Annotated in this window: 47 protein-coding genes; 14 read left to right on the forward strand and 33 right to left on the reverse strand. The window is 40.9% G+C overall.

Features of this window, described 5'->3' with window-relative positions:
* Nucleotides 1–199 precede the first annotated feature (199 nt).
* Both M3204_RS14985 and M3204_RS14990 read right to left on the reverse strand, forming a co-directional pair.
* Nucleotides 200–1,219 carry a SepM family pheromone-processing serine protease gene (locus tag M3204_RS14985; protein WP_251483154.1) on the reverse strand — a complete coding sequence of 340 codons (1,020 nt, stop codon included), beginning with the start codon at nt 1,217–1,219 and terminating at the stop codon, nt 200–202.
* Nucleotides 1,216–2,043 (reverse strand): patatin-like phospholipase family protein, encoded by an 828-nt coding sequence (locus M3204_RS14990; protein ID WP_435367728.1) that lies wholly within the window; start codon nt 2,041–2,043, stop codon nt 1,216–1,218. The genes M3204_RS14985 and M3204_RS14990 overlap by 4 nt, the downstream gene beginning before the upstream one ends.
* A 255-nt stretch (nt 2,044–2,298) precedes the next feature.
* On the opposite strand from M3204_RS14990, the gene ylbJ reads away from it, so the two are divergent.
* Nucleotides 2,299–3,522, forward strand: coding sequence for a sporulation integral membrane protein YlbJ (gene ylbJ, locus M3204_RS14995; RefSeq protein ID WP_251483158.1), 1,224 nt, complete (start codon nt 2,299–2,301; stop codon nt 3,520–3,522).
* 19 nt (nt 3,523–3,541) lie between these two features.
* On the opposite strand, the gene coaD is transcribed toward ylbJ, so the two are convergent.
* The 3 genes from coaD to M3204_RS15010 form a co-directional block, all read right to left on the reverse strand.
* Nucleotides 3,542–4,033 (reverse strand): pantetheine-phosphate adenylyltransferase, encoded by a 492-nt coding sequence (coaD, locus tag M3204_RS15000; RefSeq protein ID WP_251483160.1) that lies wholly within the window; start codon nt 4,031–4,033, stop codon nt 3,542–3,544.
* Nucleotides 4,034–4,606, reverse strand: coding sequence for a 16S rRNA (guanine(966)-N(2))-methyltransferase RsmD (gene rsmD / locus M3204_RS15005; RefSeq protein ID WP_251483162.1), 573 nt, complete (start codon nt 4,604–4,606; stop codon nt 4,034–4,036).
* Nucleotides 4,607–4,894: 288 nt separating this feature from the next.
* Entirely contained in the window at nt 4,895–6,310 is a 1,416-nt protein-coding gene (locus M3204_RS15010; protein WP_251483164.1) for a stalk domain-containing protein, read from the reverse strand.
* A gap of 171 nt (nt 6,311–6,481) precedes the next feature.
* Between M3204_RS15010 and M3204_RS15015 the strand changes: the two genes are divergently transcribed.
* The gene (locus M3204_RS15015) at nt 6,482–6,871 is read left to right on the forward strand and encodes a DUF7147 family protein (protein ID WP_251483166.1); all 390 of its coding nucleotides are present in this window, start codon (nt 6,482–6,484) and stop codon (nt 6,869–6,871) included.
* 240 nt (nt 6,872–7,111) lie between these two features.
* Here the strand turns inward: M3204_RS15015 and M3204_RS15020 are convergent, their stop codons facing one another.
* A complete protein-coding gene (locus M3204_RS15020) occupies nt 7,112–7,387 on the reverse strand; it encodes a YlbG family protein (protein WP_251483168.1) in 276 nt (91 codons plus the stop codon).
* A 140-nt stretch (nt 7,388–7,527) separates the two neighbouring features.
* On the opposite strand from M3204_RS15020, the gene M3204_RS15025 reads away from it, so the two are divergent.
* Nucleotides 7,528–7,854 carry a hypothetical protein gene (locus tag M3204_RS15025; RefSeq protein WP_251483170.1) on the forward strand — a complete coding sequence of 109 codons (327 nt, stop codon included), beginning with the start codon at nt 7,528–7,530 and terminating at the stop codon, nt 7,852–7,854.
* A 64-nt stretch (nt 7,855–7,918) separates the two neighbouring features.
* On the opposite strand, the gene M3204_RS15030 is transcribed toward M3204_RS15025, so the two are convergent.
* From M3204_RS15030 to M3204_RS15045, 4 genes are all read right to left on the reverse strand, one after another.
* Complete coding sequence (locus tag M3204_RS15030; protein ID WP_285856969.1) at nt 7,919–8,362, reverse strand: YlbF family regulator; 444 nt, start codon at nt 8,360–8,362, stop codon at nt 7,919–7,921.
* A gap of 160 nt (nt 8,363–8,522) precedes the next feature.
* Nucleotides 8,523–10,081 (reverse strand): IS3 family transposase gene (locus tag M3204_RS15035; protein ID WP_251483172.1). Its coding sequence is split into 2 segments (ribosomal slippage): nt 8,523–9,439 and nt 9,439–10,081, totalling 1,560 coding nucleotides; the frame shifts between segments, so codons are not numbered across the junction.
* An 88-nt stretch (nt 10,082–10,169) separates the two neighbouring features.
* Complete coding sequence (locus M3204_RS15040) at nt 10,170–10,409, reverse strand: YlbE-like family protein (protein ID WP_251483174.1); 240 nt, start codon at nt 10,407–10,409, stop codon at nt 10,170–10,172.
* A gap of 13 nt (nt 10,410–10,422) precedes the next feature.
* Nucleotides 10,423–10,824: a YlbD family protein gene (locus tag M3204_RS15045; RefSeq protein WP_251483176.1), complete on the reverse strand. Its 402-nt coding sequence runs from the start codon at nt 10,822–10,824 to the stop codon at nt 10,423–10,425.
* Between the two features lie 269 nt (nt 10,825–11,093).
* Between M3204_RS15045 and M3204_RS15050 the strand changes: the two genes are divergently transcribed.
* Together M3204_RS15050 and M3204_RS15055 are read left to right on the forward strand one after the other, a co-directional pair.
* On the forward strand, nt 11,094–11,585 hold the full coding sequence (locus M3204_RS15050; RefSeq protein WP_251483178.1) for a PaaI family thioesterase: 492 nt from the start codon (nt 11,094–11,096) through the stop codon (nt 11,583–11,585).
* A 10-nt stretch (nt 11,586–11,595) separates the two neighbouring features.
* On the forward strand, nt 11,596–11,967 hold the full coding sequence (locus M3204_RS15055) for a hypothetical protein (RefSeq protein ID WP_251483179.1): 372 nt from the start codon (nt 11,596–11,598) through the stop codon (nt 11,965–11,967).
* A gap of 45 nt (nt 11,968–12,012) precedes the next feature.
* On the opposite strand, the gene M3204_RS15060 is transcribed toward M3204_RS15055, so the two are convergent.
* Entirely contained in the window at nt 12,013–12,993 is a 981-nt protein-coding gene (locus M3204_RS15060; RefSeq protein WP_251483181.1) for a CAP domain-containing protein, read from the reverse strand.
* 461 nt (nt 12,994–13,454) lie between these two features.
* On the reverse strand, nt 13,455–13,883 hold the full coding sequence (locus M3204_RS15065) for a CBS domain-containing protein (RefSeq protein WP_251483183.1): 429 nt from the start codon (nt 13,881–13,883) through the stop codon (nt 13,455–13,457).
* Between the two features lie 264 nt (nt 13,884–14,147).
* Here M3204_RS15065 and M3204_RS15070 point away from each other — a divergent pair, with 264 nt between their 5' ends.
* A complete protein-coding gene (locus tag M3204_RS15070) occupies nt 14,148–14,507 on the forward strand; it encodes a YugN family protein (RefSeq protein ID WP_251483186.1) in 360 nt (119 codons plus the stop codon).
* Nucleotides 14,508–14,638: 131 nt separating this feature from the next.
* Here M3204_RS15070 and M3204_RS15075 read toward each other — a convergent pair whose 3' ends face one another.
* A complete protein-coding gene (locus M3204_RS15075; RefSeq protein ID WP_251483187.1) occupies nt 14,639–14,995 on the reverse strand; it encodes a hypothetical protein in 357 nt (118 codons plus the stop codon).
* A gap of 352 nt (nt 14,996–15,347) precedes the next feature.
* On the opposite strand from M3204_RS15075, the gene ytvI reads away from it, so the two are divergent.
* Nucleotides 15,348–16,406, forward strand: a complete 1,059-nt coding sequence (ytvI, locus tag M3204_RS15080; RefSeq protein ID WP_251483189.1) for a sporulation integral membrane protein YtvI — start codon at nt 15,348–15,350, stop codon at nt 16,404–16,406.
* Nucleotides 16,407–16,755: 349 nt separating this feature from the next.
* Here ytvI and M3204_RS15085 read toward each other — a convergent pair whose 3' ends face one another.
* The 8 genes from M3204_RS15085 to cyoE form a co-directional block, all read right to left on the reverse strand.
* Nucleotides 16,756–17,928: a GNAT family N-acetyltransferase gene (locus M3204_RS15085; RefSeq protein WP_251483191.1), complete on the reverse strand. Its 1,173-nt coding sequence runs from the start codon at nt 17,926–17,928 to the stop codon at nt 16,756–16,758.
* Between the two features lie 104 nt (nt 17,929–18,032).
* Nucleotides 18,033–18,497 (reverse strand): DUF420 domain-containing protein, encoded by a 465-nt coding sequence (locus M3204_RS15090; RefSeq protein ID WP_251483193.1) that lies wholly within the window; start codon nt 18,495–18,497, stop codon nt 18,033–18,035.
* Between the two features lie 342 nt (nt 18,498–18,839).
* Nucleotides 18,840–19,751, reverse strand: coding sequence for a cytochrome c oxidase assembly factor CtaG (gene ctaG, locus M3204_RS15095; protein ID WP_251483195.1), 912 nt, complete (start codon nt 19,749–19,751; stop codon nt 18,840–18,842).
* Nucleotides 19,752–19,915: 164 nt separating this feature from the next.
* A complete protein-coding gene (ctaF, locus tag M3204_RS15100) occupies nt 19,916–20,251 on the reverse strand; it encodes a cytochrome c oxidase subunit IVB (protein WP_251483197.1) in 336 nt (111 codons plus the stop codon).
* Between the two features lie 4 nt (nt 20,252–20,255).
* Nucleotides 20,256–20,885: a cytochrome (ubi)quinol oxidase subunit III gene (locus M3204_RS15105; protein ID WP_251483199.1), complete on the reverse strand. Its 630-nt coding sequence runs from the start codon at nt 20,883–20,885 to the stop codon at nt 20,256–20,258.
* A complete protein-coding gene (ctaD, locus tag M3204_RS15110) occupies nt 20,885–22,756 on the reverse strand; it encodes a cytochrome c oxidase subunit I (protein ID WP_251483201.1) in 1,872 nt (623 codons plus the stop codon). Before ctaD ends, M3204_RS15105 begins: the two co-directional genes overlap by 1 nt.
* A 31-nt stretch (nt 22,757–22,787) precedes the next feature.
* A complete protein-coding gene (coxB, locus tag M3204_RS15115; RefSeq protein ID WP_251483203.1) occupies nt 22,788–23,861 on the reverse strand; it encodes a cytochrome c oxidase subunit II in 1,074 nt (357 codons plus the stop codon).
* A gap of 99 nt (nt 23,862–23,960) precedes the next feature.
* On the reverse strand, nt 23,961–24,887 hold the full coding sequence (cyoE, locus tag M3204_RS15120) for a heme o synthase (RefSeq protein ID WP_251483205.1): 927 nt from the start codon (nt 24,885–24,887) through the stop codon (nt 23,961–23,963).
* Nucleotides 24,888–25,503: 616 nt separating this feature from the next.
* Here cyoE and M3204_RS15125 point away from each other — a divergent pair.
* Nucleotides 25,504–26,460, forward strand: coding sequence for a COX15/CtaA family protein (locus M3204_RS15125; RefSeq protein WP_251483207.1), 957 nt, complete (start codon nt 25,504–25,506; stop codon nt 26,458–26,460).
* 63 nt (nt 26,461–26,523) lie between these two features.
* Here the strand turns inward: M3204_RS15125 and M3204_RS15130 are convergent, their stop codons facing one another.
* On the reverse strand, nt 26,524–27,723 hold the full coding sequence (locus tag M3204_RS15130; RefSeq protein WP_251483209.1) for an FtsW/RodA/SpoVE family cell cycle protein: 1,200 nt from the start codon (nt 27,721–27,723) through the stop codon (nt 26,524–26,526).
* Between the two features lie 217 nt (nt 27,724–27,940).
* On the reverse strand, nt 27,941–28,222 hold the full coding sequence (locus M3204_RS15135; RefSeq protein ID WP_251483210.1) for a YlaN family protein: 282 nt from the start codon (nt 28,220–28,222) through the stop codon (nt 27,941–27,943).
* A gap of 189 nt (nt 28,223–28,411) precedes the next feature.
* Here M3204_RS15135 and M3204_RS15140 point away from each other — a divergent pair, with 189 nt between their 5' ends.
* Nucleotides 28,412–28,912 (forward strand): peptidyl-prolyl cis-trans isomerase, encoded by a 501-nt coding sequence (locus M3204_RS15140; RefSeq protein ID WP_251483212.1) that lies wholly within the window; start codon nt 28,412–28,414, stop codon nt 28,910–28,912.
* 45 nt (nt 28,913–28,957) lie between these two features.
* Here M3204_RS15140 and M3204_RS15145 read toward each other — a convergent pair whose 3' ends face one another.
* A complete protein-coding gene (locus M3204_RS15145) occupies nt 28,958–30,298 on the reverse strand; it encodes a PhoH family protein (protein WP_251483214.1) in 1,341 nt (446 codons plus the stop codon).
* A gap of 198 nt (nt 30,299–30,496) precedes the next feature.
* On the opposite strand from M3204_RS15145, the gene M3204_RS15150 reads away from it, so the two are divergent.
* On the forward strand, nt 30,497–31,081 hold the full coding sequence (locus M3204_RS15150) for a YhcN/YlaJ family sporulation lipoprotein (RefSeq protein ID WP_251483217.1): 585 nt from the start codon (nt 30,497–30,499) through the stop codon (nt 31,079–31,081).
* A 137-nt stretch (nt 31,082–31,218) separates the two neighbouring features.
* Here the strand turns inward: M3204_RS15150 and M3204_RS15155 are convergent, their stop codons facing one another.
* On the reverse strand, nt 31,219–31,674 hold the full coding sequence (locus M3204_RS15155; RefSeq protein WP_251483219.1) for a pyridoxamine 5'-phosphate oxidase family protein: 456 nt from the start codon (nt 31,672–31,674) through the stop codon (nt 31,219–31,221).
* 250 nt (nt 31,675–31,924) lie between these two features.
* On the opposite strand from M3204_RS15155, the gene M3204_RS15160 reads away from it, so the two are divergent.
* Entirely contained in the window at nt 31,925–32,125 is a 201-nt protein-coding gene (locus M3204_RS15160) for a YlaI family protein (protein WP_251483221.1), read from the forward strand.
* Between the two features lie 139 nt (nt 32,126–32,264).
* Here M3204_RS15160 and M3204_RS15165 read toward each other — a convergent pair whose 3' ends face one another.
* Genes M3204_RS15165 through typA form a run of 3 tightly spaced genes read right to left on the reverse strand, consistent with a single transcriptional unit; the run spans nt 32,265 to nt 34,737 of the window.
* Complete coding sequence (locus M3204_RS15165; RefSeq protein WP_251483222.1) at nt 32,265–32,555, reverse strand: hypothetical protein; 291 nt, start codon at nt 32,553–32,555, stop codon at nt 32,265–32,267.
* 12 nt (nt 32,556–32,567) lie between these two features.
* Nucleotides 32,568–32,882, reverse strand: coding sequence for a YlaH-like family protein (locus tag M3204_RS15170; protein ID WP_251483224.1), 315 nt, complete (start codon nt 32,880–32,882; stop codon nt 32,568–32,570).
* A 19-nt stretch (nt 32,883–32,901) separates the two neighbouring features.
* Nucleotides 32,902–34,737: a translational GTPase TypA gene (gene typA / locus M3204_RS15175; protein WP_251483226.1), complete on the reverse strand. Its 1,836-nt coding sequence runs from the start codon at nt 34,735–34,737 to the stop codon at nt 32,902–32,904.
* Nucleotides 34,738–34,890: 153 nt separating this feature from the next.
* Here typA and M3204_RS15180 point away from each other — a divergent pair, with 153 nt between their 5' ends.
* The gene (locus M3204_RS15180) at nt 34,891–35,076 is read left to right on the forward strand and encodes a YlaF family protein (RefSeq protein ID WP_251483227.1); all 186 of its coding nucleotides are present in this window, start codon (nt 34,891–34,893) and stop codon (nt 35,074–35,076) included.
* A gap of 52 nt (nt 35,077–35,128) precedes the next feature.
* Here the strand turns inward: M3204_RS15180 and M3204_RS15185 are convergent, their stop codons facing one another.
* The 3 genes from M3204_RS15185 to M3204_RS15195 form a co-directional block, all read right to left on the reverse strand.
* Complete coding sequence (locus M3204_RS15185; RefSeq protein WP_251483229.1) at nt 35,129–35,590, reverse strand: GNAT family N-acetyltransferase; 462 nt, start codon at nt 35,588–35,590, stop codon at nt 35,129–35,131.
* Nucleotides 35,584–36,387, reverse strand: coding sequence for an inositol monophosphatase family protein (locus M3204_RS15190; protein WP_251483231.1), 804 nt, complete (start codon nt 36,385–36,387; stop codon nt 35,584–35,586). The genes M3204_RS15185 and M3204_RS15190 overlap by 7 nt, the downstream gene beginning before the upstream one ends.
* Nucleotides 36,388–36,651: 264 nt before the next feature.
* On the reverse strand, nt 36,652–36,846 hold the full coding sequence (locus M3204_RS15195; protein ID WP_251483232.1) for a hypothetical protein: 195 nt from the start codon (nt 36,844–36,846) through the stop codon (nt 36,652–36,654).
* A gap of 167 nt (nt 36,847–37,013) precedes the next feature.
* On the opposite strand from M3204_RS15195, the gene M3204_RS15200 reads away from it, so the two are divergent.
* Nucleotides 37,014–37,634: a YktB family protein gene (locus M3204_RS15200; protein ID WP_251483233.1), complete on the forward strand. Its 621-nt coding sequence runs from the start codon at nt 37,014–37,016 to the stop codon at nt 37,632–37,634.
* A gap of 262 nt (nt 37,635–37,896) precedes the next feature.
* Here M3204_RS15200 and M3204_RS15205 read toward each other — a convergent pair whose 3' ends face one another.
* Together M3204_RS15205 and M3204_RS15210 are read right to left on the reverse strand one after the other, a co-directional pair.
* Nucleotides 37,897–38,187, reverse strand: coding sequence for a UPF0223 family protein (locus M3204_RS15205; protein ID WP_251483249.1), 291 nt, complete (start codon nt 38,185–38,187; stop codon nt 37,897–37,899).
* 106 nt (nt 38,188–38,293) lie between these two features.
* Nucleotides 38,294–39,253 (reverse strand): NAD(P)H-dependent flavin oxidoreductase, encoded by a 960-nt coding sequence (locus M3204_RS15210; RefSeq protein WP_251483234.1) that lies wholly within the window; start codon nt 39,251–39,253, stop codon nt 38,294–38,296.
* Nucleotides 39,254–39,674: 421 nt separating this feature from the next.
* Here M3204_RS15210 and M3204_RS15215 point away from each other — a divergent pair, with 421 nt between their 5' ends.
* Nucleotides 39,675–41,144, forward strand: a complete 1,470-nt coding sequence (locus tag M3204_RS15215; protein ID WP_251483235.1) for an aminotransferase class I/II-fold pyridoxal phosphate-dependent enzyme — start codon at nt 39,675–39,677, stop codon at nt 41,142–41,144.
* The last annotated feature ends 153 nt before the right edge of the window (nt 41,145–41,297 follow it).

Below are 41,297 nucleotides of genomic sequence, written 5' to 3' on the forward strand. Positions count from 1 at the left end.
CCAATCAACAGGACTTCTAAACTTCGTATGGAGTAATCAGAACGCTTCTTTTAAAATAGACTTATATAACGCATGTGGTGATGGAGATGTTGTCTAAAAAGAATTCAATTGCACGAGATCGAATGGAGATGGTTGCCGTCGATGAGCTTGTTCCCCAAGACCATTTGGTCCGTAAAATGAATAAAGCTGTTCATCAGCTTTATTTTTTCTTTAGTTTCTCCAAATATGAAACGGCGTCATCAAATGTATCAATTGGTACGATTTTCATTTTCGTATCAATGTCCTTAGCTGCTATCATGGCTTCCTCGTAATTTGAATCCTTTGCCCCTTTTTCATATGGCGCGAAGAAGATTTCAGCGCCAGCCTTATCAGCAGCTACAACCTTTTGCTGGATACCGCCAATTCGTCCTACGATCCCATCCGGAGTGATTGTTCCGGTACCAGCAATTTGATATCCTTTAGTCAAGTCTTCTTCGGTAAGCTGATTATAGATTTCAAGAGAGAACATTAACCCTGCGGATGGGCCCCCAATCTCTTCTGATTGGACCGTTACATCAGGGTCCACATCGATTTCTTTGTCGTCTACAAGCTGGATCCCTACAGCTGCCCTATTGCTTCCGTCTTCCAATTCTTTAAGCGGCACTTCCACTTGATTTGAATTTCCATTCCTTTTATATGAGAGTTCAACAATATCCCCTGGCTTTTTTGAACCTATATATTCAATGAACTCGTCTGAAGATTCAAATGCATTTCCATCTACTTCAAATACAAGGTCGCCAGGCATGAGTTTCCCTTCAGCAGGCATCCCTTCCATTACTCTGAGTACATAAACACCTTTATATTTGTAATTAACAGGAATGCCTGCTTTATTATAGGCAACTTCAATTGCAGAAGTCTTTGAATTATCCATCATGTGCAGCTGGCGAATATTATATTCTTCATCGGACTCATTTTCTGCCCTTATATCTTCTAATGCATATATTTCCTGATATTTGCTCAGCTTCGCAATAATATAAGCGTAAATATTCGCTCTGCCCATCCTCACGGTCGTAAGCATGAAGCTTCCTTCTTCATCATAGCCGCCTTCAACCTCGACGATCGGCTCCAGCTCTTGCGCCATCCCCGGTTTTGATACATAGTAAGGCAAATAATAAAGAGCACTTGCCATTAAGATTACGGCTGCCAAGATGGACAGCCTGATCGAAGTTTTTCTGCTCATTCTGTATGGGACTCCTTCCACTGCTCAATACAATGTTTTATCTTATCGATATGTTTTTTTGCTTCTTCTTCACCAATCACAATGATTTCTTCAATATTGGTGAAGGCTTTTGAATTATACATTTCAACCTTGGGCCTGATCATAACGTCAGAAGCGATCTCCCGATTCGCAACAAGCTCCATTTGCATAATATCGATGCTCTGGATGATGACATCAAATATCGAGGTGATATCAGCGTTCACCTTCACATTGGAAACATCAACAGCAATTACAATATCCGCACCCATTTCCTTGGCTACTGATACAGGAATCCTGTCGACCACCCCGCCGTCGACAAATAATCTCCCATCCAATTTTTCCGGAACGAAAATCCCCGGAATCGCGATGCTTGCCCTGACAGCCTCAGCTACAGGCCCATTTTTAAAGACAACCTTTTCACCAGACATAAGATCAGTTGCAACAATCCCGATAGGTATATCCAGTTCCTCAATCTTTTTTCCATGGGTAAAAATCCTGATCAACTCTTTCACCCTTTTTCCGGAAATGAAGCCCATTTTCGGAACGGTGAAATCAAGATAATATTTCCTTTTAAAAACGCGCGAAAGCTTATAAAGCCTATCGACATCAAGTCCTGCACCGTAAAATGAAGCAACAAGCGCACCCATGCTGCTTCCGGCAATCAAATCGATGGGGATTCCCTCATCCCTCAGGACCTTTATTACACCCAGATGGGCAAATCCTCGTGCGCCACCTGAACCAAGGGCTAAACCTACCTTTGGACTTGCCAAAGCTTTTTCCTCCCTTAAATCCGTAATTTTATCCATACAAACTAAACTTGGTCTAATTTGGAGTTCAGCGAGTATATTGATTTATATGAGGACAAGGCTGACAACTAAACTTTTATTTATGGTCTTTCCATAAATTTTTCAGGAATGAGCAAGAAAGAAATCATGAATGCTTGATTAACAGATAACAATCAGCAGGCGGATGGAAAAAACCACCACTAATATAGTTTCACTTTATTTTACCATTGATTAGATAAGTTTCACAGCAACATACCGCAGGAGGGAGGATAAAAGGTGCTTAAATCCAGATTAAAAACGCTTTTCCTAGCAGCTTCAGTCACATTAATGGCTGCTTCGCTCATATCTTTTCCACAGGAATCCTTTGATGCCTCGATAAGGGGCTTGAATATGTGGTGGGAAATTGTCTTTCCCTCGCTCCTCCCTTTCTTCATTGTGTCAGAAATGCTGATAGGGTTTGGAGTGGTCCGTTTTATCGGTGTTCTCCTGGAACCACTGATGCGGCCTTTATTTAGGGTGCCGGGTGTCGGCGGTTTTGTATGGGCAATGGGCATGGCCTCCGGTTATCCTGCAGGCGCTAAGCTGACTGCAAGGCTGCGGCAGGAAGGTCAATTAACAAAAATTGAAGCGGAAAGGCTCGTATCCTTTACCAATTCATCAAATCCACTTTTCATTTTCGGGGCTGTTTCAGTAGGCTTCTTTTATAACGTACAGCTTGGAGTCATCCTGGCATTGGCACATTATTTGGGGAATATCAGTGTCGGTCTGTTGATGCGGTTTTATGGAAAAAACGAAGAAAATCTCAAAACGGAAAAGGACAAAAAGCTTTCTATCCGGGATGCTTTCGCTGCATTGCACAGGACAAGGATCAAAGACAACCGGCCTATCGGAAAACTTCTTGGAGACGCAGTGATGTCATCGATCCAAACGCTGTTGATGATCGGCGGTTTCATCATCTTATTCTCTGTCATTAATAAACTGTTATTTCATTTGCATATAACAGCTTTTCTGGCCCAATTCATTGAACTAGCACTGGCTATGATGGGGATGACCGAAATGCTCAGCATGCCTTATATTTCTGGTCTTTTTGAAATCACGCTTGGCAGCCAGATGACCAGCCAAGTTCAGGAGGCCACGCTCATGCACCAGGCAGTGATCACAAGCTTCATCCTTGCATTCAGCGGTTTCAGTGTCCAGGCCCAGGTTGCCAGCATTCTCGCACAAACCGACATCCGGTTCCAGCCTTTTTTCTTTGCGAGGATCCTGCATGGTTTTTTTGCGGCTTTTTACGCATTCATCTTATGGAAGCCGGTATATGAGCGCTTCTTTGAGGATGGTCAGCCATCGAATGCCCTCCCTGTCATGGAATACCTAACATCCGAAGGCAGCCGCCTGGCCGAGGCCCACAACCTGCTTACCACAGCGGGTCCGCTCATTACGATATTCAGCCTGTTCGTATATGTTTTGATAATCGGCAATCGGATAAAGAAAGAAAAATAACGGGCAGGATACCTGCTCGTTATTCTTTATTTCCATTGAATTTTTTAATCAATGCCTCTTCGACTTCAGGAGGTACAAGCTCAGAAATTTTCCCTTCATACTTTGCAACCTCTTTGACAATGCTTGAGCTCAGGAATGAGTACTGATTATTTGTCATAATGAAAAACGTTTCTATTTTATCACTCAATACTCTGTTCATCGATGTAATCTGCATCTCATATTCAAAGTCAGAAACTGCCCGCAGTCCCCTGATGATTGCATCGGCATTGACACTTTCTGCATAGTCAACGAGCAGCCCCTGGAATGAATCGACTTTCACATTCGAGATATTCTTTGTTACCGTTTCGATCAGTTCGATTCTTTCTTCTACTGAGAATAACGGTTTTTTTGAAGAGTTATTCAAAACCACCACGTACAGCTCGTCAAATACTTTTGCAGCCCTTGTTATGATATCCAAATGGCCGTAGGTAATCGGATCGAAACTGCCCGGACAAACAGCGATTCTTGCCACTTATTCTTCCCCCTCATCTTCTGCATCAAGCTTGTAAAGTGTTATGCCAATGATTCCATATTTCTCATTTCTCGTCTGCTTCAATATGCCTATTTTTTCAGGAAGTTGAATGTCAGATGCATGCTCGCAAACAATCAGCCCATCTTCATTGATGAGCCTCTCATTTTCGATTATTTCAAGAAGCTTGACCAGCTGTTGTTTTTTATAGGGAGGATCCAAGAATATGTAATTGAAAACTAGATTTCTTTTTTGAATTGCCTTTAAAGCCCTGGCAGCGTCATTCCGATAAACTTCTGCTTTTTCTTCAAGTCCGCAAGACTTCAGGTTTTCATTAATAATCTGTATTGCCTTTCCTTCCCGGTCTACAAATATGACTCTTTCAAGCCCTCTGCTCAATGCCTCGATACCAAGTCCTCCGCTACCAGCGAACAAATCTAGACCCAAGCCTCCTGTAAAATAAGGCCCAATCATATTAAACAATGATTCCTTCACTTTATCGGTCGTCGGTCTCGTCGACGTTCCAGGTACAGCTTTCAAAATACGGCCCTTTAAATCACCTGATACAACTCTCATGTTATGTACTCCTCAATTATCCAAATTACTCCCTTATCCTACCACACATGCAAAAAATTAACCAAAAAAGTGTATAACACTTCCTAATGTGGAAATACTGAAAATTAACAACATCAATTCGAGGATGTTGTTGCCAACCGCGGAGAAGACTTACGTTTCCCCATAAGTTCTTCCTCCGGTTTCTCCTCTCCCTTTGCCTTCTATCCTGTAAAAAGGATGTAGAAGGACCCTGCAGAATCTGCAGGGCTTTTTTTCGTTTTTCTTCCTTGCATGGCTCTTATATCGCTATCAAAAAGAAAGAATGATACTTTCTTCGTCTTCATTAACCAATACTTTAAAGATCGCGTTTAACCAATGCTTTTCTAAGTAGAAATCACCATTAATGTTTTGAAATGGGTTTTCAAGGAGTCCATAGCTTTGGCCATTATGAATGAATGTTTTATTCTCCAGATTAAAAGAGTAAGTGCTGCTTGCCGACAATATTTCAAGTGACTTCCTATCGGATCCTGATTCTGTTTTGAACCCTAAAGCATCCATCGTTGGAGCTAAAGGAAACAGTTTTTTATCTCCTTTAATAACTACACCTATTTCTTCCCTTTCGTTACCATTCACTACAACGCTCCTAGTGTCCATGAAAAGCAACGGAAATACCTCCGAGCCCTCTTGCATATTCAAAGAGAAAAAACTCGTTTTCAAACCTTTAATCGATGACATATATTCATCAAGCGATAAATGGTCAATAGTGCTGCTGCTACTAGATAAAGAGTTGATAAACTCATTCAATTCCCCGGCTGTCAATGTGTCTTTCATTTCACTAACAATTGCCTGGCTCTTCGTATTTTCGGGCTGCTGATTTGTTACCATCGAAGCCAATGATTCTAGAATCCAGCTATCAACTTTGGTATGAGGATCGAATTTAGATGACAGGAATGAAATGGCCAAATGTTGCTCGAATTCTTTATCTGTTAGTTTGTTGCCTGCGAGAAGGATGCCTTTGCCGTGAACTACACGGTTCCCATCATGCATGATCACAGATAAATGCTGATTCATTGCAAAGTTTTTAAGGCTGTCAAACTGGTAAACTGGCTGATCCATCGAGAAAGTGTAGTAATCGATTCCTCTCTGTCCGGTTAGCTTGGAGAGGGATTTTTCCTGCCAATAAATTGAAGGATTCATATTCTTGCCCTCAAAGACATAATAATTCACGGCTTCCATTTGCTTATAGCCTTTTAATGGTAAGCCAGCGACCCATGTTCCCTTGCGACGAAGCTGGTCGACGATCTCCACACTCGTTTCAGTGATATTTATATCTTTCAGCATAACGAGCCAGTCATTCAAGAGGAGCTCCACTCCAGGATCGGATTTAATGATATATTCAAATTGAAGCCTAGTTCCTTTTACTTTTGTGGATGGAGATTGCAATACATCAAGACAAGGGGTTCCATCTTCATACATGCAGTTTACAGCTCCTGCCTGGGTCGGGATGATCACCTGATATTTCCTATTGTCATTGATGTTACTAAAAACCTGTGTAATATTCATTCCAGCCTGATTAACCTTCACCGTAACGGCCATAGTGACTTTTTCTTCAGGCTCAGATTCCACATCGGCTGTTTTCTTTGAAAAAGCAATCCAATGCCATGCCACTGTTCCACCAAGAATCACGATTAGTACTGTTATTATTAGAACAGAAGCTTTCTTCATTTTCTTACTCCCCAATCTCTTACTACTAATAAAATAGCAAAAACACCTCGCCGGGGTAAGAAATATTTTAAAAATACTTGTTAAATTCGGAAGAACATCAGTATGCCTTCAAATTTAAAGCTGCAAATGTTAAAGTATGATGGAACGATATGTTGGAAGGGGAAATTAACATTGATTCAGCGTTTTATCGAGCTTGGAGAAGGTTATTCAGATCTATATGAACTGATTGAAACGGCAAAAGCGAACCGACATCGACTTATGCATTTAATGGCGATTCATACAAAAATAGCAGATAAAGAGGTCAGTTCTCTTGTAGTTGTCCTCATGCCGACAAATCCAGGCGGCTTCCAGGCGCTCTACGTCTGCAGGGAGGGAATTCCCAACCCGCACGTCCTCAAAAACAAGCGATTCGATCTGTTTGCGGAACTGGCTGCTGAACTGGACAAAACTATCATTGAATTCGATGCTAAGCCATCGAGCATTTTTCCCGAAAAAGAATTGTACTATCAGCACTTAATCGGGATTTTAAGATTGAACCACTACATTCCGCCGCTTCAATAGACTCAAAGCCATTGACGTATAAATCATTAAACCATTACAATTTACAAGTTTAAAATTACGGTAAATTTATCAATTAACTAACTTTCGATATTGAAAGCAGCAAAATAATCCCGATAGACACCCGAATTGTTCATACTAATCCTTACTGATTGATCATATCTGCCAAAAAGGAATAAGAAAAAGGCGAGGATTTCCCTCGCCTTTTTCTTATTGCTTAAGTGCCAGCGCGCCTCCGCATTTCTATATTCCCATCTTATAATCATATTCCTTCGCTTTATCAGGGGAAGAGTTTTCAAATTCCATTTTTAAGAATGGTTTATAGGAAGGTTCCACCTTTTTCACAAACGAATATGAACTGATCTTTTCCATCAGTGCCTCTGTCTCTTCTAGATTACAATAGATGACGGCATATTTAAGCCTTTTCGAGACAAAATGAACATTTCCAAATCTTCTGAGCATCTTGGCTTGTTTCAGAGAATACAGCCAGACGATGATTCCTTGCCTCTGTCCTATCATATTTCTTTTCCCCTTCGGTAAACGTTTGCTTTGTAATAGTCTAGCATACAAAAACCAGCATTTTCAATGGTGAATATCCAGTTTGCCCCTTTTATGATTTTTGCGTATCATAAAAATAAAGGGTTTTCTAAGGAGATTATATGAATATTGAAGTTATCTGGGAACATTTTTTAGGATTGCTCTCAAAAGATGATTCTATTGAACATGCTGACTATAAAAAATCTGCAGGTATCCCATTCTTATATATATACGCCAAAGCTGACAGCCAGCAGAAAGAGCTTGAAAAAGCTATCCGGCACGCTGCCGCTGCTTCCATGAAGGGCAAGCAGCTTCATAGCGATACAGAGTTTGTCAGGAAAGAAGTTAATTTATACGTTTTTCGCCACCGCTTCTACGTTCCACAAAGAAAAATGTTCTGCTGTGGAAATTTATGCACGGATTGCATTCGCCTCAGATCTGGTGATTGAACGTAAGCTTCCGGAAATTCCCTCTAAAAAAAGAGCATGGCAGCCACACCATGCTCTTTCGGTATTATGCAGAACACCCACAGCTTCCTCCGCTGCCACAGCCGCCGCTGCATGAGCTTTCAAAGAATGGACTCCCTGTCGGCACTTTAACGCTTTCTGACACCGATCTCCCGATAATTACGCTGACTTCGTCAAGTAGGCCTTGCAGGTCATTCTCTGCTTTCTTGAACTCCGCAATTACCTCGTCCATATCAAGCTCTCTTTTCACAATACGAATTTGGCCCATAACTTCCTTATAATCAGGATGGTACTTTCCGAAACGCTGGACCTCCTCATAGCGGTCCTTCATTTCCACGAAATCTCGAACCTTCCTCTGAGTTTCTGTATTGTTTTTAACACTATATAAACATTGCTGATAATGTTCAGCAATATCAGACTGTAAAATCATGCTGACAAGTTGTTCAGCCTCTTCCAGTAATAAAACTCTTTCTGATGTAACAGCAAGCAATGCTGGCTCACCTCCGAACTCATTTTACCATGAAACTGCCAGAAAAGCTAAATTTTCTGGTCCCCTCTCCATGCTAACTATTTATGAGCCAAAAAAAATAAAGCTCTCTTCGATCTGAACTGCTCCCCGTCAAGTAGACAGTGGAAATAATAAAAATAATCTAAGCGGCTTTAGCCCTGTATTCTACGGGGCTAAGGCCGTTCAATCTTTTTTGGTAACGCTCATAATTATAAAAGTATATGTACTCATCAATCGCCGCAGAAAGGTCTTCAAAGGTCTTATATTTCTCCAGGTAATACTTCTCGCTTTTCAGTGATCCCCAAAATGATTCCATTGGACCATTGTCAATACATCTTCCGACTCGGGACATACTTTGAGTCATCTGTGCTTGATCTATTCTTTGTTTAAATCCTTGATGGGTATACTGGAAGCCCCTGTCGCTATGTATAAGGGGACGTTCTCCATTCAAAAGGGCTGTAGCCTGATCTAGCGTTTCAAACACCAGTTTATTGTTATTGGAACGTCCAAATACGTAGCTGACAATGGTTCCATCATGTAAGTCTTTAATCGCACTCAAATAAGCCTTTTTTGCTTCTCCATACTTGAACTCAGTTACATCTGTTACCCATTTCTCATTTGGATTTTCGGCTTGGAATTCACGGTTCAACACGTTTTCTGCGACGTGTTGAGGGGATGATTTTTTGTAACGATTCTTCTTTTTCCGAATGACGCTTTGAATGCCGACAATCTTCATCAGCCTATAGATTCGCTTATGATTGAAGCTCTTGCCCAACCTTCGATTCAAAGTCATCGTAATCCGACGGTAGCCGTAGATTCCTTTAACCTGCTCATGGAGAGCCTTCATTTCTTCTACAAGCTCTTCATTCTGGCGTTCACGTACGGAAGGTGTTCGCTTCAGCCATTTATAATATGCAGACCTGGCTAACCCCGCAATATCACAAAGCATGATAAGAGGGAACTTCTCATCCTGATGAAGTTCCTTGATAGCGATATATTTTTCTTCAAGGCGTATCTGGTTTATCTTCGCCTCCTTTCGATCTCCTCTAACTTTTTTAGGAATAAGTTCTCTGCACGTAAACGCTCATTTTCGCTCGCAAGCCTCTTCATCTCCAATTTCATCTTCTGTTCTGGAGAGAGTTCAATTTCTTCCTTCTTCCTGCCTCGTTTATCTCTGAGGGCTTCTTCTCCGCCATTCTCATACTTTTTAACCCATTGGTATACTTGTTGGTAAGAGACCTGGTAGGTCTCAGCTGCCTTCTGATAATCCTTGCCATTCTCAAGGCAAGATAGCACAATCTCTTTCCGTTCATTTATGGTAGTGTTTCTTGTATTAGTCATAGTGTTTGTCCTTCCTTTGGAAGTATCCTTTAATTCTCTATGACTATTATACTTTTTAATCCACTTTCGAAGGAGAGAAGTACTAGAAATTTCATACTTCCTCGTAACTTCCTGAATGGAGTAATCCCCGCTTAGATAGTCCTGAACTGCCTCCAGCTTAAGTTCCTTCGAATACCTCTTCCAAGTAGAGGATTCGTTTAATCCATCCACTCCGTATTTTTCAAATTTATAGATCCAATCATAAATTGCCACCTTACTCACTTTGTATATTGATTCCAGTACCGAAATGGTATGGTTCCCGTTTTCCAATGCCTTAATAATCTTAATTTTATCTTGGAGTGAAAAGGCCCTTTTTGACATAATAAAAACTCCCCTTTAAGTAAACAGATTTTATTTTTTAATCTGTCTACCTAAAGGGGAGCATATCAATCCAGAAGAAAGCTTTTCATCATGATTGTGAGTTCATGCTTGAGAACATGTGCATCATCATCGAGGCCATCTGGACGCTATTCGAGAATTTCTGGACCTTATGCGGAATCGTTTTTTCATAGTGGTGGAGAGCGGCAATTTGTGCCGAATAAATGTCCCTCGGGTCCCTGCTCAGCTTCCTGTACCAATGCGGCTGGGCTCGGACAAACTCAATCAATTCTTTATTTGACCGTAATTGCTCCATGACATCTTGTCGCATAATTAGCTCCTTCCTAATCCTTTCTGAAGGAAAATGGATGCCCGGGGCCTGAACTTTTAGATACCTGCTGGCCGCCTTTATTTCCCTGGAATTGAGAAAGCACCCCTTGAATCGCACCGATTGCCTGGCTGATGTTATAGATTTGTCCTTGCAATTGTTCAGGATCCATATTTTGCACCGCGCCCATGATGGTTCCAAGCCAATCTGTCTTCTTTTCTTGTTCGTCGTCCTTTTCTGCTTTTTCACTGTTGCTTTTGGTACCCCATCTTGGATCATCCTCACCGAGTAAATACCAGTCTTCATATAATTCCTGCCAGGTAGTGCTTCCACTCCTCACTTCCTGGATGAGCGCGGGATGTGCCTTTACAAACTCCTTGAACTTTTGGACAGAAGGATGAAGTTTCTTTTTGGCCATACCTTTCACCTCACAGTGTAACAAATGCCTATAATAGCTTATGTTAATTTAGCAGAATGGTGAGGAATCCGCCCATGAAAATTTTAATTTCACATGGGTGTTCCGAGTGTTCTAGTTCATCAAAATTTTTTTAAGTGTTAGAATAAAGAACGTAATGAAAAAGAAGGCATTTTTTCGAAATTGTTTCTGTTCTGAGGCTATCTGGCCATTGGGGTTCCAAACTAAAATCGATAAAAACGAAAAGAGCCAAAGAAAGAGGTATAATATAGATGGAAAAAGAATTACATCAGCTTTTGGATGAATGTATCTCGCTTTCGAGCGAACAGGATCTTGAAACTCTGCAAATAGTGTTGTCCGGAGTGAAAAATAAACTAAGCGGAAAGAACAGCACATATATTGACGGCCTGCTTCATATGGATAGGGAACTAGATGACCAAACTTGTGAAATTGACATTCCAATCACTAGAATGCTCGATAATACACTTGGCATTGTGCACGGCGGATTCACCGCAACGGTACTTGATACAGCTATGGGGACACTTGCCAATAAGCTGCTTCCGGAAGGTTATGCGGCGGTCACTTCCCAGATGAATATTCATTACCTGGCACCAGGAATTGGTGACAGTCTCCACTGCAAGGCAACCCTAATCCACAAGGGAAGAAGCACCGTTGTTCTTGAGGCATTCGTATTCAGGTCTGATGGAAGAAAAATAGCCCACTCTTCAGGCAGTTTTTTTGTAGTAGAAAAACAGCATAAGTAAGGTGATCCCGATGGTTACTGCGATTGCAATCCCAATCGTCCTTGCCTATTTTTACTGGCTGACGAAAAAAGAGATGCAGGAAAATTACGAGGAATGGCTGAAGCTGGAAGATATTCCGGAAGAAGCAATTGTAAGCGGCAAAATAGTAGAGGTGCATGAACAAAAAGAACGTTTCTATTACCACAGGTTTAACCATGTCTCTGTCTTGAAAATTAATACTGGGGTAAAAAAAGTAATCGTTAAAAAAGTAACCCCATTAAGAAAACAAGCTTCTCCCCCGGTTTTCAGAGAAGGAGAAACCGTCCATCTATACGGCAATTGGAAGCAGGGGTACTTTTCAATCAATAGAGTAACATACATGACACAGGAGCATGACCAATAGGTCCATGCTCCTTTAATTTAAAGAAATATGAAATTAAGATAGCAATTACTGTTCCCAGCTTTTCAAAAAGTTTTGTGTATAATGCTTTCGATATACGCCTACGCCAAGATGCGTAAACTCTTCATTCAATAAAGCTTCACGATGGGATTCACTGTTCAGCCAGCCTTCAACTACGGCTGGTGCATCCGTATAATTAGCAGCAATGTTCTCTCCAGCAACCTCGTACAGCACATCTGCGGCTTTTAAGCGTTCGGATAAATCGCCGTACTTCTCCGACTCATGTGAAAAATAGTCTTCCACTGCCATATCCTTGCTGTGGGCATATGCGACTTCAGCCGTTTTCTCATCCCATTCGAGCTGTTTGAGTTCATGCCTGACCCTTATCACATTAGTGATATCAAGGATTTGCTTCTCAGTGCCTGCCTCAATTCTGACCCAGTCGCCTTCTGAAAGTTCAGGTGGCTCAACTAAGGTTCCCCTATAGACCATTTCGTATGGTCTTTGTTTGATAAGTGTCTCTTTATCCAGGTAGCGGATGCTCGAGACCGACCCAGTATATTTATCAATGTATAATTGTATGAAATACTCGCCCATTTTTATGATGGGACGATTGTTCATATCCTGTTCAGAAAGCTCGAATTTATATGAACTTCCGTTATATTCGAATGTTACATCGGGTTCGATCACATTCAGTGAAAAAATCTCCTCAATGGGCTGGCCAATTTTGAAGGGCTCCACATTAACAGACTGGCCTGTACCTAAAGCCGTTACAACCTTTCCATTCAGGACGCCAGCCTGGATATATTGATCATCGGCTTTATTGAATATCCACCAATGAAATCCGTAAGCAGAAAGGTCTACTCTCGATGGATCACCCAAAACAGCTTTAAGGGCCTCGATATCCTTTCCTAATAGTGAACCAACCCCCTTATTGGGCTGGCTAATGCCTTCACTAATGTTTTGCTCATTGATATTTTTTTCGAGGGATTCATCTACTTTTGGGGTTGCTTCCTGTTCAATTACCAATTCATTTCCTTCATCCCTGGTAAAACCAAGATACAGCCCAATAACTAAAAAAATTGCAGCAAATATTAAAATCCTTCCGATCGTACGCAGATAGAAACCCCCTTTCTATAGACTCTTTTAATAAAAAATCAGCCTTCTATTATCTCTTTACAACTATATGAACAAATTTTAAATTTATTATATCATTTTAGAAGTTCTTTTTAATAGAAGCATTACATCTGTCCCATAAAAATAAAAAAACATTCTACATGTTGACATATTCTTAATATAAGCTCTTTTCGTAAACTTTGTTGCTTTTACACAAAAAAAGTCAAAGGTACTACTCGAAAAAGCGAAACCAGGATTGAAAGATAAAGGAAAAAAGCTTGTTTCAACAAGCAATCAAAATGCGAAACAAGCCTTATTTTAACATGACAAATATATAGCAGCAAAAAAGGCACCCGGATGAGTGCCTTATATGGTTATTGCATTGGGTTTCCTGGTTCAGATATTTCCGTGAGAGCATGCTGAGCCTGTTCATCAGTCAGCTCATTAACAGCAAAGTCACCCAGTGCTACGATGCCCACAAGCTTATCACCTTCGACTACTGGCAATCTTCGGATTTTATGTTCTGCCATTAGCTTTGTAGCTTCCTCTGTAGTCATATCCTGCGTTGCCGTTACTAGATGGTCGCTCATCACCGCTTCTACTTTAGAAGAAGGTGGGTGCTTTTCAGCCACTCCCCTGATTACAATATCCCTGTCAGTGATCATTCCCACAAGTCTGTCCCCATCTACAATTGGAATGGCTCCAACGTTCAGGTCCTTCATTTTAACTGCAACTTCAAAAACATTATCAAGCAAAGTACATGTCTCCACATCGCTAGTCATGATATCACGGATTTTACGCACCTTCATTTTCCTCCTTATGAATCAAAGCATTACTTTCCCATATATTAGGGTTACCTGAAATATGCTAATTATGCTGCAACCACATAATTCTACTTTATCTATCAAATACTACATAAAAAATTGGGTGAATCTCTAGGTTTGGGATTTAAGGGAAGTTTCAGTTTTATATTCATTGCAACTTAAGCAAATTTTTACTATTATTGAAACTGAGATATAATCTTTTTTAAGCAATATTTTTGCAGCGTGTTTTTAGGAGGGAATAGGATGAAATTTGAAAATACCGGCATTGAAACGCTTAAGGCGGACTTGAACCGTCTTGATGAGGTTATGCTAGAGCACGGCCTTGTGCGTGAAGGCCAGTGGGATTACGAACGCGTAACTTATGACAAGAAGTATCAAATTAAAGAAGGCACATTTTATCTTCGTGTCCAGGGGCATGTCCATGAAGGTGATGTTGGCGCACATAAAGCGATCATTCAATTGATGACTCCGTTGCTCGGCAAACATTATTACCCGCATGGTGTAGAATATGGCGAAGGCGAAGTCTTCCCTAAAGCACTTGTCAGCCAGTGCGAAAAACTACTTAAAGAAGTCAAAGAACAAGTTGAGACATTCGCAATATAATCTTTACTAGTGCTGGACAATACTCGAAGTGGGAACCATACTTCTTTATTAAAAAAAGACGCATTTAATGCGTCTTTTTTCATAGATTTATTTCGGTAGATGTAATCATTTCATCTATGATTAGGAATAATTCATTTCATATCATGTATCCCTGTAATAATAAAATCGATCCTTTTGGGATTAAAAGAAGTAAGCAGCAAAATTTCCTCAGCGATACTACGCTGCAGCACAAACACATTTTGAATAATAGGTAATTCACTGACCATGGCGCTTACATGTATCTTTATATTGATCATTCCCTGGTCAAGCTCCACAATCACACCATTGTCAGAAAAAGACTGTTTCCGAAAAGAAGGAATCCTAGTTCTTTTACTGGAAACAGATTGTTTTAAAAAGCAACATTCATTTATATTGGCATGAACAATCGCACAGACAGCACTGCATACCTCCCTTAAATAGGAAGGCATGATGTTCCTTGTATTCTTCATTGCCCCACCCCTTATTAACTAAGACTGTTATAGCAGAGATTATTGTTGCCTAAATCGACATCTTGCGGAATGCTTTCTTGGTTTGTTCTTACGGCTTACGAACGAAGAATTCAATAAGATATTCGTCAAAATCGATAATCCGTATAGGCAATTGGCTGAATAGGCAGCAAAGATTGAGAAAAGAGTTTAGAATTAAAGGATAAACGTTGATTTTTGTTGTTTCTTATATTAAATGCGTACTATAATTTAATTGTTAAGGATTTTTTGTCTTTTATAAGGTAAAAGGTCTTGCAATCGATATTAAATGTTTTTATGAGGTATATATCCTTCGAGGGTAAGAAAGGAGTTTCAATTGTCCGGTATCATTACTAAAAGAACCATCATCATCACTTTGATCACACTTTTTGTTGCAGCTATTCTCTATATTATCCTGCCGGTATCCATTCCGCTGATTGCTGCATTAATCACCGCACTTTTTCTTGAACCAGCTGTGGTCTATTTCCAAAATAAATTTCGAATCGGGCGCCGCCTGTCGGTACTAGGGATCTTCCTCATGTTTGTTTTACTAATCATCATAGCAGGTTATTTCCTGACCACTACGGCTATTACAGAAGCGATTGATCTGATCGACAATACTCCGGTATACATAAATGAAATTACAAATGCCTGGTATAAAGCCGAAAACAAATTTGTTGAAGCAGCAAATGACCTTCCTAGAGAAGTAGTCACAGAAATCAGTGACCGGGCAGAGGACTTCCTCAATAAGCTCAAGAATGACATGATTGCATTCATCAATATAGATAATTTGAAGGCACTGCTGACTTACATTCCTAATTTCCTGATCAGCTTCCTAGTCTATTTGATTGCATTATTTTTATTTTTACTTGAGCTGCCTTCGTTACGAAAAGGTGTATACAGCCATCTAACTGAAAAGACAGCCGACAAGGTTCATTTTATGACTTCCAGGCTTTCCTATGTGGTATTTGGATTTTTAAAAGCTCAATTTCTTGTCAGCGTTATAATTTTTGCTGTCGCTTTAATTGGCTTGCTCTTCATTGCGCCAGAATATGCAATTGTCATGTCAGCAATCATATGGCTTATTGACTTCATACCACTAATAGGTTCCATCGTCATATTGGCTCCATGGTCCATTTTCCACCTTGTGACTGGAAACATGGCTCTTGGCACCCAGCTTGCTGTTCTGGCCGTCATTTTATTGATTATCAGGCGTACCGTCGAACCAAAGGTGATGGGAAGCCATATTGGGCTATCGCCATTATCAACCCTGATTGCGATGTACCTGGGTTTGAAGCTGTTCGGAATCCTTGGATTCGTCATTGGCCCACTTGTTTTAATCGGATTCAATTCGGCAAAAGAAGCAGGCATCATTAAAATGAAGTTTAAGATTTAGGCTCTGTTAAAGCTGAATGTTGATTTTTAACCCCTGTTGATTGGAGTGGAAGGCGCGTAGACTCCTCCGAAAATGCTAACGCATTTCCATCGTGCGTGGGCAGGTTCGGGGAAGCTTAATCAATGTCCTGCGGGCGCAGCTGGTCAGGTGAGACCCCGCAGGAGCGAAGCGACGAGGAGGCTCAGCGCCAGCCCCGCGGAAAGCGAAGCGCCTGGAACGAAAATCAACAGCCGTGTTTAACAGAGCTAAGATTTAAAGAAAAAGCACCAGCTAAGAGCTGGTGCTAAACATAAATTTACTATACAAAAACCCGGACGATCTCAATCGCCCGGGTTTTTAAAACAATAATCTAAAAGAAATCATAGAAGAATGGCTTGTATGACGGAACCTTTTTCTCGAGCTCTTCAATTTCCTCTAATTCACCTTTAATCGATCCTAATTCATATAACTCCATTGGACGCTTGTAGCCAAACAGCATTGCTGTCAAAGAGTTCATGTTGATCTGCAAACCTCGTTGCGGCGGCTTGACGCACGAACTTCCTTCTTTTGCAGGATAAAACTTAACCTCTTCCTGTCCGATGAGGTATGTTCCCGTATTCCATGATGCTACAGCGTCCTCCAGGTGAAGAAAGACATTCCTGTCTGATTGGTTAAAAGGGTATGACTTCATTGCTTCTTCTGCATTTACGATTCTGCCCATAAAATACGGATAGGTCTCTGTCTTAAGTTTTGGTTCCTTTAAGAAGTACGGGAATGGATCATGAACTGAAAGCAGCAATTCAACTTGATCCACCATAGAATCATGCTGGCAAATGTAATTCCATAGCCCAGCCCTGGCATCGTGGTCAAGCGGAACAAATTCTTCGACCTTCATTACATTATCTTTGACTTCATATAATATATATCCTGAAGCTTCATTCTCTGAATTATAGTAAACAGCTGCAGTTTGGGAGCCGTAAACGCTGGTTAGCCACCAGTCTGTGTCCCTGGTAAGCATCGCGCTGTGCCTTTCTGCATATTTCTCATAAATTTTTTCAAGGTCAGAAGAGTGGCTTGACTTAACATATCTCTTGATACTCCCGCTATGGGGATCAACCGGTTTTAAATCCTTCTTCTCAACGAATACCTTCCTATGGTCAGAAACGATTTCCCAGCCATATCTTCTGTAAAAATCAATATTAAATGGATGAAGAAATGAAACAATGCATCCATCATCATTCATATCCTCAAGTGACTTTTTGATAAGTCTGTTTACATATCCTTTTCTCCGATGCTCGGGGTAAGTAGCGACACCTGCGATCCCGCCCATTTTCCAATCCTGTCTGCCCAGCTTCACACCTAAGGATAGAATATGCAATTTGGAAGCAAGCTCTCCCCCATCAAATATACCAAGCAGCCTGTGTTTTTTTAATGTTTCAAGCCGCTTAGGAATATCACTTTCCGGTACTTGATATTGAAAGGCGTACATTGACAAATTCATAGACTGTAAATAATTTTCTTCTGTTAAAACTTTAATTTCCAAGTAGAACTTCCCCCCTTTGCCATCCCTATAAATTCGATCGTGTTTATTGAAAACCCTTTAAAAAAACAAAAACATTGCATTAAGCAATGTTTTGATGAGTCAATTTATATTCCAAGTATAGCCTTAATTACAGAAGTCGTTTCTCCACCTTTATAGAACACATAAAGGAGCATGTAAACTGCAACACCAGTAATCGCAGTGAGAAACCAGACGATGCTGGTAATTGGCCCTAATTTGCGGTGGCGGTCAAGTTTGTTTTTATAACCTGTGTATAATGATGTTATACCAAGGCCAGCTCCTATCGTCGCCAGTGTAATGTGAAAAATCAAAAACAAAGTGTAAAAGATTTTGATATTATCAGGTCCGCCAAATGATGTGTTTCCAATGAAAATTGTCCTGGATGCGTAAATAACAAAGAATATTATCGCGAAAATTCCAGCTAGCATCATAGTCTTACGGTGTTTTTCGATTTTCCTTTGTTTTATCTGAGCCCAGCCTATAGCCACGAAGATCGCACTCAAGACGATGAACGTAGTGCTGATCGTCGGTAAGATCGGTAAATTAGACATAAAAAAGTCCCCTCGCAATCATTATTTCTCCATAAGATTAATTGTAGGTGAGATACCGGATTTTTTCAATCTTTGATTGTCATACGAAACATAAAAAATGCATACAACTTCATTTATGAACTTAATTCTTAAGGATAATTATGAATCTTGTCTCGTAAAAACCTTGTTTACTGACATTCCAGCCGCGCTCTTTACGTTTTTTTTTGCCGTAAGTGTACCGATCACAAACATTTCTTTTCAACCGTAACGAATTTTATCCGGAAGAGCTTTGGTACAAAACAAAACACAGAGAATATTCATACTAAGAAAGGCTTCCCATTAACGGGAAGCCTTTCTGTCTTGTTATTCGACTGTCTGTGGAGCTCGGGCCAAATTGAGTGCATCTTGTTCAGCCTGGTGGTCTTCCTCATTACGGAACCATTGGAAGAACGCATATCCAAGGAAAATACCGTAAACGATTTCCTGGATTACCTTCATGATCACCCCGCCAAGCTGCTGGTCATGCAGGAGCGATATTGAACTAAAGGTTTCCGGCCCACTAAGGTTAAGAGAAGAAAGTGTTGTACTCGGTACACATAACTGCAGAGCCTGAGCCCAGGCATTTGGATCTGAAAATGTTGCATACATCGGCGCATCGGCGAATATGATCAACGCACATGCAGGCGTAATCAAAACGCCGTCAGCAAAGATATAGCCCATCTTTTTCACTCCGGATAATGTCTGATATTCTTCCAGTTCATTGATAAGAGGCCACCACATAAGGATAGCAAGGACGAAAAGAACTGAAGTATAGGCCCCATGCAGCCACATATCCGTTTTGACAAAATCGAAAATAAGCGGAATATGGTAAATCGAAAAGATTCCATTGAACATGATCAAGGCAATCAGCGGCTTAGTAAAAAATCGGAAAGCTGGCTCTACACCAGGAAGAGATAGAAAAGCCCTCCAAAGCCAATTAGGCAAACCAAAAATCAATAATGGAGGAACGACCAGGTAAAGAACCGCCATCTGGATCATATGCATATAAAAAGTAATATGCCCCATCAAATCGACAGGTGAACCTTTGATTAAATAAAGCACGATGACAAAGGATGTAAAATACGCAGCTTGTTTCCTTGTTGCTGGTGCCCCATCCTTAAAACGGTTGTAGTATTTATATACTATTAGGTAGTAAGCAACCAAAATAGCCGCCATTGCAATAAAATATAAAGGGCTCCATAAAGCTCTGAACCCAAATATATCAAGAGTAAGCATCGTTTTTTCACCCCGTCCAAATTAAAAACTTTACTCTCATTATACTTACAAAGGTATCCAACATCAATGATATAGATTTTCCATTAAATGCTAGTATCATGATACTCATAGAAAAAATCGGCTTTACAGGCCGATTTTTTCATTTCATATATTCTCTTAAAAACTTACCACCAAATGATCGTTGTGAAAGCCAAGATTGTAATAGCTCCTACAGCAACTCCTGAATATAGGAATAGAGCTGGTGCTTCATGCCCTTTGTGGCTCATGTGCATGAAATAGTATAGCTGGAAGATCACCTGGATTACTGCAAGCAGCAATATGAACGGTACTGTGAACCAGCCTGAAAATCCTTCATAGCCAACCGCAACGAAGGCAACAATTGTCAAGAAAATCATCAATGTGAAAGAAACGATTTGGTATCTCATCTCTTCGGCGCTTTTTTTGCGTCGATATTCGATGTCTACTCTTGGGTTCCCTGAACTTGGTTGTTGATTCGCCATCAGATTATCCCACCATTCCCATTAGATATACTACCGTAAAGATGAATACCCATACAACGTCGATGAAGTGCCAGTATAGGCTGGCAACATAGAACTTCGGAGCGTTGTATAAATTCAATCCACGCTTAGAGTTTCGGACCATCAACGTAATGATCCATGCAAGACCAAATGCAACGTGACCACCGTGGAAACCAACCAGTGTATAGAAGGCTGAACCAAAAGCACTGCTTGTAAACGTATGTTCAAACTTATGGACATAATGATTGAACTCGTAAATTTCAAGTGCAAGGAACAAAGCACCTAAAAGAACGGTTAAACCAAGCCACATCTGCATTTTCTTGAAGTTGAAGTTCTTCATGTGGTACATCGCATAAACGCTGGTCAAAGAGCTTGTCAATAGCAGCATTGTTGCTGCGAATGCTAGCGGAATTTCAAAGATGTCTTTTGCAAGAGCCGCTTCTGCATTTGGAACTTTATCTTTTAATGCAAGATAAGTGGCAAAGAGAGTGGCAAACAATACAGTCTCTCCACCAAGGAAAAACCAGAAGCCCAAAAACTTGTTTTTTGCTTCGAGGGTCGCTTTCTCAGGCGCGGCAGGCCATGTTTCATAAGTGAATTTTTCTTCAGCTTGCATTATGCCTTTACCCCCTTATCATTATCATCTTCCATTAGATCTTCTTTATGAATATGGAATCCATGATCATCTTTAATAGAGCGTACAAACATTGATCCTAAAGTTACAGCCATGCCCAAGATTAATACTGGAAGGCCCCAAGCGTAATCAGCCCGGTACATTGCTCCGAATGCAGCAATGAAAAGTCCGAAGGAGATAACAAAAGGAATGAAAGAGTTGTTCGGCATATGAATATCGCCAAGTGGTTCAGCAGGCGTCATTCCTTTTTTGCCTTCCATCTTTTCAAGCCAGTATGCATCCAGACCGCGAACTAATGGAAGCTGTTTAAAGTTATAGAATGGCGGCGGTGACGCAATAGCCCATTCAAGTGTACGGCCATCGCCCCATGGGTCATTACCAACTTTTTCATTTTTAACACTTGTCATAATAACGTTAATTAACAACACGATAACTGCAACAGCCATAAAAATGGCACCGATTGAACTGATCAGGTTTCCTGTTTCAAGTCCCTGTCCAGGCAGGAATGTGAAGATACGGCGTGGCATACCCATCAATCCTAAGAAGTGCTGGATGAAGAACGTTAAATGGAATCCAATCAAGAATAACCAGAAAGTGATTTTACCCAACGTTTCATTTAGCATTGTGCCAAACATTTTCGGCCAGTAAAGGTGAGCACCGGCAAATAATGCGAACACTACACCACCAACGATAACGTAGTGGAAGTGAGCAACAACGAAATAACTATCGTGATACTGATAATCAGCAGCTGCTGACGCAAGCATGACACCAGTTACACCACCGGCTACGAATGAAGGAATAAAAGCTACAGCCCATAGCATAGGCGTAGTGAACTTGATGCTTCCGCCCCACATTGTGAACAGCCAGTTAAAGATTTTGATACCGGTAGGAACGGCAATCGCCATTGTTGCAACAGCAAAGATTGCGTTTGCGATTGGTCCTAGACCAGTTGTAAACATATGGTGAGCCCATACCATGAATCCTAGGAAACCGATCAATACAGTTGCGAATACCATGGATGAGTAACCGAAAAGACGTTTTCTAGAGAAGATTGCAAAAATCTCTGAGAAAATACCGAAAGCCGGCAAGATTAAGATGTAAACTTCCGGGTGACCAAAAATCCAGAAAAGATGTTCCCAGATAACTGTGTTACCACCCATTGATACATCAAAGAAATTAGCTCCGAACATACGGTCAAAAATTAATAGGAACAATCCAACCGTTAATGGAGGGAATGCGAATAAGATAAGTGCAGATGTTACGAATGTTGCCCAAGTGAACATCGGCATACGCATATAAGTCATTCCCGGTGCACGCATGTTAACAATCGTAACGAGGAAGTTAATACCCCCGATTAGTGTACCCGCACCTGAGATCTGCAAACCAAGTGCGTAAAAGTCGATGCCGTGCGTTTCAGATGCAAGTGATAACGATGCATATGATGTCCAGCCAGCATCAGGAGCTCCACCTAAAAACCATGAAAGGTTCAGGAATACTCCACCAAAGAAGAATAGCCAAAATCCTAAAGAATTCAGGAATGGGAATGCTACGTCACGCGCACCAATCTGCAATGGCATAACAGCATTCATAAATGCAAAAACAAGCGGCATCGCTGCAAGGAAAATCATCGTTGTTCCATGCATCGTCAGGATTTCGTTGTAGAATCCTGCGCTTACAAAATCATTGTTAGGTACAGCCAGCTGAATACGGATGAATAATGCTTCTAGTCCGCCAAGGATGAAGAAGAATCCGCCAGCAATAAGATAAAGGATTGCGATTTTCTTATGGTCGACCGTTGTTAAGAAGTCCCATAATGTTGCGCCGAATCCCTTTTTCTGAGCATAGGTACTCACAGTTTTACCTCCCTTTCAAACAATTCCCCTGTTATTTCTGGACTTTCAAGCCCATCAGATATTCTGTTAATGCATCAAGCTCAGCTTTATCAAGCTCTGGATATTTCCCAGTCATCTTGTTGCCTGGCTTGTATACTTCCGGATCTTCTAACCATTTTTTTAGGTTCTCTTCATTGTGCTCAAGAACACCAGCGATTCGTGAACGATCGCCAAAGTTTGTAAGGTTAGGACCTACACGAGCTGCTTCTGGAGCAGTGTTGGCAGGAGTTACAGCATGACAGCCAATACAGCTGTTATTGAAGATTTCTTGTCCTTGTTGTGCAGTTGTTGATTCAGCTTGAACTGGTTCTTTAACACCCTGCATATCTGCTACCCATTGATCGAATTCAGCGCTAGGCAGAGCCTTAACCTTGAAGTCCATTAATGCGTGTGAAGGTCCGCAAAGCTCAGCACATTTCCCATAGAAAAGGCCGCCAGCTTCATCAGCACCTTTGCTGTCAAACTCAAGCCAGAACTTATTTACATTATCAGTATTCGTATCCATCTTTCCACCAGCAGAAGGAATCCAGAATGAGTGTTTAACATCTGAAGCTTTCAGGTTAAAGTAAACCTTTTCATCAGTTGGAACCACTAATTCCTGACTCGTGACGATTTCTTCGTTCGGATACTCGAATTCCCACCAGTAAAGGTTAGCGCGGACATTAATAACAAGTGCGTCCGTCTTTCCTTCAGCATTTTTCTTTTCCATTGGCGAGACATCAGCTAATTTGAATGTCGCAGCCACAGTCGGTACAGCAAGAATTAAAAGCAATAAGATCGGTATAACTGTCCAAAGGATTTCAAGCTTGTGGCTTCCTTCAACCTGCTTTGGAATTTCATTGTCATTCTTCCTGCGGAATTTCATTACAACATAGATAAAAATGATTGTGACGACAGCAATTACTCCCACCATAATCGCCGTGCTCAACAACATGAGTTCATACTGGGATTGCGCAACCTCTCCTGCAGGTCTTAATGCAGACAAGTATGGCTCACCACAGCCGGACAAGACTAATGCCATCATTGCGAACAGTGACAGCAGACGCCATTTAGCAAGCATCTTCATAGCTTAATTAAACCCCTCTTTCGTAAAAAATCTTATAAATTTTGTTGTTAAAATATATGGAAAAATCCTCTCTTATAAGAGTGAATCTCCTAACAAAGGTTAAATGAGTGTGACAATTACCATAGCGACAAACATGACAGTTAAGTATTGTAATGAATATACAAACATCAGTTTTGCCCATTTCATATCATCTTTAAGCTTCAGCAGGTAAACTCCCAATGCAAGCCAGCCGACATTAAGAACTGTTGCAAGTACAAGGAATGGCATTCCAAGCTCAGGCAGGAAAAATGGCAACGGCAGCAATGCTGCTACCCAAAGGAAAATCGATCTTTTTGTTGCCTTGAAACCTTTTACTACTGGAAGCATCGGAATTCCTGCAGCCCGGTACTCCTCAACCCTTCTCATTGCCAGAGCATAGAAGTGAGGCGGCTGCCAGACAAATACGATGGCAAAGAGAATCCAAGCCATCACATCAAGATTTGCATCTACTGCTGCCCAGCCAATTAACGGCGGTACAGCACCTGAGATACTTCCCACAATTGTATTGGAAACATACTGGCGCTTGGACCACATTGTATAAAGAACAACATAACTGAAGACACCGATGAGGCCAATTACCGCCGCAGTGATTGTAGTTGTGAATAAGAATGCTGTCCCTATTCCAATCAGCAGGAAGCTCATCAAAGCAACTTTCCCTGGCTGTACTCTGCCAGTTACCGTCGGTCTTCCTTTTGTTCGTTCCATTAAATGGTCAATGTCGCGGTCTATATAATTATTAAGGCTGCATGAGCCAGCGACGATTAGTGATGAGCCTATTAATGTTGCCAGGATCAAATCGATATTGTCCAGGAAACGTGCTCCGCTGAAATGCAAGGCAAGCCATACCCCTGTAAAAGTGGTCATTGCATTGGAATTGACGATCCCTACTTTAATTAATGCAAGGAAGTCTTTCAGCAACGTACTTTCAACGGCTGCCGGCTGTCCGTTCTCTATAACAGCTTCACCTAAAGCTTTTGAATTAGACATCCATATCCTCCTTCATCCCCTTTTATTTAACAAAAATCCTATTGGAATTTTCACAAAAAAAAGAAGAGTTTTAAATGCTATATCCATCGATAGTTTTCACTATTTTAATCGTGTAAAGGCTGTTAAATATTTGTGTAGAAAAATAACACCTACGTTGTATATTAAATCACACTTCACAACTTTTTTGTGAATTTTTTTTGAACAAAATTTGACTAATTTGTGTCTTACCGCCATTATCCACAAAGATCATTTTTATTGCAAGGAATATTACCTTAAAATAAAGAAGCATTTAAAAATTCTCTACTAGCTTAATTTATATATTTTTGGATAATATTTTCATGATTGCCATATTGCTGGTATGTATCCCTTTTAGATTCCGGTTAATGAATCTTGCCAGGTGATTTTTTCCCATAAAAACCTTTCCTGCCTATCCAGACAAGAAGTATTGAATTATTGGCTTTTATTGTGTAGTATCTTAAGTATTGCTTTCTATCCTATTCGCCAAAATTCGATATTATATGGATAGAATACTTCCTTTTCCACACGATTCTTTTATTATACATGTCAAGTTTATTATTTGACAACTTATCGAACTTTGAATAAGCAGGTGATTGTTATGAAACGTTCCCTTAAGTGGCTGGCTGTTTTGACCACGATCGGAATGCTTTTTGTTTTGCTCGGAGGAGCATTGGTAACCAAGACGGATTCTGGAATGGGCTGCGGAAGATCCTGGCCGCTTTGCAATGGAGAATTCGTTCCAACAGACATAACGCCCGAACTAGTGATCGAGCTCGCACACAGGCTTGTATCCGGAAGCGTTGGCATCATGGTCCTGATTCTTTCTATTTGGACATGGAAGTCAATCGGACATATTCGTGAAACCAAGTTTTTATCCGTTTTATCATTTTTCTTCCTGATGCTGCAGGCACTGATTGGTGCTGCTGCTGTAAAATGGGGGCAATCAGATTTTGTGCTGGCACTTCACTTCGGCATATCTCTTATTTCGTTTGCCGCCGTTCTTTTATTGACCATGCTTATTTTCGAAGTTGATAAAAAGTTCCAGGCTGAAAAACTCGTCATCGATAAAAGAATGACATTTCATATCATCGGTCTTACGGTGTACAGCTACATGGTGGTTTATACCGGAGCTCTTGTCCGGCATATGAACGCGAGTCTCGTATGCAAAGATTGGCCATTATGCACAAACGATGGTTCTCTGCTCCCGACAAATATATATGAATGGGTGCAAATGGGACACAGAGCAGCAGCAGGATTCATTTTTATATGGATAGCATATGTCACTTACCTAGCTGTAAAGTATTACAAACACGAAAAGGTATTATATAGGGGATGGCTCATTTCTTTCAGCCTTGTTTCACTCCAGGTGATTGCAGGTGCGCTGATTATTTTTACAAGACTTAATTTATATATCGCTTTGGCGCACGCTTTCTTTATATCAGTACTATTCGGTGTCTTCAGCTACTTTATCCTTCTTGTATCCAGAAGCAAGAAAAATGCGGAAAGAATAAAGAATCATGATCCAGCAAGTCTTCCTCCAGCGAAAGCTAAATAAGAAAAGGTGCAGCAATGGCTGCACCTTTTTTTGTTATTAAGCCTTAATACCAATTCACTTCAATTAAGATCTGAATTTAAAAGAGTTTTGTGAAACGATCGCAGGCTTCGGTTTTGGCTGCGATACGCTGTCCTTCCTATACTTCTCTTCGAAATTCACAAACATTGAAACATTGACAAGTATTCCCGTTGCAATTGCCAGCTGAAGCAGCGAGGAGCCACCATAGCTTACAAATGGCAGTGGAACTCCAGTCAAAGGAATGACTCCCGTTGCTCCTCCAAGGTTAACGAATGATTGAATACCAATCATACTGGCAATCCCAATGGCAAGTAAGCTCCCAAATGGGTCTTTACATTTCAGGCCTATATGGATCCCTTTTAATACGATAAAAGCAAGGCTTAACAATACAAATCCTACACCGAAAATTCCTAGCTCCTCAGATATGACGGCGATTATAAAATCTGTATGGGCTTCTGGCAAATATCCAAGTTTTTGATTGCTTTGTCCCAAACCAAGACCCGTAATCCCACCCGAACCTATAGCATAATAAGCATTCGCTAGTTGATACCCTGATTTTTGTTCGTCATTAAAAGGGTTGCTGTAAGAAGTTAGACGCGCCATCCGTTTTTCCGAAAAGACCTCATCCTTCAGCACTAGAGAAACCGGTACTAGTAAAATCATAACAATCATGACAAGCTTCATAATATTTTTGAAATTCATTCCGGAAGATAAAATAATCGCTGCAGCAATAAGCATGATAATACCAGCTGTACCGAAGTCCGGCTGCAAGGCAATCAGAAAAAATACCATGACCAGAAATAATAAGGGAGGTAATACCCCTTTATTGAACTGATTTATGTAGGATTGTTTCTTAGCGTATACTGCTGAAAGATAAATGATGACGCTCAGCTTTGCCAGCTCAGATGGCTGAATGCTTCTAGCTCCCATTTCAATCCAGCTAAGGGCATTACCAGCTACCTTACCAACCACGAATAAAACCAGTAATCCTATGAGGGTTAAAACAACCATAGGCAGAAGCAGCTTTGTGCTTTTCATAGCTTTATAAGGAAAAAGGGCCGCAATGACAAATACAACTAAAGCCGCTAATAAGTTGAATTTTTGTTTTTCATAGAAGAAATCACTATCTACTCCATGCCAGGTAACCATGCTGGCACTGTACACCATGACAAGACCGAACAGGCTTAAGAGCACAATAACAATGATCAATGAATAGTCATAGGATTTCAGTATTTTTTTTAACATTGTCTCTTCCCCATCTTCTAAGTTGTTTTATCTATTCTACTATAAGTTGAAATATCCTGCCTTTGTTTAAGGAAAAGTTCGTGAAAACTTAAAACAACCTTAAATATTGTCATCTAAAAGAAATCCCAGGATTATTAAAATGTTAATTACCAGGCATGAATAGAGCCTCACAAAAAAACTCAAACAATCTAATAGGACTGTTTGAGTTCTTATGAATTTATTTTTTTAACGAAGCCTCATGCAAGATGGAAAGTTCTCTTTCCAATTGGCCAAGAATTACTTTGCCATCTGATTCTTCGATTAAGCCGAGTCTTACTGCAAAATCTATTTCTCTCGATAATCCAAACATTTGCGTATCTAAAACCTCTTCATAAAGAGGGCATTGAGGCATTGTCAGGTTATCCATTTGCACCTTGATCAGCTTTAAAATTTTATCAGCGTCAGCCTTAAGCAAGGCATGGGCTTTTTCCTGATGGTTAATTATCATATCAGACGCCAACTTGATCCCCCCGTTTCCGAGCGATTACCCGATCCTATCTTTAAATTTTACCCTTAAGCCGCCAAAAATGCAAGAATATTAAGGATTCAGAAATTATTGGATGCATGCTAGAACCCTGACTGTATGACAATTCGTGAATTTATCGTTATACTTATTAAATAATATGTCTTGGCAGGACTGGAGGAAATTATGGAAACAATCGTCCCTATAAAAGGAAAAGTTAAATACAAGATCACTTTGGATCCAGGGGTATGGATTTTTGACGACAGAAAAGTAGATTTGAATACATATTTCATGCAGCAACAATCAGCAGGAAGTGACCTTGAAGATTATACCAAATCGATTTCGAAGCATTGGGACCGAGAAATTATGGAGGGAGCTGTATATCCTCCGACTTTAAAAACTGAAGTTAAATTCCAAAAGGAAAAAGTTTTGACCGGTACATTCGGTATTCCGTTCAAGTCATTTCTTGAGAATTCAGAACCAGACAAGGACGCAAATACTGTTGTGATTGAATGCGGAAGCAATGAACAGGTAAAGCTGCCTATTGATGAAGCTTCTGCAGTTATTCTCGGCTTTTCTAAAAATGGCAAGCCATTAAAGGAAGATGGCCCTTTGCATGTTTATTATCATGACGGTTCAAACCAAGGTAACCCAATCAAAAATGTGACTGGGTTCACGATTGAATGATATGTAGGGTTTAGCCAACGGGCATCGTTTTAGATGCCCGTTTTTTTATTTCAGAAGGTCAGCAGCGAGCTGAGCAAGAGGTGACCTTTCACCTTTTATCAGCTGAACATGGCCGGCAATCTGCTGGTCTTTGAACTTCTCTACCACGTAAGTCAGACCATTGTTGTATGCGTCAAGATATGGATGGTCAATTTGTTCCGGGTCACCCATTAGAACAATCTTACTCCGTTCCCCTACCCTGGTCAGTATCGTCTTCACTTCATGCTTCGTCAGGTTCTGGGCTTCATCTATGATGATGAATTGATCAGGAATGCTCCTTCCCCTGATGTAGGTCAATGCTTCTACTTCAATTGAACCCATTCCTGCAAGAATCGCATCCAGTTCACCCGGTTTTTTCGTATTAAATAAAAACTCGAGATTATCGAATATAGGCTGCATCCATGGCCTTAACTTTTCCTCTTTTTCACCTGGCAGAAAACCTAAGTCCTTGCCAACAGGTACAATCGGCCTCGCAACCAACAGCTTTTTGAAGATACCAAGATCCTCAGTTTGCAGAAGACCTGATGCCAGCGCCAGCAACGTCTTTCCTGTTCCTGCACGGCCAATTAGCGTGATAAGGGGCATGTCTTGCCGCAAAAGCAGTTCCATTGCCATGATTTGCTGTACGTTTCTCGGTCGGATTCCCCAGATTTGCTTTCCCTCATGTTCAAATACGAGCTTCTTTACTTTCTTCTTCTTTGCGTCTACCATACCGATTGCCGAGGCTGAGCTCCCCAATATATCCTTCATGATTAGGAATTGATTAGGATATAAAAAATTTTGGCCGTTCAAATCAGATATATTGAGTTCTCCCTTTTCGTAAAAACGGTTAAGGACTTCTATTTCGAGATATACCTCTGCATAGCCGGAGTATAAATGATTCAACTCAACGACTCTGTCGCTGAGAAAATCCTCAGCCAGCAGCCCTATTGCATCTGCCTTTACCCTGACCAATGCATCCTTACTGACCAGAATTACAGGGCGGCCATCTTCCTTCGTTTCTTCTTCCAGGCTCAGATTCTTGGCTACAGCGAGAATCCGATTGTCATTTGTCTTTTCAACGAAGATTTCCTGAAGCTGATGGAACGAACGGTGATTAAGCTCAATCCGGAGCGTACCGCCGCCTTCAAGATTGATTTTCTCATGCAATTTCCCAGTTTCTCTCATCCCGTCTATAAGCCTTGAAACCTGGCGCGCATTGCGCCCAATCTCATCCATATATCTTTTCTTTGAATCCACTTCCTCTAGGACTACAGCAGGTATGACAACTTCATTATCTTGAAAAGAAAAAATCGCGTGTGGATCCTGTAATAAGACGTTTGTATCTAGTACGTATATTTTACTCAAATTGATGCCTCCCGCCTTCTTGATCTCGACTCTGGCTAACTTGGCAGCCTTGGCCGGGACTTTGGTAAAATATATGACTTCTTGAATAAAGATAGAAGATGTTTTGCACAATAACCTTTGAGCATTTCTTTTTTTATATAGCATTCCTGCCATTCTCAAGGCATTGTTTCCATCGAAAAATTATCCGGAGGGATTATCATGATAAGATTGATTGCTGCTATATCGTTACTTCTGTTTATCAGTGCATGCAATATGCAGAATAATGCGGAACAGAATGATAAAGACCATAAAGTAAAGGTCCAGAACAGCGCGATCCAGGAGGTTGACCGTCAATCAGGACAGAAGATTTCGCGCCATCTGGTGAACCTGACAACACATATTCCGAATATCGATGATGCTGCAGCAGTCGTTGTCGGACGGTACGCTATTGTTGGGATAGATGTCAATGACAACATGGAAAGGTCTGAAGTCGATACAGTTAAATACACCGTAGCTGAAGCTTTAAAGAAAGACCCTCATGGAGCACGTGCAGTCGTAGTAGCCGATCCTGATATCACAGCAAGATTAAAGGAGATTTCTGAGGATATCAAAAATGGAAAGCCTATCCTCGGAATCATGAACGAACTATCGGATATTACAGGAAGGATAATGCCAGAGGTGCCGGCAGACATGATAGAACCCCAAACAAAGAGCCCTACTGAAGATAACAAGAAAAAACTAGATCAAAAAGAAAAGAAACAGCTTGAAAATAATCAGGAACAACAATCCAATTACCATAAGTAACGGGTGAGTCCTTTCACCTAAATAACCAAAAAAAAGCACAAGGGCTTCATTCAGTTCCGACAAGCGCTGGAGGGCCGAGCGTTGAAGAACTAAATAATTTTCTGATTTCCCGAACAAAAAAAGCTTAGTCATTTTGACTAAGCTTTTCTCATTGCGTCCATTACTTGCTTATCAAGGCGTGCTGCTGCATCTTTGTCATATGTTTTATCATATTGTGGTTCAGCGACAATTTTTGAGCCATAGAACATAACGTCCCTTACTTCGCTGATCTTGATTTCTACAAGCGCAAGCTTCAATGGAACATCTTCAAGCTTTTCCTGCTTTACGCTGGCAGTCCCGCTGATTGAATATGTAGATTCATTTGCGATCAGGTTGATCACAGCATTTGCGTTGCCTTTAATATTCTCGATGATGCGGGACCGGTTATCTACCGCAAAGCATATTGTTTCTTCATCCTTCGCAAGCACCCATGAAATAGCACTGACATTAGGGCCGCCTGTTGCGTGGTCGACTGTCGCCAATGTTACGAAACGCTCTTTTTGAAGTTCATCAAACAAAGGTTTGATCAGTTTAGGTTCTACTTGATTTGCCATATTCACCCTCCTTCAACTATCATAATAGTACTACGAACCCTTTGCACAGGGCAAATCAAACGTTTTTCACTCATAAATCTTTATATTCCTCATTCGTTTCGATGTTCCGAGCCTTTAGGGGTTGTTCCGGAAACAAGAAAAATGGGTAAAAACACAAACTTTACGAAAAGATTCTGAAACAATGATATACTATAATATAATCCAAACTGAAACAAGCTATGTATGAATATCACGAATAAGAGGTGTAAGAATGAGAGTCAAATGCGTGCTTTGCGATAAAATTGAAACCATCAATAGCGATACCCTTCAGGCAAAACGGCTACGGAATCGGCCGATCCATACATATATGTGCAATACATGCGATGAAAGAATTGCTGAGAAAACTAAGCTCAGGCTTGCTACAGGAAACTTCAGGCTTTACCGCACCCGTGTCGAAAAGGATGATTGGTAAGTATAAGAAAAGCGCAAGCGCCTTGGTCAGCCCCTACAAGCGACTCGAGGGGCTAGGCGCTGGAGCTGGATATTTCTCTAAGTGAAATTTATACTTTTTTCTCTCTTTAAAAAAATCCGCCCAAAATAGGGCGGATTTTTTATTCTTCCGGGTAGTTCACATATTTGTCTGGTTCCTGCCTGATCTGATCGAGCATAACCTCAATCAGGTCACGCGGAAAGCGGTATTCCTTAGAGTTACCTTCCTGGAATACTGTCACATAATACATGATTGCATCACGTTTTAATTCTTTTGATTCGACATTATGTTCATCGGCAAGAATTTGTTCAAACAATTGGGTTGTTTCCACAGCTGCTGTATCTTCAGGCCGGGCATCGCTGACAATCTTAATCGTCAGCCAATTGTATATAGCATCCTGGAGTGATTTCATATCGCCAACTCCCTATTTCACATTCATTTCTTCTTTTTTATGCTGGCGCAGCCTGAGTTTATAAATAATCAGGATCAGCGCAGCCGCCACAAGTCCTTCAGCGATTGGAAGAAATATAGCGAGGAAGGTAAGGACTGTAGAGCCAAGCAACAAGAATGCGTAAATTATGACATTTTTGAGCAAAGGCAGTTTTTGAGCAAACCCCAGTTTGTAAACAAGGATGCTTAACGCCGCTATTGTAAGATAAAGCAGCCACATACCAACCGTCGGATTCTCATCTACTCTGAATAATGCTGCAAAAAATGATAATCTCTGGCTTACATCCATGTTTCTTCCCCCTACTTAATTAAGCCTCAGCAAATTTCTTCTTTTTAGCCTGTCTTTCACGCTCGTTCTTATCAAGAATCTTTTTGCGGAGTCTGATTGATTCTGGTGTTACTTCGCAATACTCGTCATCGTTCAAGTACTCTAATGATTCTTCCAGAGTCATGATCCTTGGCTTCTTGATGACAGATGTCTGGTCCTTATTCGCAGAACGAATATTGGTGGCAGCTTTTACTTTCGTGATATTGACAGTGATATCATTTTCACGAGTATGCTCGCCGACGATCATGCCCTCATAAATTTCAGTGCCTGGCTCAACGAAAATCGTTCCGCGGTCTTCTACCTGCATGATTCCATAAGTAGAAGATTTTCCAGATTCCATTGATACTAGAACACCCTGGCGGCGTCCGCCTACCTGGCCTTGAAGCATCGGCTGGTAGCTGTCGAATGTATGGTTAATGATACCATATCCACGAGTCAATGTTAAAAATTCCGTTGTATATCCAATAAGTCCACGTGCAGGTACATTGAAAATCAGTCGAACCTGGCCGCTTCCGTTATTGATCATGTCGAGCATTTCACCTTTACGGGCACCAATGGACTCCATAACCGCTCCAGTGTTTTCTTCAGGAACATCGATTTGAACGCGTTCAACTGGTTCACATCTTACACCGTCAACTTCCCTGACAATAACTTCAGGCTTTGATACTTGAAGCTCATAACCTTCACGGCGCATGTTTTCAATCAGAATTGATAGGTGAAGCTCACCGCGTCCTGAAACGATCCAAGCATCTGGTGAATCTGTGTTTTCCACTCTCAAGCTAACATCGGTCTGAAGCTGTGCACGAAGTCTTTCTTCAATTTTCCTTGAAGTTAAATATTTGCCTTCTCTTCCGGCAAATGGACTGTTGTTTACAAGGAACGTCATTTGAAGTGTAGGCTCATCGATTCTTAGAACCGGCAGGGCATCCTGCTGGTCGAATGGACATACCGTTTCACCAACATTGATATCTTCCATACCAGATAAAGCAATTAAATCACCAGCAAACGCTTCCTCTACTTCCTGGCGCTTCAAGCCAAAGAAACCGAAGATTTTCGTTACACGGAATTGCTTAACTGATCCATCCAATTTCATCAAGGCAACCTGCTGGCCTACCTTCATTGTACCGCGGAAAACACGGCCAATCCCGATTCTGCCTACATAATCATTGTAATCAAGAAGGGCTACCTGGAATTGAAGCGGCTCTTCGCGATTATCAATAGGTGCAGGGATATGTTCAATGATGGATTCATACAGTGACTGCATGTTTTCATCTTGCTGTTCTGGATTTAAGCTAGCTGTACCGTTGATTGCTGAAGCATAGACAACCGGGAATTCAAGCTGGTCTTCATCCGCTCCAAGTTCTATGAACAAATCAATTACTTCATCTACAACTTCTTGTGGACGAGCGAAATCGCGGTCGATCTTGTTAACAACAACAATTGGTGTTAAATGCTGCTCAAGCGCTTTTTTCAAAACAAAGCGAGTCTGTGGCATACAGCCTTCATATGCATCGACAACCAATAATACGCCATCAACCATCTTCATGATACGTTCAACTTCACCACCAAAGTCAGCATGGCCAGGAGTATCAAGGATATTAATGCGATTATCCTTATATTGAATTGCTGTATTTTTCGCAAGAATTGTAATTCCGCGTTCTCTTTCTAAATCATTTGAATCCATTGCTCTTTCTTCCACGTGCTCATTTGTACGGAAAGTACCCGATTGCTTTAGAAGCTGGTCAACCAAAGTTGTTTTACCGTGGTCAACGTGGGCAATAATTGCTATATTTCTAATATCTTCTCTTAATTTCAAAAAAGTCACCCTGCCTTTAATATCATAATTTATCTTTTGGCTTTTTACACAACCTACATATTATAACATAATTAGAGTAGAAACCCTAAAGCATTTTAATGTACAATTAAATATAATACTATTTGCAACCAAATGTCGAATGGGGGAACTACCTTGAAGCAAATAAAATGGCCATTATTATTTTTCGCTTTTGCAGCCGCTTCATGCATGATCGGAATTGGCATAGCCATTGGGGAACGGAGCATTGTTGGTGCTGTAGCCTGCATCGTTGCACTGGTGCTCGTTATGGGCTTCGGTTTTAAGAAGAAAAAGGAAATGAGGGAAGCAGGGGAGCTGTAACTCCTCCCGATTTTATAAAGGATGAATAAAACCGGCTGGTTTCCAGCCGGTTTTATTCAAGCGGACGAACCATGATCAAATATGTTTCGCCTTTATATTCTTCAGACTTAAACTGTTCAAAACCACAATCATTAAGGAAGTTTGACCACTCATATTCATCTATCGGCATTCCAGCAAACATTGCCTTGTGCCCTTTTACCTTTATTTCTGCAGACAGAATGTTGATCACAGAGATACCAATGCCTTTTCGCCTTTCTGACGCTTTCACTAATAATGTTCCCAGCCACGGCTTCTGATTTGAAGGCGCAGATTCAACATGAAAGGAAATAGCAACCGGACGGTTTTCTTTCTCCCACATCCGCCATTCACCAGCGTATTCTTCGTATTGTCTCATATAATCGCTTAGTTCAGCGCTCTTCAATTCAATAGTTCTCCATTTTCGGCTGTCAGAGACCAACTCCTGGAAAAATGAGAGGTCAGAGCTTTCAAGCGACCGGGATACTAATTTTACCATTTACCATCCTTAAGATAATTCTTCAGAATGTCCCCATGCAGGCCCGGCTTGGAAACAAACAAGGAATTTTCCTTCAGCATATCCAATTCTTCACCCCTGAGGTTCGTAGCCTTTCCGCCGAGTTCTTTGATCATTATGATTCCAGCAGCAATATCCCACGGTGCAAGCCTTGGTGTCAAATAGGCATCTATTCTTCCTGTCGCTACATAAACCATTTCCATGGCTGCTGAACCATATGAACGAGTTCCTCTGACATCCTTCACAAGAGGTATAAGCAGTTCATGATTGATTCGCTTATTCGGAGCCACCCACGTCGCATTAAGGGCAATGATTGATTCATTTACTTTTGACGCCTCCAGTTTAGGGATTGCTTTCTTATTCAAAAAGACCCCTTCTCCTTTGATACAATGATACAATTCATCGTGGACAACATCGTAAATGAGGCCAATCATTCCTTCGCCATCAATATATATCCCAATTGAAATCGCAAAATTCCGCTGCTGATGGATAAAGTTCATCGTGCCATCGATCGGGTCTATGATCCAAACTACCCCTGTTAAATCAGTTATATCATCACCATAGCCTTCTTCCCCCAAGATACGATGATTGGGAAAGGTGCCTTTAATTTTTTCTATAAAATATTGCTCTGTTCCTTTGTCTATATCTGTCACCAGGTCATTTGGATTGGACTTGGTCGTAACATTCAAGGTTTTTGGAAAAGAAGACCTGATGTTCTCTCCGGCAGCCTTAATCCAGTTTTTCGCGTATGTATCAATTTCTTTCAGATTATATTCCATTAAGCTTTCCCCCGATCTTATATTTTTACTATCACGCAAGCTTTTGGAATCTATTTTAGCTTATCGGATATCAACCATTTCCATCAAGTATTAGGTTTCCCCCTGGTACCATTGGTACATGCAAATCTTATTAAATATTGTGCAAAACACAAGAAACGAACTCCATCATCATTACAGGAGTTCGTCAAGGGTAGTCGTTTGTGCAATTAGTCTTATGGGAGTTCGTCATGTCTTATTTCCTTTTCTTTTCAAATCTAATAATTATTACAGAGCTTTCAAGCGTAATAATTCTTGCCTGATTCTTTCGAGCTTTTGTTTGCATTCTTTCATTTTCGGCTTATCGGAATCAGTCATCGCATCGAACAGCGTTGCCAATTCATAATCCATTTCCAATCGCAGTACTGCCGTTCTTTGCATCTCGCCATTTTTTTTCCTTGTCGAATTTATAAGTTGTTTCATTATTTTACACTCCTCTATTATTTTCTGATTTTTTATTTATTGTATGAATTTTCAGTCGGCTATGGTACAAATATGTGCGTATACCTAGTTTTCTTAAAATTCCTGCTGCTTCTATTTTTAAGAAGCTTTTGCTACAATATTTGACAAAGCATTAGGAGGTTATCATATTGTCATTTTCAGGTTTCACAAATACAGATTTTAACGTTTTCAATATTGACGGGCTCGATGAAAGAATGGAGGCCCTAAAAGCTCAAATACGTCCAAAACTGGAGGAACTCGGCCAGCACTTCGCTCCCACATTATCCGCCCTTGCCGGCGATGAAATGCATTACCATGTTGCAAAGCATGCCCGGAGGACTATTAATCCACCAAAGGATACTTGGGTTGCATTTGCCAGCAATCCAAGAGGCTATAAAATGCTGCCTCACTTTCAGATTGGACTTTGGGAAACACACGTATTCATCTGGTTTGCTGTTATTTACGAAGCTCCCGATAAGGAAGCTTTCGGTAAAAAACTCGCAAAGAACATCGACACCATTCATAAAAAGATTCCTAAGGAGTTCTACTGGTCTGGCGACCATATGAAACCAGATGCCACCATGCATAGAGATCTTTCCAAGGAAGACCTTCTTTCGATGTTCACGAGACTTCAAACCGTAAAAAAGGCTGAAATCCTCTGCGGCCTGAACGTTCCTCGCGAGGAAGCAGTCAAGCTTAGCGGAGAAGAAATGCTTTCAAAAATCGAGTTTGTATTTAAAGAGATATTACCCCTATATAAATTGGCATAAACCTTGAAATCCGTAGGCGACTGCCCAATTTCGACAAGAGCTTGCCGATGTAAAACGCCATCATTTGTGCCTGATTAGCTTAAATACATCGTGTGCAATGGAGGAACTGTAAATGAAATCGTTCTTTGACTTTACTGGCAGTTCAGAAATATAGAGGACCGCCCAAAAACTAGACAAGCATTCGAGGAATTAGGAGCCGGAGCTGGCCATAAAAAAAGAGCCCATTAACATTTATATGGGCTCTTCCTCATTATTTATAGAATTAATGCTTTTTTCTTTGCGATACGACTTTTATCTTTTCGCTAGTACTTGTTTCTTTCAGCGCTTTTACGGCCTGATATGAAGCGTAGCCGCTTACTTCTTCAAACTCATTGAAAATCGTTTTCTCCTGAGCTTTACCCGGAACGATTTCTTTGAAGCGGCGGTAGGCGTTTAGCAAAATATTACGGTCGATACCCTTTTCATATGCCTTTTCGATGCAGTCAAAAAAATGTATTACGTCGACAATTTCATCTGTGGACCATGTGTAGTCTATCGGATATTGATACTCCATCATTTCACCTGCTTTTCATGCTTTGCTCAAGGTTAAACAATCCTCAGCATCCTGTATGATAAACGATTTTACAGTTATTCATCATGAAGCGCAAGGAATCCAAACTTTAATTACCCCATGTTTTTCTTATTTCTTCCGCTTCCTTCATAACCCTTTCAAATAATTCACTGACACTCGGTGAATCCTTGATGAGGCCCATTACCTGACCAGCCCAGCCGAATCCGTTTTCTTCATCCCCGTCATATATATACTTTCTGTTAGCTGTACCACTTATAAACTCTTTTAAGGCCTCATAATCGCCGCCATCCTTCTCAATCTCAAGGATTCTTTCAGTTAAAGGATTGGCAATAGCCCTCGCTGGCATCCCAAGAGTTCTTTTTATAACAGTTGTGTCATTCTCTGTACCTTCGACTAATCTGCGCTTATACTTTTCATTTGCATGGATGCACTCTTTTGTCGCAATGAACCTGGTTCCCATTTCAATACCCTCGGCGCCAAGGCTTAATGCCGCCATTAAGCCTCTCCCATCGCCGATTCCCCCTGAAGCAATAACAGGTATGTTAACGGCATCTACAACAGTTGGGATTAACACCATTGTTCCAATATCGCTTTTGCCAAGGTGGCCGCCACCTTCCTGGCCGACAACCATTACCGCATCCGCCCCAAGCTCCTCAGCTTTCTGCGCTTGCCTTTTTGCTGCGACAAGGACTAATTTTTTTATACTTGTACCTTTTAATTGTTCAAAAATTGGGGCAGGATTTCCGCCAGTCATCGAAATAACTGGAACCTTCTCTTCAATGGCCACATCTAGAAAATGGGAAAATGGCCTTCCGTGTTGTCCGATGGCAAAATTTACTCCAAATGGTTTATCTGTCATGGAACGCACTTTATGTATTTCACTTCTTAAAGCCTCAGGGTTTGGCAAGGACATTGCAGTTATCTGTCCCAATCCTCCTGCGTTCGAAACAGCTCCGGCCAAATCAGAATAAGCCAAATAAGCAAGACCCCCCTGGATAATTGGATATTGTATTCCTAACAGGTCTGTCACATCGGTTTTCCAGTTCATGTCCTCTCTCCCTTGCATTATTGTTTTGTATTTACTTCTATTTATAGAGCTTCTATTCCTGTTTTTTCTTTTATTTAGGTTATTTTCGTAATTTTTTTTGCTTTTACACTCAAAAGCAAAATCCGGCTTCAGGATTTTTCCGCTTTTATGAAAACTTTCAGGTCTGGATCCAAATCGACAAGAACCCGAAACCAAAAATACAGGGTTTTTTTTTAACTTGAAAATCAGCAATAAATACTACCCTGTCTTTATTGTCTCAGACTAAGATCTCGCGGAATTTATTGATTCACCCTCAGCATTATTTCTTTGCAAAGGGCCTGTTTAGTGCTATAATGCATGTGTTTTATTTTTTTAAATACCCAACAATAATTATAACCTATGAACAATAAAATCTAATTTAATAAAGAGGTGTGATCATCAATTGTCACAATACGAAACACCGTTATTTACAAGCCTGTTAGAACACGCTAAAAAGAATCCAGTCCAGTTTCACATTCCAGGCCATAAAAAAGGCAGTGGGATTGATCCTGAATTCAGAAATTTCATTGGCGATAATGCACTTTCAATCGACTTAATCAACATCGGACCGCTTGATGACCTTCATTCTCCAAAAGGCATCATCAAGCAGGCACAGGAATTGGCTGCAGAGGCTTTCGGCGCAGACCATACTTTCTTTTCAGTCCAAGGGACCAGCGGCGCAATCATGACAATGATCATGACAGTCTGCGGTCCTGGGGATAAGATCATTGTCCCAAGGAACGTCCATAAATCAATTATGTCGGCCATCGTATTCTCAGGAGCGATACCAATCTTCATCCATCCCGAAATCGATAAAAAACTGGGGATCTCACACGGAATTACGACTGATTCAGTTGAGAGGGCTTTAGACCAGCATCCTGATGCAAAAGGCTTGCTTGTCATCAATCCGACTTATTTCGGGTTCGCTGCTGACTTAAAAAAGATCGTCGACATCGCTCATTCCTATAATGTACCTGTTCTAGTTGACGAGGCACATGGAGTCCATATCCATTTCCATGATGATCTTCCACTATCAGCGATGCAAGCAGGCGCAGACATGGCAGCTACGAGCGTGCATAAGCTTGGCGGCTCGATGACCCAAAGTTCGATCCTGAACGTTAAAGAAGGACTCGTATCCGCTAAACGTGTTCAATCAATCATAAGCATGCTGACAACCACTTCAACTTCATATCTGTTGCTTGCATCATTGGATACCGCAAGAAGAAGGCTGGCTACAGAAGGAAGAGAAATTATCGACCGTACGATAAAATTGGCACAATGGATCCGCAATGAGGTTAACGAAATCGAGCATCTTTATTGCCCTGGTGAAGACCTGCTTGGAACAAATGCTACTTATGATTTCGATCCCACAAAAGTTCTGATCAGCATAAAGGACTTGAACATCACAGGTTATGAGGTTGAAAAGTGGCTTCGTGAAAAATACAATATCGAAGTCGAGCTGTCCGACTTGTACAACATCCTTTGCATCATCACCCCTGGTGACACGCAAAAGGAAGCGGACATTCTCGTTGAAGCTTTGCAGCAATTATCGAAGGAATTCCATTATCTTGCAGAAAAAGTACATGCCGAAGTAATGCTGCCGGACATCCCATTATTGGCACTTACACCACGCGATGCGTTTTACGCAGATACAGAGGTTGTTTCTGTTGAACAATCAGAAGGACGAATCATCGCAGAATTCGTTATGGTATATCCACCAGGAATCCCGATTTTTATACCAGGAGAAATCATCACCGAAGAAAACCTTGTCTACATCAAGACTAACATGGAAGCTGGCCTTCCTGTACAAGGTCCTGAGGATGATGAACTTAAATACTTCAGAGTCATTAAAGAGCATAAAGCAATTCGATAAGAAAAGCGCAAGCGCCTTAGTCAGCCCCGACAAGCGCTGGAGGGCCTGACAGTGAAGTCGTTCTTTGACTTCATTGGCAGGACCGAAATCGAAATGTATAGCCGACTGTCCAGAAACGCAGAAACTGGAGACTCCACCAAAGAAGCGCTTTTT

The organism is Mesobacillus subterraneus (assembly GCF_023715485.1).
GTDB lineage: Bacteria > Bacillota > Bacilli > Bacillales > Cytobacillaceae > Mesobacillus > Mesobacillus subterraneus_B.

Coding starts and splice junctions, on each gene's coding strand:
- cyoE (WP_251483205.1), bottom strand. CDS start 24,887: ATGTCTAATTCAAAAGCTTTAGGTGAAGCTGTTATAGAGAACGGACAG.
- M3204_RS15130 (WP_251483209.1), bottom strand. CDS start 27,723: ATGTTAAAAAAAATACTGAAATCCTATGACTATTCATTGATCATTGTT.
- M3204_RS15050 (WP_251483178.1), top strand. CDS start 11,094: ATGGAAAAAGAATTACATCAGCTTTTGGATGAATGTATCTCGCTTTCG.
- ctaG (WP_251483195.1), bottom strand. CDS start 19,751: ATGCTTACTCTTGATATATTTGGGTTCAGAGCTTTATGGAGCCCTTTA.
- M3204_RS15025 (WP_251483170.1), top strand. CDS start 7,528: ATGAATATTGAAGTTATCTGGGAACATTTTTTAGGATTGCTCTCAAAA.
- M3204_RS15160 (WP_251483221.1), top strand. CDS start 31,925: ATGAGAGTCAAATGCGTGCTTTGCGATAAAATTGAAACCATCAATAGC.
- M3204_RS14985 (WP_251483154.1), bottom strand. CDS start 1,219: ATGAGCAGAAAAACTTCGATCAGGCTGTCCATCTTGGCAGCCGTAATC.
- M3204_RS15210 (WP_251483234.1), bottom strand. CDS start 39,253: ATGAACTGGAAAACCGATGTGACAGACCTGTTAGGAATACAATATCCA.
- M3204_RS15150 (WP_251483217.1), top strand. CDS start 30,497: ATGATAAGATTGATTGCTGCTATATCGTTACTTCTGTTTATCAGTGCA.
- M3204_RS15090 (WP_251483193.1), bottom strand. CDS start 18,497: ATGTCTAATTTACCGATCTTACCGACGATCAGCACTACGTTCATCGTC.
- M3204_RS15195 (WP_251483232.1), bottom strand. CDS start 36,846: ATGAAACAACTTATAAATTCGACAAGGAAAAAAAATGGCGAGATGCAA.
- M3204_RS14990 (WP_435367728.1), bottom strand. CDS start 2,043: ATGGATAAAATTACGGATTTAAGGGAGGAAAAAGCTTTGGCAAGTCCA.
- M3204_RS15010 (WP_251483164.1), bottom strand. CDS start 6,310: ATGAAGAAAGCTTCTGTTCTAATAATAACAGTACTAATCGTGATTCTT.
- M3204_RS15205 (WP_251483249.1), bottom strand. CDS start 38,187: ATGGAGTATCAATATCCGATAGACTACACATGGTCCACAGATGAAATT.
- M3204_RS15165 (WP_251483222.1), bottom strand. CDS start 32,555: ATGAAATCACTCCAGGATGCTATATACAATTGGCTGACGATTAAGATT.
- rsmD (WP_251483162.1), bottom strand. CDS start 4,606: ATGAGAGTTGTATCAGGTGATTTAAAGGGCCGTATTTTGAAAGCTGTA.
- M3204_RS15075 (WP_251483187.1), bottom strand. CDS start 14,995: ATGAAGAATACAAGGAACATCATGCCTTCCTATTTAAGGGAGGTATGC.
- M3204_RS15140 (WP_251483212.1), top strand. CDS start 28,412: ATGGAAACAATCGTCCCTATAAAAGGAAAAGTTAAATACAAGATCACT.
- M3204_RS15170 (WP_251483224.1), bottom strand. CDS start 32,882: ATGGATGTAAGCCAGAGATTATCATTTTTTGCAGCATTATTCAGAGTA.
- M3204_RS15055 (WP_251483179.1), top strand. CDS start 11,596: ATGGTTACTGCGATTGCAATCCCAATCGTCCTTGCCTATTTTTACTGG.
- M3204_RS15105 (WP_251483199.1), bottom strand. CDS start 20,885: ATGCAAGCTGAAGAAAAATTCACTTATGAAACATGGCCTGCCGCGCCT.
- M3204_RS15040 (WP_251483174.1), bottom strand. CDS start 10,409: ATGCGACAAGATGTCATGGAGCAATTACGGTCAAATAAAGAATTGATT.
- M3204_RS15155 (WP_251483219.1), bottom strand. CDS start 31,674: ATGGCAAATCAAGTAGAACCTAAACTGATCAAACCTTTGTTTGATGAA.
- M3204_RS15190 (WP_251483231.1), bottom strand. CDS start 36,387: ATGGAATATAATCTGAAAGAAATTGATACATACGCGAAAAACTGGATT.
- M3204_RS15125 (WP_251483207.1), top strand. CDS start 25,504: ATGAAACGTTCCCTTAAGTGGCTGGCTGTTTTGACCACGATCGGAATG.
- ctaF (WP_251483197.1), bottom strand. CDS start 20,251: ATGGCGAATCAACAACCAAGTTCAGGGAACCCAAGAGTAGACATCGAA.
- M3204_RS15020 (WP_251483168.1), bottom strand. CDS start 7,387: ATGATAGGACAGAGGCAAGGAATCATCGTCTGGCTGTATTCTCTGAAA.
- M3204_RS15070 (WP_251483186.1), top strand. CDS start 14,148: ATGAAATTTGAAAATACCGGCATTGAAACGCTTAAGGCGGACTTGAAC.
- coxB (WP_251483203.1), bottom strand. CDS start 23,861: ATGAAGATGCTTGCTAAATGGCGTCTGCTGTCACTGTTCGCAATGATG.
- M3204_RS15045 (WP_251483176.1), bottom strand. CDS start 10,824: ATGGCCAAAAAGAAACTTCATCCTTCTGTCCAAAAGTTCAAGGAGTTT.
- M3204_RS15185 (WP_251483229.1), bottom strand. CDS start 35,590: ATGGTAAAATTAGTATCCCGGTCGCTTGAAAGCTCTGACCTCTCATTT.